The following is a 53,419-nucleotide window of genomic DNA, read 5'->3' on the forward strand; positions in this document are numbered from 1 at the left end:
CCTCGGCACTGCAGCACGTTCTGGCAGACCTGGCCGCTGCAGGCATCGAACTGCACGACGCCGGGATCCGCCGCCCCACCCTCGACGACGTGTTCCTCAAGCTCACCGGACACATGGCCGAAGCGGGCCAGGAAAAAGCAGACGCAGGGAGCGCACAGTGACCGCCGCAGCCGGGGCCCTGGATCTGGCCCCCACCGAGGGATCCGCCATTGGACGCTGGGCTTCGGACGGCTGGACAGTCACCAAGCGGAACCTGATAAAGATCCGCCGCTCACCGGACATGCTCGCCTTCGCAGTGCTACAGCCCATCATGTTCGTCCTGCTGTTCAGCCAGGTCTACGGCGGATCCATCCAGGTTCAGGGAACGGATTACACCCAGTACCTGATGGCCGGGATTTTCGCCCAGACCGTGGTCTTCGGGTCCACCTTTTCCGGGTCCGCGATGGCCCAGGACCTCAAGGAAGGCATCATCGACAGGTTCCGCACCCTTCCCATGAGCCCGTCCGCCGTCCTGGTCGGACGCACCAATTCCGACCTGGTGCTCAACACGATTTCGGTGACGATCATGATGGCCACGGGCCTGCTGGTGGGCTGGCGGGTCAACACGTCGTTTGCGAGCTTCCTCGCCGGCGTCGGACTGCTGCTGCTTTTCTCCTATGCCTTCAGCTGGGTCATGGCGCTGCTGGGCATGTCCGTCCGTTCACCGGAAGCGATCAACAACGCCTCGTTCATCATCCTGTTCCCCATCACGTTCATTTCCAACGCGTTCGTGCAGAGTTCCACCCTGCCCGAGCCGCTGCGGATCTTTGCTGAATGGAACCCTGTTTCGGCCCTGGTGCAGGCTGTGCGGCAGCTGTTCGGCAACCTGGGTTCGGCTCCGGTCCCAGACACGTGGCCCATGCAGCACGCAATTGCGACCGTGCTGATCGGATCTGCGGCCCTGCTTCTTGTTTTTGTTCCCCTTGCCGTGCGGAAATTTGAGGCAGTGAGCTCACGGTAGGACCCCGCCCGCGAACGTAAGGAAACCCAATGATCGAGGCGCGCGAACTCGCCAAGCGGTACGGCGGCAAGACTGCCGTGGACGGGGTGAGCTTTTCGGTCCAGCCGGGAAGGGTGACCGGGTTCCTCGGGCCCAACGGTGCCGGAAAATCGACCACCATGCGGCTTATTGTCGGTCTGGACCATCCGACTTCAGGAACAGTGACGGTCAACGGGAAACCGTACGCCAGGCACCGGATGCCGCTGCACGAGGTCGGTGCGCTGCTGGAGGCAAAGGCCGTGCACCCGAGACGGTCGGCATACAACCATCTGCGCGCCCTGGCCGCGACCGAAGGCATTTCCACCAAACGCGTCAACGAGGTCATCGAGCTGACCGGCCTGGGTCCGGTGGCCAGGAAGCGGGTGGGCGGTTTCTCACTCGGTATGGGACAGCGCCTCGGCATTGCCGCGGCCCTGCTGGGGGACCCGCAGACCCTGATCCTGGATGAGCCGGTCAACGGCCTGGACCCGGAAGGCGTGAAGTGGGTGCGCTACCTGGTCAAGGGCCTCGCCGCCGAAGGCCGTACGGTGTTCATCTCCTCCCACCTGATGAGCGAGATGGCCGTCACGGCTGATCACCTGATCGTGATCGGCCGCGGCCGTATCCTGGCCGACGCGCCCATCGAGACAGTCCTCACCGGCGGCCAGGCCGAACGCGTCCTGGTGCGAACGGACGACGCCGACGGCCTGGCAGCCGCTGTAGCCGCTGCGGGGGTGGAGATACGCCGGGAGGCGGCGGACGAGCTGACGGTCCTCGGGCTGTCCGCCCGGAGCATCGCTGAGGCGGCCTTCGCCCGGGGGATCCTTATCACCGGCCTGATCCCGCAGCAGGAAACCCTTGAAGATGCCTACATGGAACTAACCGGCGGCGAGGTCGAATACCAGTCGCAGCAGATCGGCGCGCAGGCGTTCCCGGCCAACGAAGGACAAAGCGAATGAGCACAGCTGCAGCCCCTGGGTCCCGGTCACAGCGATCCTGGGCCGGCCGTCCGGTCACCTTTGGCCGTGTGCTGCGCTCTGAGTGGATCAAGACGGCGACCGTGCCTTCGACCGTCATCCTCCTGGCGGTGAGTTTCGCAGTGATGGTCGGCCTGGGTGCACTGGTCGCCTGGGGGATAGTCCAGCTGGCCAGCGATCCGGAGTCAGGCCCGCCCGAGGGAATCGGCCAGTCTCTGCAGACCGCTGCGTATGACGTTCCATCCGCGGGCCTTCCATTCGGTCAGCTGCTGATCGCTGCACTGGCGGTGGTGCTGATTGGGTCCGAATACACCACCGGAATGATCCGGTCCACCATGGTGGCGGTGCCCACCCGTATTCCCGCACTGCTGGCCAAGACGCTGGTGATAGCCGTCATCTCCTTCCTGGTCGGTGTGCTGGCGGCCTTCACCACCTATCTGCTGGCGCAGCCAATCCTTGGGGGCTCCGATTTGGACTTCGGTCTGGAAGCAGACGGGGTGCTGCCCTCCATCATCAACACAGGGACGGTCCTGGCCCTGATTGCCATCATGGGAGTGGGTATTGGCGCACTCCTGCGCAACACGGCCGGGGGAGTGGTGACCCTGGTGGGCGCGCTGTTTGTCCTGCCCATCATCGCCGGCCTGCTCACCGGCCTGGCGGACTGGGTGGAAGACGCCGCCCGTTTCCTGCCAAGCAGCGCCGCGGGCCAGCTGGTAGCCACGCAGGTCCAGCCCGGTCAGTTCAATCAGGTGGAGGGCGGACTGATCCTCGCGGGATGGGCAGTGGTGCTCCTGGCCGCGGCCATCCTCGTCCTCAGGAAGCGCGATGTTTAGGGCCTCATCCCCTTTGGCGTCAGGGAAATCCCTGAGTCATCCCTAAGGGGGACTCCTGAATTAGCCTGAATCATCCCTAGGAACGGTCCGCTGCAGCACATGGTGCGCATAGTGTGGAGTCACCCCCACGAATTTGTACGCTCCTAGATGAGGATCACCATGATCGAGGCACACGGCCTCTCCAAGCGCTACGGCAGCAAGACCGCGGTCGACAACGTTTCCTTTACTGTCGAACCCGGGAAAGTGACCGGGTTCCTGGGTCCGAACGGCGCCGGCAAGTCCACCACCATGCGGATGATTGTGGGACTTGACCGTCCCACTGCCGGAACCGTCACCATCAACGGCAAGCCCTATGCCAAGCACAAGGCTCCGCTCCACGAGGCAGGTGCGCTGCTGGACGCAAAGGCAGTGCACACCCGCCGGTCGGCCTACAACCACCTGCGGGCCATGGCCGCTACGCACGGCATCTCCAACAAGCGCGTCAACGAAGTCATTGAGCTAACCGGTCTGGAACCGGTTGCCAGGAAGCGCGTCGGCGGGTTCTCGCTGGGTATGGGCCAGCGCCTGGGCATCGCCGTTGCGCTGCTGGGAGATCCCAATACGCTGATCCTGGACGAGCCGGTCAACGGCCTGGATCCCGAGGGCGTGCTCTGGGTCAGGAATCTTGCCCGGGGGCTCGCTTCCGAGGGCCGGACGGTTTTCCTTTCCTCACACCTGATGAGTGAAATGGCTGTTACAGCGGATCACCTGATCGTGATTGGCCGCGGCCGCATCATCGCCAACGCGCCGATTCAGGACATCATCGACGGCGGCGGACGGCAGCGCACCCGGGTGCGCACCGACCACGCTGCGGACCTCCTGCCCGTCCTGGAAGGGCGGGGGGCTGAAATCACCCGCGTTGAAGACGGACTGTTTGAAGTCAGCGGCGCCGATTCACGGTCCATTGCCGAAATCGCGCTGGACCGCAGGATCCTGCTCACCGAACTGACGCCCATCCAGGTTTCCCTTGAGGACGCCTACATGGAACTCACCAGGGACGACGTCGAATACAAGTCACACGGATTTAGCCAGGAACCGGCTTCCGCCGAGCCTGTTGTGGAAGGAACCCGAGCATGAGCACCACATCCGCACCCGCGACCTCCCGCCGGGCGGTCCGCACTGACGGCAGCGGCGTCAACTTTGCCAGGGTCATGCGCTCGGAATGGATCAAGGTAACCACCCTGCCCTCCACCGTCATCCTGCTCTCCGTCACCCTCGTGGTCATGGTCGGCCTGGCCGCGCTGGTGGCTTGGAGCTGGGCCACAACCGCCCAGATGCTCGCGGATGATCCCAGCATGGGACCGGCCATGGGTGTTGGGAACGGCATGGACCTGCAGGCCATGGTCTATGACACCCCTGCATCGGGTGCGCTCTTCGGCCAGCTGCTGATCGCTGCCCTCGCCGTGGTCCTCGTGGCCTCCGAGTACAGTACCGGAATGATCCGCTCCACCATGGTGGCTGTTCCCACCCGCACGCCGGCGCTGCTCGCCAAGGCGATCATCACCGCACTCGTTGCCTTCGTCATCGGAGTCGCCGGAGCCTTTGCCAGTTTCCTGATCAGCCAGCCGCTGCTGGCACCGGAAAACCTGGACTTCGGCCTGGACGCTCCGTGGGTGCTGCCCAGCATCATCAACACCGGAACACTCCTGGCCGGCATCGCGATCATGGGTGTAGCCACCGGGTCGCTGCTTCGCAGCACAGCCGGCGGGGTCGTCACCATTATTGGCGTGCTGTTCGTGCTGCCGGTGATCATCCAGCTGATCTCCGGCCTGGCGGACTGGATTCCGGACGCCGCGCGGTTCCTGCCGAGCAGCGCCGGTTCCCAGCTGGTGGCAACGAATATTGCTGACGGCGCGCTGAACCAGCTCGAAGGCGGACTGGTCCTGGGCGGCTGGGCCGTCCTGCTCCTGATCGTGGCGCTGATCGTCACCAAGCGCCGCGACGTGTAGCACCCCCACACTTCGGTGAAGGCAGAAGCGGAAGAACGGCCGCGGACGCCTTCACCGAACACCTCCCGCAGGATCCCCCGGGCAGCACTGCCCGGGGGATCCTTTTTTGTGCGAAGCAGCGGTTACGCGCCCGCCGCCGGCTCTGGTTGAATCAGAGCATGTCTGACGCACTGGCTCACGTAAAAGACCTCGGCGATTATGTTGCCGCTTCACCCTCCAGCTTCCACGCGGCGCGCACCGCTGCAGACCGGCTTGCAGCTGCCGGATTCACGGAGCTGTCCGAGGACCAGGACTGGCCCACAGCCCCCGGCCGGTACGTCGTGGTCCGTGACGGCGCGTTCATCGCCTGGATCGTTCCCGAAGGAGCCGCTGCCGGCACGGGGTTCAACATCTTCGGCACCCACACTGACTCGCCAACCTTCAAGCTCAAGCCTTCGCCGACTACCGGAAAGTTCGGCTGGCTGCAGGCCGGCGTGGAGGTTTACGGCGGACCGCTGCTGAACTCCTGGCTGGACCGTGAACTGGAGCTCGCCGGACGGCTGGTGACGCTCGACGGCGTCGAGCACCTGGTTGCCACCGGTCCGCTGCTGCGTTTCCCGCAGCTGGCCATTCACCTGGACCGCGCCGTGAACGAAGGCCTGAAGCTGGACAAGCAGCAGCACATGAACCCGGTGTGGGGTCTCGGTGACCCGTCTGCCGCTGACCTGCTGGGCCTGCTCGCCGCCAGCGCAGGCGTGGACCGCGGTGAAATCGGGGGGTACGACGTCGTTGCCGCCGACACCCAGCCCGCACGGGTGTTCGGCGCCGACAGTGAGTTCCTGGCCTCGGGGCGGCTGGACAACCTGTCATCCGTCCACGCCGGACTGCGCGCCCTGGAAGCTGCTGCGGAAACCAAGACCGCCGGATCCATTGCCGTCCTGGCCGCTTTCGACCATGAGGAAGTCGGCAGCGGATCGCGCTCCGGCGCGGCCGGCCCGTTCCTTGAAGACGTGCTGGCCCGGGTCAGCACGGGACTCGGAGCGGACGCAATGCAGGCACAGCGGGCCTTTGCTGCTTCCTTCTGCATTTCTGCCGATGCCGGGCACGCGGTGCATCCCAACTATGCCGAACGGCACGACCCCGCCAACCGGCCTGTCCTGAACGGTGGGCCGCTGCTCAAGATCAACGCCAACCAGCGCTACACCACCGACGCTCCCGGGGCGGCGTACTGGGCAGGACTTTGCCGGGAGGCCGAGGTTCCCTACCAGGAATTCGTGTCCAACAACGCAATTCCCTGCGGTTCAACCATTGGCCCGCTCACGGCAACCCGGTTGGGAATCCGCACCATCGACGTCGGCATTCCGCTGCTTTCGATGCACTCCGCCCGCGAGATGGCCGGCGTCAACGACCCGTTCCACCTTTCCCGCGCCGCAGAGGCCTTCTTTGTCCGCTGACACAAGGGGCGCTGTCCACAGTGGCCGGGCGGTACGGAAAAATCGGATAGGATAGTGGAGTCTGTGCTGTCAGCTCCGGCTGGCAGGCTTTCGGCGTGAGGGGACTCCCCTCGCTGCGCCGGAGCAAAGACAACGCTAAAGAACCTCCTGTTACGGAAAGACCGTGACCGTATAGCCCAAAGGAGGTGGGTTCACAAATGCGTGCTTATGAACTGATGGTAATCATCGACCCCGAGGTCGAAGAGCGTACCGTGGAGCCTTCGCTCGACAAGTTCCTCAACGTTGTCCGCAACGAGGGTGGAACCATCGACAAGGTGGACATCTGGGGTCGTCGCCGCCTGGCCTACGACATCAAGAAGAAGTCCGAAGGCATCTACGCGGTGGTTAACTTCACCGCCAGCCCTGCAGCTGCTGCTGAGCTTGACCGCCAGCTTGGTCTCAACGAGACCATCCTGCGCACCAAGATCATCCGCCCCGAAGACCAGAAGGTTGTTGCCGAGTAATTTCGGTCCACCTTTTATTCGTCAACGAAAGGCCCGGGGAAACGGGCCGAGACACCAGGAGGCATAAATGGCAGGCGAGACAACGATCACCGTGGTCGGCAACCTGACGAATGATCCGGAACTCCGGTTCACCCCGTCCGGTTCAGCAGTGGCGAACTTCACCATTGCCTCGACGCCGCGCACCTTCGACCGGCAGTCCAACGAATGGAAGGACGGCGAAACGCTGTTCCTCCGTGCGTCGGTTTGGCGTGAAGCTGCGGAAAACGTCGCCGAGTCCCTGACCAAGGGAACCCGAGTCGTCTGCCAGGGCCGCCTGAAGTCACGTTCGTACGAGACCAAAGAGGGCGAAAAGCGTACCGTCATGGAGCTTGAGGTCGACGAAATCGGCCCCTCGCTTCGTTACGCGTCCGCGAAGGTCACCCGCACCCAGCGCTCCGGCGGTGGCGGCGGTGGCTTCGGCGGGAACGCCGGCGGCGGCTTCGGCGGCAACTCCAACTCCGGTTGGGGCGGCCAGCAGCAGCAGCAGTCCGCACCTGCGGACGATCCCTGGGGTGCCCCTGCAGGCGGCAACTCAGGCGGCTGGGGAGCCGGCCCGGATTCCAACGATCCGCCCTTCTAAGCAATACCCCTGTGCCGCAAGGCACAACCTCTGACGGCAACCGCCGTCGAGCCCATCCCGTGGAATTGATCCACGGGCTCCACTAGACATAAGGAGCTCCACGATGGCTAAGGCTGAACTTCGCAAGCCCAAACCAAAGTCCAATCCCTTGAAGGCCGCTGACATCACTGTCATCGACTACAAGGACGTAGCATTGCTGCGCAAGTTCATTTCCGACCGCGGAAAGATCCGCGCTCGTCGCGTAACTGGCGTAACCGTGCAGGAACAGCGCAAGATCGCACAGGCAATCAAGAACGCCCGTGAAGTTGCACTCCTGCCTTACTCCGGCGCTGGCCGCGGCTAAAGGAAAGGAACCTAACTCATGGCAAAGCTCATTCTGACCCACGAAGTCACCGGTCTCGGTGCTGCAGGCGACGTTGTTGAGGTGAAGGACGGTTACGCACGTAACTACCTGGTACCCCGCGGCTTCGCTCTCACCTGGACCAAGGGTGGCGAGAAGCAGGTTGAGTCCATCAAGGCTGCCCGCGCTGCGCGCGAGCACGCTTCGCTGGAAGATGCCCAGAAGCAGGCTGCTGCACTCTCCGCCAAGCCGGTCAAGCTGACCGTCAAGGCCGGCGAGTCCGGACGCCTCTTCGGCACGGTCAAGCCCGCTGACGTTGCCGCTGCTGTTGAAGCTGCCGGCCTCGGCAGCATCGACAAGCGCAAGGTTGAACTGCCGACTCACATCAAGTCGGTTGGTTCTTTCCAGGCCAACGTCCGCCTGCACGACGACGTCGCTGCCGTCATCGACCTCGAGGTCGTTGCCAGCTAGTACGCCGCGCACTGCGTGATACACAGCGCCCCCCGCCGTTTCCGGCGGGGGGCGCTGTTGCGTTCGGCACACGTTTAGACCTGGTGAAGGACATTTTTCGGGTCTCATAATCCCAAGCGGGCTTACCAACACAAGTAGTCCCCAGTAGTTCACAGGTATGTGGATATCTGCTGTGGATAATGGTCTCCGTATGCCCATTCCCGTGATCTGTCAACCTGAAGGCTGTGGCTGAATGTTGGGGAAAATAGTTCACTGTGCACAGGTGTGGACGGGTGTTTTGCCTAGTCAGAGTCATATTATGGCAGAAACTAATTTGTTATCCACAGCCTTATGCCCAGCCTGTGCACAAGACACGCCCACTTATGAACAGGCTATCCACAAGGCCTGTGGATAACTCGTTTGTTGAGGGGGCCTCACGGGGCTACGGTTGCGGTGGACTCCCTCATCGGCGCACCGGGAATGGTATCGGCGGGGGCACGGCGGGCAGAAGCCCCATTGTCAGTGCCGTCGGCTAGAACGTAGCCAGCCATACACACCTCCGGATCTGCCTGACGGGACCGGAGATAGAACGTTTTTTGGAAAGGGTGGCCCCGTGTCGCTTGCACATGCGGATTCCGCTGAATCAACCCGCACCTCTGATTTCGGCCGGACTCCGCCGCAGGATCTGGTCGCCGAGCAGTCGGTGCTGGGCGGCATGATGCTCTCCAAGGACGCGATCGCCGACTGCGTGGAAGTCCTCCGCGGCGTCGACTTCTACCGCCCGGCGCACGAAGCCATCTACGAAGCCATCATCGACCTCTACGGCCGCGGCGAGCCTGCCGACGCCGTGACGGTCTCCGATGAGCTCACCAAGCGCGGAGAAATCAGCCGCATCGGCGGCCCCGCGTACCTGCACACGCTCATCCAGTCGGTGCCCACCGCAGCCAACGCCGGCTTCTACGCCGAGATCGTCCGGGAGCGCGCAGTCCTCCGCCGCCTGGTTGATGCTGGCACCAAGATCGTGCAGCTTGGCTACTCCAATGACGGAGAAGTGGACGACCTGGTCAATGCGGCCCAGGCTGAGGTCTACGCCGTGGCTGAGCGCCGAACTGCGGAAGACTACGTACCGCTGAAGGACATTATTGAGGGAACGGTGGACGAAATTGAGTCCGCCGGCCACCGCGGTGAAGGCATGACCGGTGTGCCCACCGGTTTCTATGAACTGGACGAACTCACCCAGGGCCTGCACGGCGGCCAGATGATTGTCATTGCCGCCCGTCCCGCCGTCGGCAAGTCCACGTTCGCCTTGGACTTTGCGCGCTCCGCGGCCATCAAGCACAACATGACCACGGTCTTCTTCTCCCTGGAAATGGGCCGCAACGAAATCGCCATGCGCCTGCTCTCAGCCGAGGCCACAATTGGTCTGCAGGACCTGCGCAAGGGCACCATCAAGGATGAGCAGTGGGGCAAGATCGCCACCACAATGGGCCGCATGAACGATGCGCCGCTCTTCATCGACGACAGCCCGAACATGTCCCTGATGGAAATCCGCGCCAAGTGCCGTCGACTGAAGCAGCGGCATGACCTCAAGCTCGTGGTCCTGGACTACCTGCAGCTGATGTCCTCCGGCAAGCGCGTGGAGTCCCGCCAGCAGGAAGTCTCCGAGTTTTCCCGTGCGCTGAAACTGCTGGCCAAGGAGCTTGAAGTTCCGGTAATCGCCCTCTCGCAGCTGAACCGTGGTTCTGAGCAGCGCACCGACAAGAAGCCCATGGTCTCCGACCTCCGTGAATCCGGCTCCATCGAGCAGGACGCCGACATGGTGATCCTGCTGCACCGTGAGGATATTTACGACAAGGAGTCCCCGCGCGCCGGTGAGGCCGACGTGATCGTGGCCAAGCACCGTAACGGCCCCACGAAGACCATCGTGGTCGGCTTCCAGGGCCACTACTCGCGCTTCTCCAACATGGCGGTCGAGGGCGGCTCCGGCTTCTAGCCTGCACCGCCCGCGTACGCCTTCCCGTTTCCACCACCCCAGGAGCTCCCGTGCCCAAGTCCAAGCCCCGCAAGAAGGCCGTTTCCAAGAAGAAGCAGGCCCGCCGCGCCGAGCATGAGGTCAACGCCATGCTGCGCGGGGAGACCGCATACTTCAGCGACGAGGCAGAGGCACTGCTGGCCGGCCGCGGCTGGATCAGCGAAAGGGACCAGCCCGGGGGAGCCGACCAGGGCGATGCCTGGTACTGGATGCCGTCCCAGCTGCCGGCCTACCTGGAAGAGGGCGAACCGGTACCGACTTCCATCTACCCTTCGTCCGAGACCACGTTCGTCAGCCAGCTGGCAACACCGGACGGCTCCGTGCCGCCCGAGGCCCAGACTGAATATGCGTCCCTGGCGGAACTGGAGGCAGACCTTGACCGGCTGCAGGCGTACCGGGTTCCGGCTGACTCCTGGACGGCCCTGCCCGCCGGAGAGGACGAAACGCCGGCTGATCTCATCGACTCCATCAGCGAGGAGTGGGAACTGATCGCCGAGCTGATTCATTTCCCGTACAGCACTGATCAGGGTCCGCGGTCCTTCGCCGCGGTTGAGCAGGCGGTGCAGGACGGCCGTCTGACCGAATACGCCTACCGCTCCGTCCTGGCCGGCCGCGGAACCCCCGGAGCGTAGCGGGTCAGGAAGGCTCCGGCCGCGGGCGCGGATCTGACGGCCTGGCCCTAACATGGGCTTTTTCGCCCTGCGGCCCGAAAAGCGCCAGGAACTCGACGGCGTCCTGGCCTGCGTTCCCCATCCAGTGCGGAACCCTGGTGTCGAACTCAGCGGCTTCGCCCGCACCCAGGCTCAGTTCCGTGGCGCCCAGCACCAGGCGCAGCCGGCCGCTGAGAACATAAAGCCACTCGTAACCGTCATGCGCCTGCGGAGTAGGTGTGGCAGGCCTTTTCGCCGCCGGAAGGATGTATTTGAAGGCACCGATCCCGCTGGCCTTCTCCGTTAGCGAGATCACTGTTGCGCCACGGTGACGCGTCGTACGCATATTGACCCGCGGGTCCCCGGTCCGCGGACCGCCCACCAGCTCATCCAGGGAAACGCCGTAGGCTCCGGCGAGGGGGAGCAGCAGCTCCAGCGTGGCCCGGCGCTGGCCGCTTTCCAGCCGGGAGAGTGTACTCAGCGAAATGCCGGTTGCCGAGGACACCGCAGTGAGGGTGTGCCCGCGTGAGGTACGCAGCGAACGCAGCCGTGGCCCGATCCCGTCCACGACTGTCCTTACGTCCTGGTTCATAAACCCGATCATGCCATAACAGCAAAACCGGTTGTGTCCCCGGCGGCGGCGCAGAAAACTTGCAGGCAGGAGATCCGGCACCGGGCCGGAGGCAGGTTTTCGGAGGCAGATTGTGAAGGACGGGACTATGACCGGCAACGGGGGCGGCAAGGTGGATTACGACGTCGTTGTGGTGGGCGGTTCCGCCGCCGGGCTGAGCGGCGCACTGGCCCTGTCCCGGGCCAGGAGGAGGGTAGCGGTCGTGGATGCAGGCGAGCCGCGGAACGCCCCGGCGTCGGGTGTGCACAACTACCTGGGCAGGGAAGGTGCCTCTCCCGCGGAGCTGTATGCGGTGGGCCGCGGGGAGGTTGAGGGTTACGGAGGGACCATCGTGGACGGGACCGTGGAATCCGTCCTGCGTGCAGGGGACGGTTCCTTCAGGATTGGGCTGCAGGACGGCACTGTGCTGATCAGCCGGCGTGTCCTCGCCGCTAGTGGAGCGTCCGACGAACTGCCGGACATTCCGGGCCTGGCGGCGCACTGGGGCACGGATGTGCTGCACTGCCCGTATTGCCACGGATGGGAAGCCGGGGGGAAGCGGCTTGGCGTACTGGCCACGCACCTGGACACCGCGGTGCACCAGGCGCTGATGTGGCGGCAGTGGTGCGAAGACATTGTGCTTTTCCTCAACGATGCGGGTGAACCGGATACAGAGCAGTCCCGGCAGCTGGCTGCCCGCGGCATCCGGGTTGTGGACGGTGCCGTTGCCGCAGTTGAGGGCGATGCCGGCCTGACCGGCGTGCGCCTGGCCTCCGGCAAGTTTGTGTCCCGGCAGGCACTGGTGGTGCTGACGCGGCTGCGCGCCCGGGCGGACTACCTCTCCGGAGTGGGTCTGGAAGCGGAGGAACAGTATTTTGGCGACCTCGCCGTCGGGACTGCCGTGGCAGCGGATTCCAGCGGCGTGACATCCGTCCCGGGGATCTTTGCCGCAGGAAACCTGACAGCCCCCATGACTCAGGTCATCGGTGCAGCGTCCGCAGGACTGGCTGCTGCCACCGCCATCAACGCGGAACTGATCGAAGAGGACACCTCCGCCGCTGTAGCTGCGGCCGCACAGCGCGGCGGAATCCTGCAGGGCTGAGGCTCGCGGGTGCTGCACGGCACGCGCGCTACGAGGCGCCGGGCCCCTGCGTGCCGTGCCCGGGCTGCGTACCCTGGGTATCCCGCGCAGCCTGGCGGGACGCGGCTGCTGCATCCTTGCTCGACGCCAGCTGCCACGGCACACTCGCCACCATGATTCCGGGCTCGAAGTGCAGGCGGGCCTTGATGCGCAGGGCCGTCTGGTTGTGTACCAGCTGTTCCCACCAGCGGCCGACGACGTACTCGGGGATGTAGACCACGAAGAGTTCGCGGGGGGAGGAGCGGCGTGCCTCACGCAGGTACGCCAGGACGGGAGACACAGTTTCGCGGTAAGGGGAGGAGAGCACCGTCAGGGGGACCGGGATGCGCAGCCGTTCCCAGTCCTCCACCGTCTTCTGGGTCTCTTCGGGATCCAGGTCGACAATGATGGCGTTGAGGCTGGAAGGACGCGAGGCCCGCGCGTACGCCAGGGCCCGGAGCACCGGCTTGTGGACTTTCGAGACCAGGATGACGGCGTTGACTCGGCTGGGCAGGGCGAGGGCCTCAGGGCTGTCTTCCACCTGCAGCTCCTCGGCCACAGCGGCATAGTGCCTGCGAATGCTGTCCATCACCACGTACAGGAATGCCATGGCTAGCAGGGCGATCCACGCACCATGCTCAAACTTGGTGACCACTACGATCACCAGCACCAGTGCCGTCATGCCAAAACCGCAGGAATTGATGATCCGGGACCGCTGCATCCGCCGGCGGACCTCCGGCTTGCGCTCAGTGCGCAGCTTCGCGGTCCAGTGTCGGATCATGCCCAGCTGGCTGGCCGTGAAGGAAACAAAGACCCCCACGATGTAGAGCTGGATCAGCCGCGTCACATCGGCGTTGAAGACCAGGATCAGCGCCAGGGCCGCCAGGCCGAGCACGATGATTCCGTTGCTGAAAGCCAGCCGGTCACCGCGGGTGCGCATTTGGCGGGGAAGATAGCCGTCCTTTGCCAGGACCGACGCCAGGATGGGGAAACCGTTGAAGGCAGTGTTTGAAGCAAATACCAGAATCAGCCCGGTGGCGGCAATCACCACGTAGAAGAAGAGAGACCCGTCACCAAAGACGGTCTCGGCCAGCTGGCTGATGACCGGATGCTGGATGTAGTCCTGCACAGGAACGCCGTTTTGAAGCAGCTGCGTTGCAGGATCCTGCACAAAATGGACCTTTGTGAGACTGGCCAGGGCCAGGATGCCGGCGAGCATGGCTGCCGCCAGGCCACCAAGGAGCAGCAGTGTGGTGGCGGCATTGCGGCTCTTGGGCTGGCGGAAGGTCGGAACCCCGTTACTGATCGCTTCCACGCCGGTAAGGGCGGCGGCTCCGGAGGAGAAAGCCCGCAGCAGCAGGAAGGCGCCGGCAAGGCCGGTGAGGCCGGCGTCGAGCCCCGCTTCCGGCCGCAGCTCAAACCCCGCCGAGGGCGCCTGTGCCAAGCTGCCGGTTGCGGCCTGGAACAATCCAACGGCACACATTCCCAGTACCGAGACCAGGAAGAGATATGTGGGAACAGCGAAAAGGGAACCGGCTTCCTTCACGCCCCGGAGGTTGACCAGCATCAGGATGATCACCCCGGCTGCCGCCAGCAGGCCCTGCTGTCCGTGGAGAACCGGCACTGCGGTGACCAGGTACTGCGCTGCGGAGGACATCGAGACTGCGACGGTGAGCACGTAGTCCACCAGCAGGGCCGAGCCAACCGTCAGTCCGGCGCGGCGGCCCAGGTTCTCGCTGGCGATCTCGTAATCGCCGCCGCCGGACGGGTAGGCGTGGACGTTCTGGCGGTAGGAGGCAACGACGGTGAGCAGAACCACAATGACTGCAAGGCCCACCCAGGGGGAGAGCGTCACGGCGGCGACCCCGGCCAAAGCCAGCGTCAGGAGGATTTCGTCCGGAGCGTACGCTGCCGAGGACAGTGCGTCCGAGGCATAGACCGGCAGGGCAACACGTTTGCGGAGCAGGGTGCGGGAGAGCTGCTCGTTGCCGTATGGACGCCCCACCAGAATGCGCTTGAGCGCATTGAAGAATGTGAGCACGAGGACAAACCATAGACCGCTTGCAGAACCAAGTCCAGACGCTCAGAAACCGCGTGGAGAACCCCCTGTGGCCAACTGCACATCAGGCCGCTGGATCAGCATTATCATGCCGATCGCGCGGACGATGCCGGGCCGATCACGAAGGTCTCGATTTGATATCGATTTGGGTCTCTCCTAACGTAGTTGCGAGCCCGAATGAAGGGCGGTCGCCGGTTCCCATCAAGCTGAATGATCCGGCCGGCAGGCACCCAATCCGAGAGGTGCTGCCGAAAAGAAATTGCACTGTGCCCCACGCCACCGCACGTCGCCGCTGTGGGAGCACTGATCCTGACCTCTAACAGTCGGGGGCAGGCGACGGCGTTAGGAAGCCCGGGGACGGGCAGAGCGCAGGTGGGTCCCAGGAGCACAAACAGCTAATGAAGAACTCGAAGATCACCCGTAACGTTCGCCGCGGACTTGCCGCCGTAGCCATCACCGGTGCCGGCGCTGCCGGCCTCGCCGGCCTGGCAGCTCCTGCCAACGCAGCCTCCATGGACTGGGACGCGCTGGCACAGTGTGAAAGCGGCGGAAACTGGGGAATCAACACCGGTAACGGATTCTCCGGCGGCCTGCAGTTCACGCCCAGCACCTGGGCAGCCTTCGGCGGCACCGGCGACCCCGCCAACGCCAGCCGTGAACAGCAGATTGCCGTAGCCGAGCGCGTGCTGGCCGAACAGGGCCCCGGCGCCTGGCCTGCCTGCACCGCCAAGCTGGGCATGACCGGTGCCACCGCCAACCCCCAGGCTGCCGCCCCGGTTGAGCAGGCACCCGTAACCGAAACCCCGGTACAGACCTACTCGGCTCCGGTCGAGGCTCCGGCTCCGGCTCCGGCCCCGGTTGAGGCTCCGGCTCCGACCTACACCGCTCCGGTTGAAGCCGCAGCACCGGTAGAGGTGCCGGCTACCTCGCAGGGCCCGGCCGCCGCGGTTCCGGCCCCTGCAGTGAGCGGTGAGACCTACACCGTCCAGGCAGGCGACACCCTGTCCGCCATCGCCGAGAAGCTCGGCATCGAAGGCGGCTGGCAGGCTCTGTACGCAGCCAACACCGGCTCCGTCATCCACCCGGATCTGATCCTGACCGGACAGACCCTGCAGCTGCCTGCCTAATCGGTAAAAAGCAGCGAAAAACGGCCGGACACCCACGGGTGTCCGGCCGTTTTGTGCTATTCCCGCTCTAGCCCCCTGCAATGGACTGCAGGATCATCACCTCGGAGCCGGGGCCCACTGCACTGTGCTGACGGTCCAGCCCGCGGATGTCTTCACCGTCCACGTAAATATTCACGAACCGGCGTACGGTTCCGGTCTCGTCCCGGATGCGCCGTTCCAGGACGGGGAACTTCTCTCCCAGTCCGTCCAAAAGGGAACCAACAGTCAAACCTGCTGTACCCGGAACGCTTAACTCCCGGGTCCCGCCTGCTGCGGGGGCAAGAACGTCCGGCAGCAGGATGCGGACTCCGGCGCCGGTCACGGTTCCGGACTCCCAAGCTGCGCAGCGCGCACACACAGCACGTCCGGCAGATTCGATGCCACAAGGGTGAAAGTCCCGCCCTCATCAGCACTGGCATAGACGTCACCTGCACGGGTTCCGAAGTACACCCCTACAGGTTCAGACGTATCGAGTGCAGCGGCATCGCGCAGCACTGCGTTGTATTCAGACTGTGGCAAGCCGGAATCCAGCCGGGCCCACGTACCGCCCGCGTCCGTACTCCGGTATACAGCCAGTTCCCCGTCCGGCGGGATCCGCTCCCCGTCGGCAACGAGCGGGATGGTCCACACCGTGCCCGAAGTGCGGGGGTGGGCCAGCATCACGAATCCAAAGTCGGCGGGAAGCCCTTCGGCTATTGAGACCCAGGTATCCCCGGAGTCGTCGCTGCGGTACACGCCATGGTGGTTCTGGGCATACAGGCGTGACGGGTCCCCGGCATCGCGGGCCACCTTGTGGACGCACTGGCCGAATTCCGGGTCCGGGTCCGGCAGGAAGTACGCGGAAATCCCCCGGTTGCGGGCAGCCCAGCTGTCTCCGCCGTCATCCGAGCGGTAGACGCCCCCGGAACTGATTGCCACATGCACGGTCTCATCCGCAGGGCTGGGGAGGACAGTATGGGCAGCGGCTCCGCCGTAGCCCTCACCCCAGTCCGGCCGGTGCGGATGGTTCCACAGCGCCTGGTTAAGTTCGAAACTGGTACCGCCGTCCGTGGACTTCCACACCGAGATCGGTTCGCAGCCGGCCCAAACAACATCCGGACGGGCCGCGGAATCCGGCTGCAGCTGCCAGATCCGGCCCAGGGACTCCCCGGATCCGGAAGGAAAAGTAATGGCACCCGCCTCGGGTTCAGTCCACGTTTCACCCAGATCATCCGACATCACCACCGTTGGTCCCCAGTGGGGGGACAACAGCCCTGCCAGGATCCGCGGCGGAGAGTGCCGGCTGTCCAGTGCCACGCTGGCTACCTCGTTCATGAGGAAATAGGGACCGCTGAGCAGCCAGTCAGTCCGGTCATTACTCCTCGCCAGCCACAGGCCCTTGCGCGTGCCGACGGCAAGGATGTTGTCCGTGGTCTGTGTCATGGCAGACATTGGACCACCCGGTGCGCAGCGGGACAAGGGGACTTTGAAAGAAGGGGACTTCCACAGCCGCACGGTGTCCGCCCGCAGCCGGATGGAAATTGTGCGGCAGGTGGGCTAAGGATGGAGGAATGGTCCCAGCACTACCTGTGAGCAACACGTGATTTATATAGACCCGCCGCTCTGGCCTGCCCACGGCACGCACTTCTCCCACCTGGTCTCGGACACCTCGCTGGCGGAACTGCACGAGTTCGCGGCCGCCTCCGGCATTCCGCTCCGGGCCTTCGATCATGACCACTACGACGTACCTCTTCGACGGTATGAAGACCTGGTTGCCTCAGGAGCGAAGCCCGTCGACGGAGGCACCCTGGTTCGTGCCTTGATCACCGGCGGTCTGCGGATCCCTGCGCGTGAACGCGCCGCATCCCTGGTCCACCCGCTGCGCGGGCGCTGGGACACACTGGTACCCGGAGCGGAGGACCTTGGTGCAGAGCTGTTGAACCGGTGGGGTGAACCCCACCGCCGCTATCACGACCGGCGCCACCTGCTGCAGGTGCTTGAGGCGCTGCACAGTCTGGGCTGCGCAGAGCGTCCGGTGCTGCTCGCGGCCTGGTTCCATGACGCGGTATACGACGGCGTTCCCGGCTCTGATGAGGAAGCCTCGGCGGTGCTGGCCGAAGAGCTGCTGCCCCCGGCAGGGGTGCCGGACGCCGAGACCGCGGAAGTCTCCCGGCTGGTCCGCCTGACCGCGGCTCACAATCCGGCTGATGGGGATGAATACGGAAAACTGCTCTGCGACGCCGACTTGGCAGTGCTCGGCAGGGACCGCGCCGCCTATGACCGGTATGCCGCAGATGTGCGGCAGGAATACCGCCACGTGGACGACAACACGTTCCGGGCAGGACGCAGTGCTGTGTTGGAATCCCTGCTGGACCGGGGGAAGGGACTGTTCCGCACAGCCCGGGGCGAAGAGCTTTGGGGCACCGCCGCACGGGCCAACCTGGCCCGCGAACTGGCCTCGCTCGCGGACCGCCGCGCTGACGCCGATCCAGAAAACGGCGTCAGGCCCGCCCGTGGCTGAAGCCGTCGAATTCTCCGGGCACCGGAGGGGGAGCCCGGGGTACCGCGGTGTCCTGGTAGGGCTCGCCGCGGCCGGGATGGCGACTTTCGCACAGCTTTATTCAGTTCAGGGCCTGCTGCCGCAGCTTGCCGGAGACTTCGGCGTCAGCGCCGCCACGGCTGCCCTCAGCGTCTCTGCGGCAACGCTGGGCCTTGCCGTCGCCGTCATACCCTGGTCTGCGGCCGCCGACCGGTTCGGGCGGCTGCCGGTAATGCGCACGGCCATTATTGCTGCCGTCATTCTGGGTCTCCTGGTGCCGCTGGCCACGGACTTCTCCGTACTGCTGGCCCTGAGGTTTGCTGAGGGAGCCGCGCTTGGCGGAATCCCGGCTGTTGCCCTGGCCTACTTGAGCGAGGAAGTCAGCCCGGCACACGCAGCCGTCGCCGCAGGCACCTATGTCTCAGGAACCACCGTTGGCGGGCTGGCTGGACGCATCCTGGCAGCACCGCTGGGTGAATATTCCAATTGGCGCATAGGTGTTGCGGCTGTGAGCCTGCTCGCCGCCGTAGCCGCCGTCGTTTTTATGCTTTCGGCTCCGAAACAGCGCGGCTACGTTCCGCAGCGCAGGGCCGACGGCGGTGCCTCACTGGCTGCCCGCCTCGCCGGAAACCTGCGTTCAGGCCGCCAGTTGGTGCTCTATGCCCAGGCGTTCCTGCTGATGGGCGGATTCGTCGCGGTCTATAACTACCTGGGCTTCCGGCTGGAACTCGCGCCTTTCAACCTGCCTCAGTCCCTCGCCAGCTCCCTGTTCCTGGCGTATCTGGCCGGAACCTGGTCTTCCCGCATCGCAGGGCGGGCCGCCGGCCGGGTACCGGGCGGACGGCGGACGGTGCTGCTGGCCGGCACGGGCGTGATGGCTGCGGGACTTGCCCTGACACTGCTGCAGTCGCTGCCCGCGGTCATCATCGGACTGGTGGTGTTCACCGGCGGTTTCTTTGGTGCGCATGCCGTGGCCTCAGGGTGGGTGCCGGTTATGGCCGCAGGCGGGCGGGCACAGGCCTCCTCGCTGTACAACCTGGCGTATTACGCCGGATCCAGTCTGCTGGGTTGGCTGGCCGGATTCTTCTTCCAGGGAGCAGGCTGGCCCGGCCTGGCCGGTTTCGTTCTTGTCCTGCTGGCTGCCGCAGCTGGTTTGGCCGCGACGCTGCCCGGGCTGAGGCAGCAGGGGAACACGGGCACCGGCCGTAGGCTGGAACCGTGAACACCGGGACACCCGCAGCGAAAAACCGCAGCCTGGGGCAGCAAATCCTGGCACTGGCCCTGCCGGCCCTGGGTGCCCTGATTGCCGAGCCGCTGTTCCTGCTCGCCGATGCTGCCATTGTTGGCCATCTTGGCGTCAACCAGCTCGCCGGCGTCGGACTCGCTTCCACCGTGCTTCAGACAGCGGTTGGACTGATGGTCTTCCTCGCCTACTCGACCACGGGAACGGTAGCCCGGTTCCTGGGCGGCAACCGGCTCCGCGAAGCCGTCGCCGCCGGCAGGGACGGCATTGCGCTGGCAATCCTCCTCGGGGCGGGACTCTCCGCCGCCGGAATCCTGCTGGCGCCCTGGATCGCCTCGGTTCTCGGAGCCGAAGGGGAAGTGCACCAGTACGCAGTGGATTATCTGCGCTGGTCCATGCCGGGCCTCACCGCCATGCTGGTGGTGCTGGCCGCTACCGGTGTGCTGCGCGGGCTGCAGGATACCAGGACCCCGCTCGTAATCGCCGTGGCAGGTTTCAGCATCAACATCGCCCTGAATTTCCTGCTGGTCTACGGGTTCAGCCTTTCGGTGACCGGTGCGGCACTCGGCACCAGCATCAGCCAGTGGGGCATGGCCGCCGCCTATCTGGTCATGGTTGCGCGGATGGCCCGCCGGGAGGGGGTCTCCCTGCGGCCAACCGGTGCCGGGATTAGGGCAGGCGTCCACGTTGGATCATGGCTGATGCTGCGCACAGCGAGCCTGCGGGCAGCCGTACTGGCCGCCGTCGTAGTGGCCACTGCCCAAGGTCCCGTGTCCCTGGCAGCACACCAGCTCGTGATGACCTTCTTTACCTTCCTGGCTTTTGCCCTGGACGCCCTGGCCATCGCGGCGCAGGCCATGATCGGCAAGGAGCTGGGTGCCGGAAACCGGACAATGGCCCGGGACCTGACGCGGAAGATGTCCGCGTGGGGTGTTGGGTTCGGCGTCATAACCGGCGTTCTGCTGGCCCTGGCGGCTCCGTTCGTCGGCTGGATCTTCACGCCGGACCCCGGTGTGCAGCAGGCTCTGACAGCCGGGCTCTGGGTCCTGGCCGCCGCGCAGCCGGTCTGCGGACTGGTCTTCGTTTTGGACGGCGTGCTCATCGGTGCCGGGGATGCGAAATACCTGGCACTGACCGGCGTGCTGAACCTGCTTGCCTACCTGCCCCTGCTCTGGTGGGTGCATGTGTCCGGGCTGGAGGGAGGCAGCGGGATCGCCTGGCTGTGGGCGGCGTTCGGGCTGGGATATATGGCAGCGCGAGCGGTGACTTTGTCCCTCCGCGCCCGCGGCGATGCCTGGATGATCACGGGTTCTGCACCTGTATTGCGGAAGGACTAAGCTAAGGAGCGGCCGAACCGGCCCCCAAGCAACCTGAAAGCGGAGGCTCACCGTGGGCGCACCCCACCCCAAGGCACCCTGGGTTCCGATTCTTCTCCGTTCCGCGATTGCCGCGGTGTACGGAGGAGTGACCATTTTTTGGCAGGAACCCACACTTTCCGTGCTCGCCCTGGCGGGCGGACTGTACCTTCTCCTGACGGGCGTCAGCCTGTGGCGCATGTCGGCGCTGGCCAGGTCCTGCAACGTTCCGCAGGTCCCTGCGGCGCTGCTTGTCTCAGCGGCAGTGTATGCCGTAGCCGGAGTGGTGACAGCGGTTGTCCAGTCGGCCACTGTGTTCGCGTTCGTGGCCGGAGCTGCCCTGCTGGTGGGCGGACTCATCGAATTCGCCTTCTGGTTCCGTGTCCGCAAGGCCTTCACTCCTGCGCGTGACTGGCTCATCACCGGTGCTGCAGCAATTGGCGCAGCCGTGCTGATGCCGGTCTTCCTTTCGCTTGCGGAAAGCAGCCACATCCGTGCCCTGCTGGGCGTCAGCGGCGGCTCCGCCGTCATCATCGCCGTCGTCCTGGCCATCTCCGGACTGGGGCTGCGCCATGACGCCAGCCTGGCGCCGGAGAGCAAGGACGCACGGCAGGCCGTAAACTAGTAGCATCCGCGGCTTCTACCTCAGGTAGAAGACCGCCCAGCCGACAACGCAGGAGGACAGATAGTGGCGAAGAGCCAGCCCGGTGGGACGCAGAAACGGAATTCCGTGAAGGCCCCGCTGGTTTTCTCCGCAGTCCTGGCAGTCATTGCCGGCATCACCACCATGATCTTCGCCACCGGCGGAGCTACCAAGGAGCTGAGGCTGGACCTCGGACTCACGGCGGCCGGGATTGCGTTCATCGCATCGCTGCTGATTTCCTCGCTCCTGCTGATGACCGAGAAGCCAAACCCGGACCACCTCAGCGAAGGTTCGGGTGTGAACCGTGCTTCGGCGAAGATCCCCGGCGGAGCCGGCAGTGTTGGAGCCCCTGCCCGCAGGCAGGAAACCTCCGAAGACGGCGAATCCACGCCGGGCGATTCCCGGGACGGCAACGCCTAACCTGCCCGCACTGCTGCTGAGGCGCGTTAGCGGGTCCGGCGTTTTTTGCGCTGCGGTTTTTTCTGCTGTCCCGTTTTTCCTGCCGGTGCGGCCATCGGCTGTGGTTCCAGGGAACCAGCCGGTTCACTGAGCAGCTGCTGCAGGTCCGTTTCTTCTGCCGCTTCCAGCGCGGAAACCGGCGCTGGACCCGGCTGGTCGTCCCCGTCCCGGACCGGAAGGGACTCCCTGCGGTGAAGCAGCAGCGCTGCACCGGCAGCCGCGGCTGCCATGGCGCTGGCCAGCGTAGCCAGAGCGTTCAGGTACAGCCAGAGGAACATAAGCACAGGCGGGACCGACGGCGGCATCTGCAGCAGTCCGAACGCTGACAAGAGCCAGAAAAGCGCACAGATTCCCAATACGGACCAGGCAGTGCGCGGGGGCAGGGCAGAACGCAGTTTTTGCTCCATATGAGGGCTCCTGGAGGCTTGGGGTGCCGTACTGCTCGACCCATCAATTCTAGGTTTTCCCTACCGCCCGCATACCCTCCGGCGGCCCAATGCCCTCCCTGCCGTGCACATTTGATGCCGGCTAGCTGTTTCCGGCTTTGGACTCCGCGGAGGCCAGTCGGCGCCGATAGGCACGGACATGCTCGCGGTTGCCGCAGTTGCCGGTGTCGCAGTAACGCCTGGACCGGTTGCGGGAAAGATCGACGACGGCGCTGCGGCAATCCGGTGCCGCGCAGGTCCGGAGCCTGCCAAGTTCACCGGCACGGACAACATCAGCCAAGGCCATGGCAGCTTCGGTGGCCATCCGGTCGGCGAGTTCAGCTTCCGGCGGCGTGCAGTGCAGGTGCCAGTCCCATCCGTCGTGCCGGACCAGCTGCGGCAGGGCCCTGGATGCCGACAGCAGGCGGTTGATCCCGTGCACCAGATCGTCCTCACCAGCAGTCCACAGGGCGGCAAGGTCTGCCCTGAGCTCCAGGACTGCCCGCAGCTCGGCCGGGGTATGCGTCCGGGATCCGGAGAAGCGTTCCCGCAGCAGGAAATCCGTCAGGCCCGCGTCGTCAACCAGCGGGTCGGGCTCCTCATAACCGGTGTTGACCAGCGCAGCGGCACTGGCCAAAGCCATCTCGGTGTCATAAGTGAAAACCATCTTGACTCCTGACATTGCCGACCATAATGTCACTAGCATAGGCCTAGATAGCTCGTGACACGTCCACGGGGAGCCGGGCCCGTTTCCTTGAAAGGTCAGTCCATGGCAAAGCCCGTCTCCGCAGCCGCCGGAAAAGCCCGCATCCGGTCTGCCGGCGCCTCCGGCATCCTGATTGCTCTCCTGTCCTCCTCGGTCTTCGGCCTCTCCGGCTCCTTCGCGAAATCACTGATGGAGGCCGGATGGACTCCGGCTACCGCCGTGGCCTTCCGCATGGGCGGGGCCGCTGCCGTACTCCTGATCCCCGCATTGATCGCCCTGCATGGGCGCTGGTACCAGGTCCGGCAGAACTGGAAGACCATTGGACTCTTCGGGCTGGTGGGCGTGGCCGGCTGCCAGTTCTTCTACTTCAACGCCGTTGAGCGGCTTTCGGTGGGGGTGGCGCTGCTGCTCGAGTTCCTGGCACCGGTGCTGATGGTGCTGTGGATGTGGCTGCGGACCCGCCGCCGGCCCGGAGCGGCCACGATCGCCGGTGCTGCCGCCGCCGTCGCAGGGCTGGTGCTGGTGCTTGACCTCGGCGGAGACATTCGGGTGGATCCTCTGGGTATCGCGTGGGGCCTGGCAGCCGCTGTCTGCCTGGCGATGTACTTCTTCATCACCGCCAAGCAGAATGACACCCTCCCGCCGCTGGTGCTCACCACCGGCGGGCTGCTGGTAGGTGCGGCCACGATGGTCCTGTTGGGACTGACCGGGCTTCTGCCGGTTGGATTCAGCACGGACGACGTCGAACTGGCCGGCTGGGTGACGCGCTGGTGGGTTCCCCTCGTCGGACTTGTACTGCTTTCCACGGTCCTCGCGTACGTCACCGGCATCATCGCGGCGCGTGCCCTGGGCCCCCGCGTGGCGTCCTTCGTATCCCTCACGGAAGTCCTCTTCGCCGTCCTCTGGGCCTGGCTGCTGCTCTCGGAGCTGCCGCGGACAGTGCAGCTGGTCGGCGGAGCACTGATTGTTGCAGGACTGGTACTGGTCCGTTCGGACCGGAAAACCGATCTGCCGGACGTTTCCGGCGAAGCGGTGCCCGAACCTGCTGTCAGCCGAATCGCGGGCGAGCGGGCCCAGTAGCTGGCGTTTCGGGTAGGCTCACCGGCAAAAGACTGACACAACAACAAGCGGGGACCCGTGACGATTTACCCTTCCACACACGGCACAAAGACGTGCCGTACCTGCAGCGCAACCCGTCCCGGGACGGCAGGAGCATGAGCCCGACGGCAACAAGGCCAGCCGCCCGCTCACGCTGGACCAAGCTGATCTGGATGATTCCGGCGTCACTGGCCGTTCTGGCACTGATCGTACTGGCGGCCCGGTGGCTTCGCGAAACCCCCGGCGGGCAGGAATTCCTGGGCATGTACCCGGGCCACACCGATCTGCCCGAAGGTGCTCCGGTCGGCCTGCCGGCCTGGGTGGGCTGGCAGCACTTCCTGAACTCGCTGCTGCTGCTGCTCATCATCCGGTCCGGGTGGCTGATCCGTACCCGGCAGCGGCCTGTGGGGTCCTGGACGCGCAACAACAAAGGCCTGATCCGCACCCGGAACCAGCCGAAGAAGATCAGCCTGGATCTCTGGTTCCATCTGAGCCTCGACGTTCTATGGGTGCTCAACGGCCTGGTGTTCTACGTCCTGCTCTTCGCGACCGGACAGTGGATGCGGCTGGTCCCCACCAGCTGGGGTGTTTTTCCCAACGCGGCATCCACGGCACTGCAGTACGCCTCCCTGGACTGGCCCACTGAGAACGGGTGGGTGAACTACAACAGCCTGCAGGTTCTGTCCTACTTCTCCATCGTCTTCATTGCGGCTCCGCTGGCCATCCTCACCGGCCTGCGGATGTCGCCGTCGTGGCCCTCGAAGGCCAAACGGCTGAACCGTTTCTTCCCCATCGAAACTGCACGGGCCCTGCACTTCCCGGTGATGCTCTACTTCGTGCTGTTCATCATTGTCCACGTGACGCTGGTGCTCACTACGGGCGCGCTGCGGAACCTGAACCATATGTACGCCGCATCGGACGGTACCGGCTGGACCGGATTCTGGTTCTTCGCCGCGTCAGTGGTGATCATGGTGGCCGCCTGGGTGGCCGCCCGGCCGCTGTTCCTGCGTCCTGTCGCCTCGCTGACCGGCAAGGTCTCCCGCTAAACCGGAGTCCCTGCCGGCCGGCTGCGGGATTAGGCGTCCGCGGCGGCCGCCTGGGCAGCGGCCTGTTCGTCACGGATCTGCCGTTTGAGGATCTTGCCGGTTGGACCCTTGGGGAGTTCATCGGCAAAGACCACCCGCCGCGGATACTTGTAGGCTGCCAGCCGGTCCTTGGCGAACTGCTGGATCTCCGCCGCCAGGGCCTGCCGCTCCTCGTCACCCGCAGGCAGGTTCTCCGCCTTGAGCCCGATGACGGCGGCGATCTCCTCGCCGTTGAGCTCGTCAGGGACGCCGACGACGGCCGCCTCAGCTACCGCCGGGTGCTCGTACAGGATCTCCTCCACTTCGCGCGGGTACACGTTGTAGCCGCCGCGCAGGATCATGTCCTTCTTCCGGTCGACTATGTAAATGTTGCCCTCGTCGTCGAATCTCCCGAGGTCCCCGGTGCGGAACCAGCCATCCGGAATCGCTGCCGCCGTGGCTTCGGGGTTGTTCCAGTACCCCTTCATAACGCCCAGGCCGCGGACGGAAATCTCACCGATTTCGCCAATCGGAACATCGTGCCCGGCACCGTCCAGCATCCGCACTTCCATGCCGTAGACCGGTTTGCCGATTGAACCCGGCGGACGTGTGTCCCCGGGCAGGTTGAAGGAGACAATGGGGGAGGTCTCGGAAAGTCCGTAGCCTTCGAGCAGGTCGTTGCCGAAGACCTCCTCGAATTCGCGCAGGACTTCCAGCGGCATGGCCGATCCGCCCGTGATGGCACCCCGCAGGGACGAAGTGTCCGTTGAGGCCACATCCGGGTGCCGGAGCATGGCGATGTACATGGTTGGCACGCCCTGGAAAATGGTGACCTGGTCTCTTTCAATGATTTCCAGTGCGGCGGCAGCGTCGAAGCGCGGCAGCATGCTGATGCTTGCGCCGGTCAGGACGGCTGCATTCAGGGCGGAAGTCTGGCCGAACACATGGAAGAAGGGCAGGCCCCCGAAGATCACGTCTGATTCGGTGGTGTCCAGCAGGTTCCGTGCCACCTCTGCATTGCTGCGCAGGTTGTTGTGGCTGAGGGCTGCACCCTTGGGGCGTCCGGTTGTTCCCGAGGTGTACAGGATGACGGCGATGTCTTCATCGTCCACCTCTGCGACGCCGTCGTCGGCTTCGCTGTCTGCCAGCAGCTGCCGGAAGCTGCCTGTGTTGACCGGAATTACATCGACTCCTCCGGCCTCCTCAGCGCCGGCAACAGCCTCCGGCAGCATCAATTCGAAGGCGAAAAGCAGGCCTGCCCCGGAGTCGGAGAGGGTGTGCGCAACTTCGCGGCCCTTCAGCAGCGGATTCATCGGAACGACTACCGCTCCATACCGAAGCACCCCGTAGTACACCGAAGCCATCGGTGGAATGTTCGGCATCATCAGCGCGACCCTGTCTCCCCGCTGCACCCCGCGGGCGCGAAGGAGGCCGGCCACCTGGGCGCTCATGGCATTCAATGCGGAGTAACTGATGACCGTGTCATTGATCCGCAGGGCAGTCTGGTCCGGAAGGCGGGCGGCTGTCTCGGCCAGGATTCCAGCGAGGTTCGGCATGGACGATCTCCTTTGATCGGAAGCGGAAGGAACCGCTGTGCTGCCGAGGCTACCAACCGTGGAGCGCCGCGGGAATGCCCGTACTGCAATCGGGCACCCTGCATGTCCCGGCGCCCGGAGAGCGGGGAAATAAGCGGTTCGTAACTTAAACGATAATGATTCTCATTTAAGTTATGGTTTCTGCATGAACTTCCTCAAAACGCCCTCCGCTTCTGCGGCGGCCCTGACCCTGTCCGCACTTTTGCTCTCAGCCTGCAGCTCGCCTTCGGGCTCAACCCCCGCGGGTAGTCCATCCTCGGAGCCCGCAGCTTCTCCTTCCATCCAGGAACAGTCCGCAGCGGCGCCCCGGCTTGTACTCACCCATGACGGCGGCCTCACCGTTTTCGATGCCGAATCCCTGGAGCCCATCTCCGAGATTCCGCTTGAGGGTTTCCTCCGGCTCTCCAGCGCCGGAGACGGAAGGCACCTTGCCGTGTCAGCGAATGAGGGATTCCACCTGCTGGACACCGGGAGCTGGTCTGAGGCACACGGTGACCATGCCCATCACTACACTTCAGAGCCGTCCCTGACCGAAGCCGTCGTGAAGGCGGCTAAGCCCGGTCATGTTGTGTCCGCTGCCGGACAAACGGCGTTCTTTGACGATTCGACCGGCACGGTGAGCTTCGTGGGCACAGACAGTCTCGGGGACGGGCACCTCGAGACCGATGAAGTGCAGCTGCCGGAGGCCCACCACGGAATAGCGGTACCGCTCGACGGCGGTGGGCTGCTCGCCAGCGTGGGTTCCGTGGAGGGGAGGACAGGCGCTGCAGTTCTGGACGCCGGCGGCACCGAACTGCTACGCAGTGACGAATGCCCGGGCCTCCACGGAGAGGCTGCAGCTGCGGGATCACTGGCCTTTGGCTGCGAGGACGGAATGCTGGTCTACCGGGACGGCAGCTTCCACAAGGTGCCGAGTCCGGACAGCTATGGCCGCATGGGAAACCAGGCAGGTTCGCCCGAATCCACGGTGGTGCTGGCGGATTACAAGACTCACCGCGATGCTGATCTTGAACGGCCCGAACGCGTAGCGCTGGTGGATACCGCCTCGGACAGGGTTCAGCTGGTGGAGCTGGGTACCAGCTATACCTTCCGGTCACTGGGCCGCGGTCCGGCCGGAGAAGCCCTGGTACTGGGAACCGACGGGGCGCTGCATGTCATAGATGCCGGAACTGGAGTCGTGGCCTCCAGCATCTCCGTAATTGATCCCTGGGAAGAGCCCGCAGACTGGCAGCAGCCGCGGCCTGCGCTCCAGGTCCTGGGGAGCACGGCCTACGTCACGGATCCGGCCGGGTCCAGGCTGCTCGCGGTCGACCTCGCCACCGGGTCGGTGGCCAGGTCTGTGCAGCTGCAGCACACACCGAATGAGATCCGCGCCGCGCTGTAATGCGCCGGCGCGCTTTCCCTTCCGGGAGCCAGCTGTTTGGGTGGACCCCAGTGCCGGGAACCGTTGTAACCCTTTTCCGTATCGATCGGTTTGCATCTACCTTGGGAGGTGGGGGCAGCTAACTGAAGGACTTACCATCAGAGATTTGCAGGACAGGGCGAAAGCTACACGGGAGGCCATTCTGGCCGGAGCGGCCTCGATATTCGAGGAACTCGGGTACGGCCGTGCCTCACTGAGCCAGGTGGCAGTTCGGGCCGGTGTTACAAAAGGCGCGCTCTATTTCCACTTTCCTTCGAAGGAGGAACTGGCGCGGGCCGTGATTGCGGAGCAGCATGCGTTTATCACCGCTGATAACACCGCAGTCCTTGAGCGCGGTCTCCCGCCCCTGGAGTCCATGATCCTGATCTGCCGGCGCTTCGCCGGCAACCTCCTTGCCGAACCGATTGTCCGGGCGGGAATCCGGTTGACCCTGGAAGCTTCTTCCTTCGACCAGGATGTCCGGCAGCCGTATTCGGACTGGGTGGCCCTTATGTCCGGCCTGGCCTCGCAGGCTCAGCGCCGCGGACAGCTTCGCGACGGTCTGGACCCTGCCGGGTTCGGTCAGTTCATAGTGTCCTCACTGACGGGGGTCCAGATTGTCTCAGCGGTCCTCACTGAACGAGCTGACCTGCTGGAACGGGTCGAAGACATGTGGATGATCCTGCTGCCAGGCGTTGTCACTGACGGTTTGAAGAGCCAGGTCCCTGCACTTGCCCGGTACTCCGGGGCGCCGCTGGGCCAGCACTCTTAGACTGTTTGTGACCGGCAATTACAAAACCGGTCAACCGTCTTGTTTTTATCGAATCTGGGCCTTAGGCTCTGGGCTGTGGGGGACTGGGGAGAAATCCGGTGGCCCCAGTTTCCTGCCTATGCGGCTGGCCGTGGCGAACACTGGAGTGGAGTTCGGGGCCTGCCTGAGGCGGGTTTGCGGGCCACCGGTTCGCAGTAGGGGAGGGCGGGTGGCGGCTGTGGCCGCCATCCGCCCTATACTGTTCCCGCTGCTCACTCACATTCCCGCGTAGCCGGATCGGCCCCGGGTTGTGAATGATCCCAACTACTCCTTCCGGAGTTTGTCCTGGACTACACCCGAGACCTTCTCCACGGTGTTCGGCAGTTCGGTTGTGCCATAGAACCGCGAATCGGGATGGGTGGGCGGGGGCATGGGAACCGACGTCGTGGGGCCGTCGTGGTAGGTAAACTCGCCCTTGCCGTCCGGGGTTGGGCCGGAAGCCCAGGAGCCCTCTGCCGCCGCCGCGCCGTCGGAGAAGTTCAGGTACTGGTAGGACACTGAGCGCTCTTCCTTGTTGATCGGGAAGTTGCTCGGCACGGGCAGCATCTCGGCACCTTCTTCCTGCAGCTCACGGGCCGCCGCCAGCCACTGGTTCTGATGCATCGTGTCCCGGGCAAGCAGGAAGGAGAGCATGTCCCGGACCCCGGGGTCATCTGTCATGTGGTACAGCCTTGCGACCTGGACACGCCCCTGCATTTCGGCGTTGGCGTTCGCGGTGAAGTCGGCCAGCAGGTTGCCGCTGGCAGTGATGTAGCTGCCCTGCCAGGGATTGCCGTTGCTGTCCACGGGGCGGGCTCCGGCTCCGGCGACAATGGCCTGCTGCATGTCGGTGCCGCCGATGACGGCTGCGATGGCCGGATCGGACTGCACGGCATCTTCGGTGATCCCCAGCGGTGCCTTTTCCAGCAGCTGCGCGATCATGGTGGCCAGCATCTCAACGTGGCCGAACTCTTCGGCTCCGATACCGAAGAGCAGATCCCGGTATTTACCGGGGATGTGCGAGTTCCAGGCCTGGAAGCTGTACTGCATGGCCACCGTGATCTCACCGTACTGGCCGCCCAGGACCTCCTGCAGCTTTCGGGCATACACGGCGTCGGGCTTGTCCGGGGTTGCTTTGAACTGCAATTCCTGTTTGTGAAAAAACATGTGCACTCTCCAAACCGTCGGGCGGAGCGATCCGCCGCCTTGGCATGCCGGCCGCTCGGTTCGGACCGGAAGCGGTGGACCCTTGCGCTCAAAAACCTAACCAGTTTCACGGCCCAAGGGAAGTGCTAAGCACACTTATTACAATTCGTTTAGAATGCCGTGCATGAAGGGACAGCTGGATCGGCAGGGGGGACCCGGCCCCGCCGTCACGTACATTCTGCCGCTGCGCCGCGGGCGGGGCGGTGAGCTCGCGGATCTTCCCGGCTACCTGGGCATGGTCTCCTCCTGGGAAGGCGTGGCCGTGCTCGTGGTTGACGGTTCGCCTCCTGAAGTCTTCGCCGAACATGCACGCCTGCTTCCTCCGGGCATTGGGCATCTGCGTCCCGGCTATGCCTGCCTGAACGGTAAGGTGTCCGGGGTCCTGACCGGTCTGGACCTTGCCCGAACCGAGCTGTGCGTTATTGCTGACGACGACGTGCGCTACACGGAAGACTCCTTCACCGAGCTGCTCCGACACCTCCGGACTGCCGATCTGGTGCGCCCGCAGAACTATTTCACGCAGCTGCCGTGGCATGCCCGCTGGGACACTGCCCGAACACTCCTGAACCGTGCGCTCGGCGCGGATTACCCGGGCACCCTGGGCGTGCGCAGATCCATCCTGCGTGCCTCCGGCGGCTACGACGGAGACGTGCTGTTCGAAAACCTGGAACTCATCCGAACCGTCCGGGCCGCCGGCGGGACGGAACTGCGCGTACAGGACCTGTTCGTAGCAAGGAAACCATGCTCGGCCCGGCATTTCTGGACGCAGCGGGTGCGCCAGGCATATGACGACTTTGCGCAGCCCGTCCGGCTGGCCACCGAGCTCCTGCTGCTGCCGGTGCTGGCGGCGGGCAGCCTGCGGCGGCGGGGTTTTCCGCTGGCAATGGCAGGCCTGGCCGTGGGACTGGCCGAGATTGGCCGGCGGCGCAGCCGGGGCCGCGAAGTATTTGCGCCCTCGTCGGCCCTGTGGGCGCCCGCCTGGGTGCTGGAACGTTCCGTGGCGGTGTGGGCCGCGCTGGCGCTGCGTTTCGCCGGTGGTGTTCCCTATGCCGGCCGGCGGCTGAGAACTGCGGCCCATTCCGAGCGGTTCCTGCGGCGGCGGCTCAATGACCGGCGGAACGAGTTGTCCCTGGCAGGAGCTTTCAGGCCAGCTCCGCAGACTGTTTCAACTCACACGGAACCGCTCCGGTCCCTCCCTCAATGAGGCCCATCCGGCGGAAGCCCTCGAGCCAGCCGCCCATCGGCCAGCTGCCCCAGCGCTGGTAAAAAAGGTTTGCGTTCCTCACGATGTCCGCCACATGCTGCACCGGCGGATCCTGCGTGGGATGCCACTGGTGATACGCCCGCGCCGCCCCTATCCAGGCCAGCCCTACGCCCCGCTGCTGAGCCCGCCGGGCGTAGTCCGTGTCCTCGCCCCCGTACCCGGAATAGTCCTCGCAAAAGCCGCCAACATACTGCCAGAGGGCGTTAGTGGCGGCGAAGGAGAGGGACCAGAACAGGTCCGGGCTGTCATCGGGGATGATCGTCCCGGGCACCGGGGCGGGCCTGGCCGGGTGCGGAGCGTCCAGCTCCTCGATCCGCTCAAGATCGTAGCCTGACGGCCCGGGCGGATCCAGGTAGGTAACCGGTCCGCACAGCAGCCGTCCCTTTGTCTCCGCTGCGCCGGCAGCGGAAACATAACCAGCAAGCAGGCCGGGTCCGGGCAGGCAATCCACGTCCAGGAACACGAGCAGTTCAGCGCCGCGGTCGATGGCAGTCCGTGCTCCCGTATTGCGGGCCCGGGCCAGGGGAAGCTGCTCTCCGGTTCCCGGAACCTCGACGACGGTGCCCGCAAGCCCGGGAGCCGGGGCGTCAGCGATTCCGGGATCATCCATTGCCACGATCACGTAGTCGTCCGGAAGCACGGACGAGCGGAGGAGAGCCTGCTGCTGGGCTGCGAGGTGGGCGTGGCGGCCATGAACGAGCGTGATGACGGCCGTCCTCACGCCCGGCCGCCTGCCGGAAGGGCGTCCTGCGACATGACCTGCCGAATGGCAGCGGCAGCGCGGGAAGCGGCCAGTCCGTCGTTCCAGAGCCTCCATTTGCGGCCGTCCAGGGCTGCAGCAGCCGCCAGGACATCCGCCCAGTCCCGGCGGGCGAACCCGGGCGAGACGATGACCGGGAGGTCCATTGCGGCAAGTGCCCGGCCGGTGGCGGCCTGTTCTTCATGCGGCCGGTCCTGCGGAACCACCACTGCGGGAATGCCGGCGGCGGCGACGTCCGCCAGCGCTCCCTGTCCAGCGTGGGTGACAACCAGGTCGGCGGCGATCAAGTGCGGAAGGGGCTTGGTGCTGCGGTTTGCCGGAGTGGTCCCAAGTTCCAGCCACTCCACTCCCGGAGTCTGGAGCCGGGCGTCGGCCAGGGCGGCGTCGTCCATTCCTCCGCCGCCGGCGCCTCCCAGCACCAGCACCCGGGACACGGCTCCCGGGCTGCGGCCGGGCTGCAGCGGCAGGCCGGAAATGGCGCCAACCGGCTGGAGCCGCTGGAGTACCTCGGGGGAGGTGGCCAGCATTCGGGGCGCTTCGGGCGGCCATGCGGCAAGCAGCGCGTCGGAGACTCCGAAACCCAGCTTATGCGCCTGATCATCCCTCACTCCGGGCAGGGCCACAGTGACCACGGGGATGCCGTGAAGCCGGGCGAGTACCGCGGCTTCCACGGACACGTCGGCCACGAGGGCTGCTGGTCCGGTCTCCAGGATCCAGGCTGAGAGCCGCCCCATCCGCCCGCGCAGGCCGGGGTCGTGAAGGGGCACCCAGTGAAGGTGGCCGTTGGCGTCAACGCCGCGGGGTTCGGTTCCGGCATCATCGCGTTCCAGCTCAACCCAGTCCCCGGGCCAGTCACCCGGACGGGGAAGGGAGGATAAACCGGTGACGCTTCCGGGTGGAAGTTCCGCAGCTATGGCCTGCGCCCGGCGCAGATGCCCCATGCCGTGGTGGTGGATGTAGTACCCGATCATGCGGCCGCCTTCCGGGCCGTCGTGTCCAGCAGAAGGGCCTCGTACTCGTCCACCATCCGTTCATGGGAGCAAAAGGTTTCTGCCCGGTGCCGGGCGGCGCCGCGGTCCAGGCCGCAGGCGTCCTGCAGCGCACCGGCGAGGGCATCGGCGTCGTCCGCTTCCGCTAGCCTGCCGCAGTCTTCAGTGAGGATCTCGGGGAGTGCACCGCGGCGGAAGGCGGCTACCGGCGTTCCGGAGGCCAGGGCTTCTGCCGCCACCAGGCCATAGGGTTCATCCCACCGCGGCGTGACCAGGGCCGCCCGTGCATGTCCCACGGCCCGGCGGAGCTGTGCATGGTCCAGGTGCCCCAGATAGCGGATATCCGCGCCCAGATGCGGACGTACTTCGGCGTCGAAATAGGCGCGGTCGTATACCGGGCCGGCCAGGTCCAGCGGGACGCCGGCGGCCCGGGCGGCACGGATGGCCAGGTGCGTTCCTTTTTCCGGCACGATCCGCCCGAACCAAATGGCAGGCCCCCCGCCGGGTCCGCGAAGCCAGGTGTCTGTATCAACGCCGTTGCGGATGGCTGTGCTCTCCACCAGCGGAGCCCAGGCGTCCCGCGTATGTGCGCTGACAGCGATGAAACGCGTGAGCGGTCCACGGACATGGATGGCGGACTCAAGCCAGCCGACGGGAGGAGTGTGCAGGGTGGTTATCAGGGGGAGCCGCAGCATCCGGGACATGGCTACCGGCAGGTGGTGGATGCTGGTGTTCAGCACGGCGTCGTACTTCTGTTCGCCGTGTTCGGCCAGGTCAAGCATCAGGGACAGGTAGGCGTGGTGCTCGCCCATCCACTGTTCCGGCAGGGCGCCGACGTCGTTCCTGGCGGCGTCGCTCATTTCAAAAGCGGGCACGTCCAGAAAATGCACACCGAGATTTGGGTCCGAACCGGCAGCAGCGAACAGGGTTACCTCGTGGCCGCGTGCAGTCAGGGCTGAGACAAGGGCATGGGTGTGGGCTTCAAGTCCGCCGGCGAACGGTTCACTGATGGGGAAGCGGGAAGGACCGATGATGCAGAGCCTCATTGCAGCACCCCGGTTCTCTCCAGCAGGCGTGCATAGATTCCGGCGTGCTGCTCAGCGACCGCGCCGCGCTGGGTGGCACGCGAGTACACGCTCAGCGGGACGGGCGGGCCGGCTTCCCGCGCTGCCCGGACCGCTCGCTGCAGCGAGCGGGCATCCAGCCCGGCCTCGTTGTGGTGGTATCCGAAGACGGGTCCCTGGTCCGAGTAGAAGCCGCAGTCAGGTGCGGCGACGGCGGTACCAAGATCGCGGCACGCTTCCAGCCAGCCCGAATGGGTCCCGAAGCGGTAGGGCAGGACGGACAGATCCAGTCGCGCCAGGTACTCCCAGAGCTTCTCGTCCGGCAGGAAGTCATGGACGTGCAGCTCCAATTCGTCGGTGGCAGATTCACGTTCCAGGAACTCGGCCAGTTCAGCGCTGTAGCGGGCACCGCCGCGCTGCAGCACGTCACAGTGCCCGTTGACCTGGACCACCATGCCGCCGTCTTCCCGGGCCGTTTCGAGCAGGGTGCGGATAACCGGAAGCGGTTCCATGCTGGCCCGGAGGCTTTTGACGTGCACGCCCACGCGGTAGCGGTCGTCACCGTTGTCACGGGGCCGGTGGGCGTACTCGGCCATTGTGTCCAGCTCCACGACGTGCGGGTGCGGAATGACCTCGGCCGTGCGTCCCCAGCGGCGCTCGATTTCCACTGCCGCGCCCCGGGTGAGCGTGATCAGGGCATCGGCGGCAGGAATGAGGACGTCCAGGTGCGCGTCGTGGGCAGCGGGGGACTCGTGGTGCGGATTTCGAAGGTCGTGGACCGTGTAGATCAGCGGCTTGCCGTGCCGCCGGAGCGCATCAACCGCGTCCTGAAGGTCCTTCGGATCCAGCGCATCGAAGCCGAAATGGATGTGGAAGACGTCGAAGGTCCCGGCGTTGGCCTCTATCCAGTCTGCGTGCAGCATTACGGGCGGCCACCACTTGCCGGTTGCCGGGTTGCCGGGAGAGTCCGGATCGGGATCAGCCAATCGAACGACGTCGGGCAGGTGCAGCCGGTTGCCGGGCAGCGGGTCGAGATGGCGGATATAAACGTGTCCGGCCGGGACGCTGGCGACCCGTATGCGTTTTTTTGGCAGCAATCTGGGACCCCTTTTCGGTTGCGGCGGCGGGCCTGGTCAAGAGCTGCTGCCGTGCGAGTGGTGTAAATAGTAAGTACCGTTAGTAATGAATAGCATACGAATGAGGAAAGGTGGCAAACCCCGTATGGACGCAGTGAGCAACGCCCTGGATGAACTCCCGCACCGCATCGCGGAGGAGGTGGAGCGCGCGGACCTGACGGTGGCGCTCGCGGAGTCCCTGACCTGCGGCAACCTCACCGGGAACCTGGGCAAGGGCGAAAACACCGGTGAATGGCTCAGCGGAGGAATCGTTGCGTACCTGACCGAAATCAAGCAATCGGTGCTTGGAGTCAGCGAAGGACCGGTAGTGAGTGCCCGCTGTGCGGAGGAGATGGCGGCTGGAGCCGCCAAGCTCTTCGGCGCGGACCTCACTGTTTCCACGACGGGTGCCGGCGGACCGGGATCCCTGGAAGGCCAGCCCGCCGGAACCGTGTTCATTGGATGGAGCCTGCGGGGTGAAACCGGGCACGCCAAGCATTCGTTCGACGGCGGGCCGGCGGAAATACTCGAGCAAACCGAAGCTGCTGCGCTTCAGCAGCTGCTGGAGCTGGCGCAGAAGGCCCAGTAGCTCCGGTCCCCGGCCGCACCCGTCACCCGCATAACCGGCGAAAGGAAGTCCTGTGGATCAGCGCAAAGCACCAATCCTTGAGGCTCTGGCGGCGTACCACCAGCACGACCGGTACGGTTACACGCCACCGGGGCACCGGCAGGGACGGGGAGTGGACAAGCGGACCCTGGACGTCATTGGTGCCGACGCCTTCGCCAATGACATCCTCGCTTCCGCGGGGCTCGATGACCGTTCATCCTCCAACGGCTACCTTGCCGAAGCACAGGAGCTCATGGCCGATGCCGTGGGTGCGGAGCATGCCTTCTTTTCAACCTGCGGGAGCTCACTCTCGGTTAAGGCCGCCATCCTTGCGGTTACGCGCGGGACCGGGGACATCCTCATTGGCCGCGATGCCCACAATCCGTCACTGCGGGACTAATCCTCTCGGGCCTGCAGCCGCGCTGGATCCGCCCGCGCTGGGACAACGAGCTGCACCTGGCCCACCCGCCGTCACCCGAAACGGTTGAGGGGATGTGGCAGCGCCATCCCGACGCGGCAGCGTGCCTGATCGTCAGCCCTACACCGTACGGAACCTGCGCAGACATCCAGGCGATTGCCGAGATCTGCCACCGGCGCGGTAAGCCCTTGATTGTTGACGAAGCCTGGGGTGCGCACCTGCCGTTCCACGACTCCCTCCCCACCTGGGCCATGGATGCCGGTGCCGATATCTGCGTAGTGAGCGTGCACAAAATGGGCCTTGGCTTCGAACAGGGTTCGGTCTATCACCTGCAGGGGCAGCTGGTGGACCCGATACGGCTGAAGCAGTGTGCCGACCTGCTGGCCACGACCAGCACCAACGTGCTGATCTACGCCGGCATGGACGGCTGGCGCAGGCAGATGGTCCGGCACGGTGAAAAGCAGCTGGACGCGGCGCTCCAGCTGGTCGAAACCACCCGCGGACGAATCAACGGGCTCCCCGGCCTCCACGTACTGCATGATGAGCTCATCCGTGAGGAGGCTTCGCACGATTTCGACCCGCTGCATGTGCTGATCGATGTCCAGCAGCTCGGCGTCAGCGGCTACCAGGCAGCGGACTGGCTGCGCGAAAACGCCAGGATCGACGTCGGGCTGAATGATCACAGGCGGATCGAAGCCACTTTCTCGCAGGCTGACAACCGACAAAGTGCTGACCGGCTCCTCGAGGCCCTGGGTTCCCTCGTGGAAGCTGCACCCGGGCTGCCGGTCCCTGCTCCGGTCGAGCTGCCCGATTCCGCGGACTTGGAGATGGAAACCGTGCAGCTTCCGCGTGACGCCTTTTTTGGCCCGGTGGAGGTGGTGCCAGCCAGCGAGGCAGCAGGCCGGATCGCAGCCGAGCAGATCACCCCCTACCCGCCCGGGGTGCCGGCCATCCTGCCCGGGGAGCGCATTAACGCGCGGGTCATCGACTACCTGGTGTCCGGTGCCAAGGCAGGAATGGTGCTGCCGGACCCGGCGGACCCGAGCATGGAGACGGTCCGCGTGGTGCAGGAGTAGCTCCGGGTGTCCGGAACGGGCGTCAGGCCGATTCCAGCAGGTCCTTCTGCTGCACCAGCTCCAGGGACAGCGTCTTGTAGCCCTCGGATTCGAAGAGCACCGTGACGGTCTCATCCTCATAGCTCATCACCATGCCCGGTCCCCATTCCCTGTGCACTACCCGGGACTGCAGGGGGAACGGCTGCGGGGCGGCGGATTCGGCCGGCCCCAGCTCCTCTCCCTCCTGTTCGGCACGTTCGCAGTTGTCGCAGAAACCGCACATGTCCGGAGCGTCTTCGCCAAAGTAGTTCAGCAGGAACCGCCGGCGGCATTCGCTGCTCTCCGCGTACTGCCGCATCATCTCCAGCCGGGACTCTTCAATGTTCCTGCGCTGCTCTGCGAAGTCGACCGCGTTCTTCACGGCGGTCTTCACCCCGACGCCGGACCGGGCGGAGTAGCCCTCATCCGAGGCTGAAACGGAGCCGGACTGCTCCAGCTGGCCCAGCAGGGAAGAAACCCGGCGGGCGTTTAGGTCAAGCTCATCCCGCAGGTCGGCAGCGGACACCGGTTCGCTGCGCTTTTTCACCGCTTTATAGAGGGCGGAAAGAGCGTCCTCGTCTGCTGCCTTCGCAGCGAAGAACCGCCGGATTCCCAGGTCCTCGGGGCGGTAGTGCAGGAAGATTTCAGTGGGTTCGCCGTCGCGACCTCCACGGCCGATCTCCTGGTAGTAGCTGTCAACCGAGTCGGGGACGTCCGCGTGCACCACAAACCGCACGTTGGGTTTGTCGATCCCCATGCCGAATGCCGTGGTGGCAACGACGATGTCCAGCTCATCCGCGAGGAACTGCTCATGGATGAGATGCCTGTCTTCATGGCTGCGGCCTGCGTGATAGGCATCCGCGCGCAGTCCGGACTGCTGCAGGGCTTCGGCATACTCCTCGGTTTCCCTGCGGGTGGCGACGTAGAGCAGTCCGGGGGAATCCAGCCGTGCAACCTGGTCCAGGATGGCGCGGCGCTTGTCGTCGGCATCCTCATATCGTCCCGCGGCAAGATGCAGGTTTGGGCGGTCGAAGCCCAGGGAAATCTCCACCGGGTCACGCATCCCAAGCTGTTCCAAGATTTCTGCGCGCACCGGCGGTGCCGCGGTGGCGGTCAGGGCAACCACGGGCTTGTCCAGCGCCCGTACCAGGACGTCCAGCTGCAGGTAGTCCGGCCGGAAATCGTGCCCCCAGGCCGACACGCAGTGCGCCTCATCGACTACAACCAGGGAAACCTCCAGGTCCTCCAGCTGCGCGAGCACCTCCTCGCGGGCCACCTGCTCCGGGCCCAGGAACAGGAACTTGGCCGTTCCGTTGCCGTCGTTCCTTTTTGCTGCCGCCCATGCCTCGTCCCAGTAGGTCTGCGACTGGCCGGAGTTGAGGACGTAGGCAACGGTGCTGCCAACTGCCTCGTTGATCGCCTCCGCCTGGTCCCGCTGGAGCGCAATCAGCGGTGAAACCACGACGGCGGTGCCCGGCAGTGCCATAGCCGGCACCTGGTAGACGGCTGATTTCCCTGCGCCGGTGGGCATCACGCAGACTACGTCCCTGCCGTTCACAGCCGCTTCCATCGCTTCGAGCTGGCCGGGCCGGAAATCATCCCACCCAAAAACCTCGGAAGCGGTGCGCTGCAGGTCGGCGCGGGACGGTGACATGGGCATTCCTCCTGGGGCGTTTTCCGGGATTATCAGCTTACTGACTAGTCCCTGCTCATGTCGCATCGTCCATCGAGATGGCAGATAAGGCTCTTATGGGGGCTCAAACGAGCCGTTTCTGCTTTCTCGATGAAGGGTCAGGGTTCGGGAGCTGGGGGTCAGGCATCCCGACCCGTCCACTAGAGCATTTAATCGAACTGGCAGGTGATGGTTCCCAGCGGACCGTAGTCTGCGAACACCGTGTCGCCCGCGCTGACCCACATGGGTCGTGTGAAGGACCCGGCCAGGATGATCTCTCCCGCTTTCAGGCCGTCGCCATGGGCGGCGATCTTGTTGGCGAGCCAGTAGACGCCGGCCGCGGGGTGGTTTAGGACAGCGGCACCCACGCCGGTTTCCTCCACCACCTGATTTTTGTACAGGATGGCAGAGATCCAGCGCAGGTCTACATCCATGGGGCGGACCGGGGTGCCGCCAAGAACCATCGCGCCCAGCGCCGCGTTGTCAGAAATGGTGTCGACGATGGTGCGCCCGTCCATTTCGATCCTGGAGTCCAGGATCTCCAGTGCCGGAATGACGTATTCCGTGGCCTTCAGGACATCAAAGATGGTGGCCCCCGGGCCGGAAATGTCTTCGCCGAGTTTAAAAGCCAGCTCGACTTCGACACGGGGGTGGGTGAACTGGTCCCACTGGAGGGTGCAGCCGTTCTCCAGGACCATGTCTTCGAAAATGATCCCGTAATCCGGCTCGGTGATGCCGGTGGCGGCCTGCATGGCGCGTGATGTCAGCCCTATCTTGCGTCCTGCCAGCCGCCGGCCGGATTCCTCGCAGCGTTCGCGCCAGGCGTTCTGTACGCGGTAGGCATCGTCCACGCTCATGCCGGGGTAACGGGCAGTTAGTCGTTTGACTGGCTGCCGGTTGGTTCCGGCGGCAACCAGCTCCTCGACAATCCTGCTGATTTCTGAAGTATCCAATGTTTACCTTTCCTGCCCGGAGGGGTGTCTGCGAAGTGCCACCAATGTGACGTGTGACTCCAGGCGTGGTTGACGTGGCGTGATGTGGATCACTAGCATAAACGACTGTACGAAATACGGAATCTCTGTACGCAATGCGTACGTCATAGTTTGGAAAGGGGGTGCGCCGTGAGTGTGCTGACCATGTCGAAATCCTCCCCGCGTATCCGGCCCGGCTCAGTGGCGGCCAAAGCCGGCAAGGCAATCTGCCTGCTGGTTTTCACGTGGTTGTTTGTCTGGCCGCTCGGAATGTTGATCTAGGGAGCCTTCAACACTTCCCCCCTCTCCGGGAAAACGGCGTGGACGCTGTCGGGATTCGAACGCCTCCTCAGCGACCCCAGGACGTTCGAGGCGCTGGGGTCCACGGTGCTCTATTCCGTGGTCATTACCGTCCTCTCCATGGCTGTAGCAATCTTCTTTGCAACAGTGAATACCCGGATGGACGTCCCGTTCAGGCGCTTCATCACCCCCGTGATGGTCATTCTCGTTGCGATGCCAACGGTGCTGTATTCCCTCAGCTGGGCGATGCTCGGTGCCGGACAGTCCGGACTGATCAACAGGTTCTTTGCCTTTATCGGAATGGACGGACTGGCCGAGGCCTTCAACACCCGCAGCTGGTTCGGACTGGTTCTGGTGACCGTCCTCAAAGCCGGCGCGCTGGCCTACATGATTGTCCTGGGCGCCTTCCGCAACCAGAACTCCGCCCTGGAGGAGGCAGCCAGAATCGGCGGAGCCTCACGGGCCCAGTCCTTCTTCGGCATCGAACTGCCGGCGCTGCTCCCTGCATTGGCAGCCGCCAGCCTGTTTGTCTTCGTCAAGGGACTCGAAGCCTTTGAAACGCCGGCTGTCCTGGGCCTTCCCGCAGGCATCAACGTCTACGCCACGCACATCTACGACTACCTCCGGGGCGGCTACGAGGCAGACTACCCGGCTGCATCCGCGTCCTCACTGGTCATCGTCGTGATCCTGGCGGCTCTGGTACTCCTCCAGCTCAAGCTGACCGGCGGCGGGAAGACCTACACCTCCGTCGGAGGCCGTTCCAAGGGAACAAACCTGCGCAGCACGGGCAAATGGATGCCGGTGGTTGTCGGCATTATGCTGCTGCACTTCTTCATTGCCCTGGTGCTGCCGATTGCCCAGGTCATTCTCAGTGCGTTCCAGCCGTATCTGGGTGCTCCGACCCTCACGCTGCAGAACATTGAGCGCCTGCTCAACACCCCCAACGTGATGCAGGCACTGCAGACGACCATCATCGTCTCCACCGTCGGCGGCGTCCTCACGGTGGTGCTGGCCCTGGTGGTCAGCTTTGCCTTCGTGCGGATGAAGGGCAAGCTTGGCCGCTTCATCCAGCTGGCCTCCTGGGTCCCGGCAGCCATGCCGGGACTGGTGCTGGGCCTGGCGTTCCTGTGGTCGGTGCTGCTCACCCCCGGAACCCGTTCGCTGTATGGCACGGTGTGGATCCTGGTGATCGGCCTCGCCGTGGCAACGGTGCCGCTGGCAACCCGTACGCTGGAAGGCGCCCTGGCCCAGATCGGCGTCGACATGGAAGAAGCCGCCCGTATCGCCGGGGACAACTTCCTCCGGGCCGTCGGAACCGTCACCGTGCGCCTGATGGGGCCGAGCCTCATCTCCGCCTGGTTCCTCGTCGCCATCACCATGTCCGGCATCCTCGACGTCCCGATCCTGCTGGGCAGTGCCCGCACGGAAATGATTGCCACCGTGAGCTTCGGCTTCTACAACAGCGGAGAGACCGTCCTCGCCTCCGCTCTCTATGTCATCTTCACCTGTGCCATGGCCGCGCTCGCCGGGGCTGCATTCCTGGCCTGGCTGCTCGTCCGCGCCCTCGTCCGCCGTTCCTCTACCCGCACCGCCGCGGAAGTCCAAGGAGTTCCCCAATGACCGGCATCTCAATCCGGGACCTGCACAAGTCCTTCGGTACCAAAACTGTGCTGGACCACGTCAGTCTCGACGTCGAGGACGGAGAGTTCATCTGCCTGCTGGGCCCCTCCGGTTGCCGCAAGAGCACCCTCCTGCGCTCGATTGCAGGCCTGGAAAGCCCGGAAGGCGGCACCATCTACCTCGGTGACGACGCCGTCTTCGATGGTGCCGGCCGCATCAACAAGGCTCCCGAACAGCGCAAGCTGGGAATGGTCTTCCAGAGCTTTGCCCTCTGGCCGCACAAGACCGTTTTCGAGAACGTCGCCTACCCCCTGAAGCGGGCGAAGACTCCGAAGCGGGAGATTAACGATCGCGTCCGTGAGGCGCTGGTGATGGTGGATCTGTGGGACTTCCGCGACTCCTATCCCGGCACGCTCTCCGGCGGCCAGCAGCAGCGCGTCGCCCTGGCCCGCGCAGTGGTGCCGCGTCCCCGGCTCCTCCTGCTCGATGAGCCCCTCTCCAGCCTGGACACCAATCTCCGGGCACAGATGCGCCGTGAAGTACGCCGGATCCAGCAGCATCTGGGCGCCACGGCCGTCTACGTAACCCATGACAAGGAGGATGCCGGCGGCCTCGCCGACCGCGTCCTGGTGCTGCAGGACGGCAAGATCGTCCAGGAAGGAGCCCCCAGGGACGTCTTCGTGGCTCCAAAAACGGCCTTCGTCGCCGAGTTCGTGGGGTTCGACAACTTCTTCGACGCCACCGTCCTTGAATCATCCGATGACCGGGCCAGCGTGGAAGTCGGCAACGGCAACCGTTTCACCGCGGTCACCTCCTCCCGGCTGGAACCGGGCAGCACGGTCACCGTGGCCACCAGGTCACGCCTGGTCCGGGTTGAACCCAGCGACGGCAGCTTCTCCGAGAACGGTTTCACCGGCACCGTGCTGTCCAAGGCCCACCTGGGTGACGACGTGGAAATCGTGCTGAGCGACGGCGCAGCGGAGATCGTTGCCCGTGTCCGCCCCGGCTACGCGAAGGACATCCATCCCGGACAGACCGCCGTCGGCCTCCCGCCGGAGGGAACCGTCGTCGTAGTCGAAGGCACCCGAAAAGGCGGCCAGCGCACCACCTCCTCCCCGCGGATCTCCGCGCTCGCCTAACAGCTCGCATAACAAAGGACCTCTCATGAAAAAGACCAGCACTTTCGCTGCGCTCGCCGCGGCATCCGCCCTACTCATTTCCGGTTGCGGGGGCGCCGAACCGGAGGCTGCAGCGGCCCCCACGGCAACCAGTGTCGAAGAGCTGTATGAAGCAGCCCAGGATGAAGGGCAGGTCGTTGTCTACGGTCCCACCGAAGACCTGTATGCCGCCGTCTACGAGGACTTCAAGGCGGCCTATCCCGGGATCGAGATCGTTACCTCGGACATCTTCGGACAGGAACTGGACTCGCGGCTCGAAGGAGAGCAGATTGCGGGCGGTTTCGCGGCGGACCTGGTGCACATCGGCGTCTCCGACGTTGAACGCTACAAGGAGAAGGACTACCTCGTTCCGTACAGGCCCTTCGGGACGGAAGATCTGGACCCTGCCTTCATCGGGCCGGACGAGGCATGGAGCGTCCCGTCCCAGCACCTGTATGCGACGGCCTACAACACCAAGGCCCTGAGCGCAGATGAAGTGCCGACCACCTGGGATGACCTGCTCGCAGCTGACCTGTCCGGCAAGATCGCAACGGCAACGCCCAAGCAGTCCGGAGTGACCCCCCAGGTCCTTTCCGCGGCACTGGAGGAGGGCGTAATCGACGAAGCGTGGATCGACTCCTTCAAGGCAGAGGCCAACCCCAAAATCTTCCCTTCAGTGGCAAACGCACTCCAGGCGACGGTCACCGGCGAAACCAACCTCGCGTTCGTCGCCGGCTACGGCAGCTACATGCGGCAGGTCGAACAGGGTGCCCCGCTCGGATTCTCCGCCATGACTGACGGTGCGTACTTCTCCGACGTGGCCTACGGTGTGCTCGACGGCGGACCCAACCCTAACGCCGCCCGCCTGCTGGTCGCATGGATGTTCAGCGCCGAGGGACAGGCATCAGTCGCCAAGCATGTCTTCGAATTCGGAACCATGCCTGAAGCGCCGCTGCCGGCAGGCGCCGACGTTATCGGCGACCCCGTTCGCCTTCCGTACCCCGGGGCCGATGGCTACCGCTCCACCCTCCAGCTGCTCAGCACCAAGTTCTAGGTGGTAAGCCGGGCACAGCGTGCAGGCTTACCCAATCCAGGAGTACTACGAATGAATACCGAAGTCCTTATTGTCGGTGCGGGGCCATGCGGAGCGACGATCGCCAACCTGCTCGGCGTGTACGGGGTCCGCACCATCCTGCTTGACCGCGCTCCCGCCGTCATCGACTATCCCCGCGGTGTTGGCGTCGACGACGAATCCCTGCGTGTTTTCCAGGCCTGCGGCCTGGGCCGGGAAGTCCATGCAGACATGATCCAGAACCAGGCACTCATCTGGTTCGATTCGAACCAGACGAAGCTCGCCGAAATCGCTCCGTCGGGACAGCCCTTCGGCTGGCCGCGGCGCAACTCCTTCCTGCAGCCAATGCTTGAAACCAAGCTGCGGACCGGGCTGCAGCGTTTCGAGCATGTGCAGCTGCTGCTGGAACGCGAGCTTGTGGGCATGCGGGAAACCGGGGACGGGCTGGAGGCCCACGTCATCGGGGCTGACGGAACGGAAGAGACGATCACCGCCCAGTATGTGGTGGGAGCTGACGGCGGGCGCAGCACCGTGCGCAAGCTGACCGGTGCCGTCCTTGAAGGCAGCACCCTTGGCGCTCGCTGGCTGGTCGTGGACATCAAGGACTCCACCTACCACGCACCATTCTCCGGCAACTACATCAGCAGCAAACGCCCGTTCGTCTCCATCGATCTCCCCTTCGGATACCGGCGTTTCGAGTTCCGGCTCAACGATGATGAGACGGATGAGCAGATGGTCCGCCCGGAGGCTGTGGAAAAGCTGATCCGCACACACTTCAACTGGACCGGGCCCATGCCCGGACTGGAACGCTCCAGGGTGTACTCACACCATTCCCGGGTTGCGGACCGGTTCAAGGTTGGACGCGCTTTCCTTGCCGGGGACGCCGCCCACCTGCAGCCGCCGTGGTTTGGGCAGGGCATGAACTCCGGAATCCGGGACGCTGCCAACCTTGCCTGGAAACTTGCCGCCGTCGTCCGCCACGGAGCGGAACCCGGCGTCCTGGAAACCTACGGCCAGGAACGGCGCGGGCATGCCCGGGCCCTGGTGGAACTTGCCACCACCCTGGGTCGTGTCTACGGACCCAAGACGATGGCGGGTGAAAAGCTGCGCAGCTACGGGCTGCGCGCAATGCAGCGGATTCCCGCGACCCGGGACTACCTGCTGCAGATGAAGTTCAAGCCCATGCCGTTTTACGCCGAGGGCGTTGTCCTGGACCCGTCGCCGAAGGATCCTGTGGGGCGGATGTTCATCCAGCCTGATGTGGAGCTCCCTTCCGGGGAACGCGTGAAGTTCGATGAAGCTGCGGGGGACTGGTTTGCCCTCGTCGGAATCAACACCGATCCCGCAGAGCACCTGGACGAAGAATCGCTTCAGTATTGGCGCTCGCTTGGTGCCCGCTTCCTGCGGGTAAACCGGTCTCGGGCCGGCAGCCACATGCTGAGCGCGGGCTCGGAGACTGTGGTGCTCGACGACGTTCAGGGCGGCTTCCGTGACTGGGCGCGTACCAGGGGTGACCGCGAAATCATCGTGATTCGACCAGACCGCTATTTGGCAGCCACGTGCTCCAGCCGGCAGGCAAACTCGATGACCCGCAGGTTCAGCGCCGTGCTGCCGGTAAAAACCAAAACCCTGACGAGCAAGTAAGAGGAGAAGCAGATGGCAGAGATTGTTGGCTATGTCGCCATGTCCCATTCCCCGTTCTGGGATGAATCCTTCGACGTCGAGGGTCCAGGTGCGGACTTCGCAGCCGGTGCGCTGAAGATCAAGGAAAAGGTGCAGGAACTCGCACCGGACCTGGTGGTCATCTTCGGCCCCGATCACATGCGCAACTTTTTCTTCGACCTGATGCCCGCGTTCTGCGTTGGTGCAGGCGAGATTGTCAGTTTCGGAGATTACGGCAGCCATAAGGGATCTGTCCCTTATATGGAGGGAATCGGCCGTAAGGTCGTTGAAAACGTCCGGGAGCAGGGTTTTGACCCGGCGTTCTCGCTCCGGATGGGAATCGACCACGGAATCGTCCAGCCCTACGAAGTGCTGCTCCCGGAAAAGATTGTTCCCGTACTGCCCATCATGGTGGACTGCGGTGCGGCCCCCCGGCCCTCCTTCGCCCGGTCCTATGAGTTTGGGCAGGCAGTCGGTAAGGCCATCCGGGAGCTGGAGGAAGACCTTCGGGTGCTGGTCATCTCATCCGGCGGGTTGTCCCACTGGGTCAAGGCATCCTCTCCCTACGACCCTTCGATTGATGTCGAGACCCGGGAATTCCTCATCGACGGGCGGGACACGGTTGTGGAATACAACGCCGCACGCGAGGCAGGTCTGGCCGAGAGAATTGCCCAGGGCGTTGAAGGGGACATCAACGACACCTGGGACCGGGAATTCCTGAAGTACCTCACCGGCGGCGACGTCGAGGCGCTGCTGGCAATCAACCCGGACGAAATGGAAGCGGCAGCAGGCAACGGCGCCCATGAGGTGCGCTGCTGGATAGCGGGCCTGGGCGCCTGGGACGGGCCCGTGGAGACCGTGGCATACGAGCCGGTGCACCGCTGGGTGACCGGTATGGGACTGGTCGCGGGTTTCGCGCCGAAGGGAATATGAGATGGAAACTCTGACGATTCCGGACTTCACCACAGATCCGTTTTTCGGTCTGGAGGACGCCTGGGTGGAAACCGCGCCCGGTGAACTGACCCATTATCACGAACTGGGGGAGGGAACCCCTGTCGTTTTCCTGCATGGGTCAGGCAGCGGCGTGTCGGCTGCGGCCAACTGGTGGCTGAACCTCCCCGAGCTCTCCAAGCACTGCCGGACCATCGCCGTCGACCTGCTCGGCTTTGGGCAGACAATTGAAGCGCCGGACAGCGAGTTCGGCATCAAGGCGTGGGTGGAGCACGTTGTGCGCATCCTGGATGCGCTCGGGATCGAAAAGACCTGGCTGGTCGGCAACTCCCTGGGCGGATGGGTTGCCTTCCAGTTCGCGATCGACCACCCGGAACGCCTGGCGGGGATCATCTCGATGGGTACCGGAGGTGCCCCGCGCACCAAGGCCCTGGCCAGCCACGCGAAGCCGACGATGACGCCGGACGGGATTCGGCAGGCCCTGCTGGACTTTGTGGTTGACCCGTCCCTGGTATCTGAGGAACTGGTGAATTCGCGCTACGCCGCAGCATCCCGGGAAGGGGCAACGGAGCGTTTCCGAGCGGTGGTAGCCGCCAGGGATATTGACCGCGAGACTCTGCCCCTGGATATGGATGTGCTCTCCAAACTCGACATCCCGGTGCTGCTTATCCACGGGCGCGAGGACAAGGTCATTCCCATGAGCCGAAGCCTGCAGCTGCTGGACGTCATCCCCCACGCTGACCTGCACCTTTTTTCGCAGTGCGGGCACTGGAGCCAAGTGGAACGCGCCGAAGATTTCAACAAGGTGGTAGCTTCCTACCTCTCGACACGCGGTTAGAGTGAAGTTGCCCGGCGGCAGGTCCGGCACATGAATCAGCAGAGCATCAGCGCCGGCCTGCCTAGGGGCAGGTCAGAAGGGAGGGGCATGGACCCGAGCAGGTTCGTGCACCCGATCGCCCCCGGAGATTATGTCCAGTCACTGGACAAAGGACTCTCGGTGATCAAGGCATTCAACAGCGACCGGCGCACCATGACGCTGACGGAAGTCGCGGAGGCTACCGGGCTCTCCAAGCCCAGTGCCAGGCGCTTCCTGCTGACGCTGCAGGCACTGGGCTATGTGAGCCAGGAAGACGGACGGTTCCGTCTGCGTCCCAGGGTTTTGGACCTGGGCGGTTCCTATCTGACGTCAGGGGAGCTCCCAGCGCTGGTGAATCCCTACCTTTCCGAACTGAACGCGAAGCTGCGTGAGGCATGCTCGGTGGGGGTGCTCGACGGCGACAACGCCGTGTACATCGCCAGGGCCTCTGCGCAGCAGCGCATCATGACGTTCAACGTCCAGGTGGGAACGCGGATCGACCCGGTGATCACCGCTCTGGGGCGGGTCCTGCTGGCGAACCTTCCACCAGCCGTGCTGCAGGCCTACCTGCAACGCCGTCAGCAGCTTGCTTCCGCGCCGCAGATCCCGCCGGATGGTGGATTCACCGAAGACCTTGATCGGATCCGCGAGCAGGGCTGGTGCCTTATGGACCAGGAGATCGAAGTCGGAGTGCGCACGATTGCCGCCCCCCTGCGCAACTCGGCAGGGACGGTCATCGCAGGAATCAATGTTGCTGCCCACACCGCCCGCGTCTCCCTGGACCGGCTGCAGGACGAGTTCCTGCCGGAGCTGCTGGACACGCAGGCCCGGATCGAGAAGGATCTCGCCGAGTATGGCCCGGACATGCTGGGGTAGCTTCGCGGGAACTGGCCGGCTAGGCCATTAGCCCCAGTTCCTCCAGAGCGCCGGCCACCCGCCTGCGCTGCGCCGCGCCAAGGCCCTGTACCGGAAGCGGAAGGCAGTTACGTGGAGCCAGTCCCAGATCCTCAGCGGCCGCGGCAATGACACGCACACTGCCGTGTTCGGCGAAGAGCTCCCAGAGCGGGGCAAGCCGCGCAGACTCTGCCGCGGCGTCGTCGTACCGCCCTTCGGTGACAGCCCGCACGATCCGAACCGCAGGCTCCGGCAGGGTGCCCGCCACCGCGGAGTACCAGGCATCGCAGCCGGCGTTCAGGCCGTCGCATGCGGCAGCATCACCGGAGATTCCAATGGTCACATGTTCCGGAATGACCGCCCGGACTTCTTGGACTCGGGCAGCAGCCGCGGCGGCGGAAACCGGAGGAATCTTGACGGAGGCTATGCCGGGAAGCTCGGCGATCCTTCGGTAGAGCGCGGTGCTGAAGGTGAAATGGGTCGTGCCGGGGTTGTCGTAAACAATGACAGGTAAATCCGTGGCGTCGGTGACATCGCGGAAGAGGCCGTACACGTCCTCGTCCGTCAGCACCTGGTAGCTCACCGGCGCCAGCAGGATTCCGGCGGCGCCGGCCTCCTCCGCAGACCGGACATTCGCCAGGACCTCGGAAGTGCGCAGTGCGCCGACGCCGGCGATCAACGGCTTCGATCCCTTGTGAGCGGCAGCCAGCTGCACCACGCGCCCGCGTTCTTCCGGGCTCAGGTAGGCGTAGGAACCAGTGGAGCCTAGCACTGCGATCGAATCGACCTCCGACTCTGCCAGCCGGCTCACCAGGGCGGAGAAGGAACCCTCATCCACGGCGTCGTTCTGCAGCGGGGTCAGTGGGAAAGCGCTCAGGCCGGTAAACAAAATGCGAATTCCTTCCGGTACCGGCAGCGAAGAGGCATCCTCCGCTGCACATTAGTATTCGGTTATGTTCCCAGACATCGACGCCGAAGCCGTGGACCGCATCCTTCATGACGCCGCCTCCCGTCATGAGTTCTCCGGAGCTGTCCAGCTGTCCCGCGGCGGCAGGGTCCTGCACGAAGGCGCCTACGGTGTGGCCTCCCGGCGCTGGGGCGTGCCGGTCTCCCTGGGCACACGGTTCGACGTCGCTTCCGTCACCAAATTGTTCACGTCGGTTGCGGTGCTGCAGCAGGTGGATGCCGGGGCACTGGCGCTGGACTCGCCGATTGGGCGGTTCGTTGAACTGGGCGGCACCCGGATAGATCCCGACATCACCATCGGCCAGCTTCTGACCCACACCTCCGGCATCGGGGACGACGCCGATGAAGAAGCCGGCGAATCCTACGAAGACCTGTGGGTGGACAAGCCCACCTACTCGGTTACCAGGACTGCAGATTTCCTGCCGCAGTTCGTGCACAAGGAGCCGAACTTCGCCCCCGGCGCCGGCTGCCGCTACTGCAACTGCGGCTACATCCTCGCCGGGCTGGCGCTGGAGACTGTGACCGGGACGGGCTACCGGGACTACGTCCGGGAACACGTCTTCGCTGCCGCTGGCATGAAGGATTCGGGGTTCTTTTCCATGCGGGACGCGGTCCCGAACGTCGCCGAGGGATGGGACCCGGTCCGGGATGGCGCCGGCAAGGTGATCTCCTGGCGGCAGAACATCTTCAGTTATCCACCGATCGGCTCGCCGGACGGCGGCGCCCATTCAACCGCCGCTGACCTGGTTCGTTTCCTCGACGCTGTTCGGGGCGGAAGGCTGATGTCCGCGGAATCCACTGCTGCGTTCCTGAGTCCGCAGGTCAAGCACTCGGATTTGGATGCCGGGGAGCTGCACTACGGCTACGGACTGGAGTTCCGGCTGGACGCGGACGGCCAGGTCGGCCTGATTTACAAGGACGGTATCAACGCCGGGGTCAGCGCCTTCCTGGGGTACTACCCGCAAGAGGGGGTAACTGCGGCGCTGGTGTCCAACTCGGAGGACGGGGCATGGGGGCCGCTGAAGGAGATCACCGGCCTGCTGCAGTCCGCGCAGGCCCCGACGCCCTAGGGCAGGCGACCCTGCCGGCGCTGCCAGCTGGACGCAGGAACGAGTTTTACGGTCCTCCGGACCGCGCGGCCGAGAAGACCAGCATGTCCCGCTGTCCACCGCCCGCCAGCTGATAACCACTGCGAAATCCGCTCCTGATGTATCCGGACCGTTCGGCTGTCCGAATGGATCCGGCGTTCCACGGCTCAATGAACAGGTCTATTCGATTGAGGCCGGCCAGCGACCAGGCGAAGCCGGTCAATGCAGTAAGGGCTTCGGCCGCAAATCCATTCCGGCGGAAGGCTGGGGCAATGGCATATCCGGCGCTCGCATAGCCGTCGGCCAGATGCGACAGCCACAGACCGCAGTGCCCCACCGGGACGCGGGCACCGACGTCCTCGATTGTGAAGGAGAAGCCCCTGCCTTCGCTGTGCCGGTGCTGCTGGCGCTTCACCCAAGCCCGCGCTTCGTCCCTGTCCGCGCGGTGCGGGAGGGTGCCCGTCGCTGACACGTAGGGATCCTCGGCCAGCGCCATTGCCATGCCGGCATCGGACTCGCATACGGACCGCAGCCGCACACGGCCGCAGCTGGGTGCGGTGGATGGCCAGGGTGGCAGGGGTTCAGGCATGGAACCATTATTGGCCGGAAGCCGGGCGGCGGTAATCTTGAACCGGATTCGACGCATGGCCCCGGCAATCCGCTCCGGCCGCCGAACCTTCCCTGCACCTGAATGGAACTGCCTTGTCCCTTCCTGCCCCAAGCCCTGCACCGGAATCTGTTCCGGACATCCGTCAATCCGTGCTTGCCACCCTGCGCTCTCCCCGCCTGCTCAAGACGGAGGTGCTGGCCGGCCTGGTGGTGGCGCTCGCCCTGATTCCCGAGGCGATCGCGTTCTCGGTGATTGCCGGTGTCGACCCGCGGATGGGCCTGTTCGCTTCCTTCACCATGGCCGTCACGATTGCGTTCGTCGGCGGCCGCCCGGCCATGATTTCCGCGGCGACCGGTGCAGTGGCCCTGGTTATTGCACCCGTTGTGGCCAACTACGGCGTGCAGTACCTGGTGCCGACCGTGATCCTCGCAGGGGTCCTGCAGATCCTGCTGGCCCTCGTTGGCGTCGCGAAGCTCATGCGCTTCATTCCCCGGTCCGTCATGGTGGGCTTCGTTAACGCGCTGGCCATCCTGGTCTTTTCCTCACAGCTGCCCGAACTCATTGGCGTGCCGTGGCTGGTTTACCCGGTCACCGCCGTCGGGCTCCTGATTGTTTTCCTGCTGCCGCGCCTGACGACGTCGGTGCCGGCGCCGCTTGTCGCCATTGTGCTGCTGACCATCGCAGCCGTAGCAGCTGGATGGAACATCCCGACGGTGGGGGACAAGGGAGAGCTTCCCGAATCCCTTCCTGCCCTGCTGTTCCCGGACGTTCCGCTGAACCTGGAAACCCTGAAGATCATTGCCCCGTACGCAGTAGCGATGGCATTCGTCGGGCTGCTGGAATCACTGCTGACAGCAAAACTGGTGGATGACATCACGGACACCCGGTCCTCCAAACCGCGTGAAGCCGCCGGCCAGGGAATTGCCAACATTGTCACCGGATTCTTCGGCGGCATGGGTGGCTGCGCCGTGGTTGGCCAGACCATGATGAACGTGAAGGCCTCCGGGGCGAGGACCCGCATTTCGACTTTCCTGGCCGGAGTATTCCTGCTCATCCTGGTGGTGGTGCTGGGGGACATCGTGGCCTTGATTCCCATGGCGGCGCTGGTGGCAGTCATGATTTTCGTGGCCTACGCAGCGTTCGACTGGCACAGCATCCGCCCGTCCACGCTGCGCCGGATGCCCAAGTCGGAGACAGCAGTCATGCTGATCACCGTGCTGGCGACGGTGCTCACGCACAACCTTGCGATCGGCGTTGGGGCGGGCGTCCTGGCTGCCATGGTGCTCTTCGCCCGCCGCGTGGCCCACTTTGTCACCGTTCAGCGGACAGTGGCGGACGACGGCGCATCGGTTACCTATGCGGTGCAGGGCGAGTTGTTCTTCGCGTCCTCGAACGACCTCTACACCCAATTCGAATATGCGCTGGATCCCAGTGACGTGGTGATCGACCTCAGCGGTGCCCACGTCTGGGATGCATCAACGGTGGCGGCGCTGGATTCGATCATCGAAAAATACCGCAGCAGGGGAAAGTCCGTGGAGGTTACCGGGCTGAACCAGGCCTCACTGTCCATCCGGGACAGGCTCACCGGGGAGCTGCCCTAGCTCCGTTTACGGCCCTCCTCCTTCGGGCCAGCCGCTCCGGTCGAGGCCCGCTCCGGAGCCCGCATTTAATAGATGCTGACTTCAACCGTTGACTTTCTCAACCATTCCCGTGAGGATGGAACAAAAGAGCAGGTCAACGGTGCCCGGTGCTGCCGGGAGAAGGAGCCACATCATGTCCCTTTCGGGCAAAGTCGCGATTGTTACCGGTAGTGGGCGGGGTCTTGGGTTGGCGTATGCCCGGGAGCTGGCCCGGCAGGGTGCTGCTGTGGTGGTGAACGATGTTGAGGCGTCGGTTGCGGACGAGGCGGTTGCCGCGATCACGGCTGAGGGCGGGCGTGCGGTGGCTGTGGTGGCTCCGGTGGGTTCCACGGAGACGGCGCAGGCTT

Annotated in this window: 54 protein-coding genes and 1 pseudogene (1 of these 55 only partly in view); 39 read left to right on the plus strand and 16 right to left on the minus strand. The window is 64.8% G+C overall.

Features of this window, described 5'->3' with window-relative positions:
* The 13 genes from AO716_RS16225 to AO716_RS16285 form a co-directional block, all read left to right on the plus strand.
* Positions 1 to 161 carry the 3' end of an ATP-binding cassette domain-containing protein gene (locus tag AO716_RS16225; RefSeq protein WP_082413661.1) on the plus strand. Its footprint begins 883 nt before the window's first position, so the window shows 161 of its 1,044 coding nt (coding positions 884–1,044); its start codon lies beyond the left edge, outside the window; it ends in the stop codon at positions 159 to 161.
* The gene (locus tag AO716_RS16230) at positions 158 to 1,000 is read left to right on the plus strand and encodes an ABC transporter permease (protein WP_082413662.1); all 843 of its coding nucleotides are present in this window, start codon (positions 158 to 160) and stop codon (positions 998 to 1,000) included. Before AO716_RS16225 ends, AO716_RS16230 begins: the two co-directional genes overlap by 4 nt.
* A gap of 29 nt (positions 1,001 to 1,029) precedes the next feature.
* Positions 1,030 to 1,977, plus strand: coding sequence for an ABC transporter ATP-binding protein (locus tag AO716_RS16235; protein WP_055242861.1), 948 nt, complete (start codon positions 1,030 to 1,032; stop codon positions 1,975 to 1,977).
* Positions 1,974 to 2,828: an ABC transporter permease subunit gene (locus AO716_RS16240; RefSeq protein ID WP_055242863.1), complete on the plus strand. Its 855-nt coding sequence runs from the start codon at positions 1,974 to 1,976 to the stop codon at positions 2,826 to 2,828. The genes AO716_RS16235 and AO716_RS16240 overlap by 4 nt, the downstream gene beginning before the upstream one ends.
* A gap of 159 nt (positions 2,829 to 2,987) precedes the next feature.
* Entirely contained in the window at positions 2,988 to 3,944 is a 957-nt protein-coding gene (locus AO716_RS16245; RefSeq protein ID WP_055243028.1) for an ABC transporter ATP-binding protein, read from the plus strand.
* Positions 3,941 to 4,816, plus strand: a complete 876-nt coding sequence (locus AO716_RS16250; protein WP_055242865.1) for an ABC transporter permease — start codon at positions 3,941 to 3,943, stop codon at positions 4,814 to 4,816. Before AO716_RS16245 ends, AO716_RS16250 begins: the two co-directional genes overlap by 4 nt.
* Positions 4,817 to 4,974: 158 nt before the next feature.
* Positions 4,975 to 6,249 (plus strand): M18 family aminopeptidase, encoded by a 1,275-nt coding sequence (locus AO716_RS16255; protein ID WP_055242866.1) that lies wholly within the window; start codon positions 4,975 to 4,977, stop codon positions 6,247 to 6,249.
* 197 nt (positions 6,250 to 6,446) lie between these two features.
* Positions 6,447 to 6,752, plus strand: coding sequence for a 30S ribosomal protein S6 (gene rpsF, locus AO716_RS16260; protein WP_055242868.1), 306 nt, complete (start codon positions 6,447 to 6,449; stop codon positions 6,750 to 6,752).
* A gap of 67 nt (positions 6,753 to 6,819) precedes the next feature.
* On the plus strand, positions 6,820 to 7,371 hold the full coding sequence (locus tag AO716_RS16265) for a single-stranded DNA-binding protein (protein ID WP_055242870.1): 552 nt from the start codon (positions 6,820 to 6,822) through the stop codon (positions 7,369 to 7,371).
* A 103-nt stretch (positions 7,372 to 7,474) separates the two neighbouring features.
* On the plus strand, positions 7,475 to 7,714 hold the full coding sequence (gene rpsR, locus AO716_RS16270; protein WP_003800144.1) for a 30S ribosomal protein S18: 240 nt from the start codon (positions 7,475 to 7,477) through the stop codon (positions 7,712 to 7,714).
* 18 nt (positions 7,715 to 7,732) lie between these two features.
* Complete coding sequence (gene rplI / locus AO716_RS16275; RefSeq protein WP_055242872.1) at positions 7,733 to 8,182, plus strand: 50S ribosomal protein L9; 450 nt, start codon at positions 7,733 to 7,735, stop codon at positions 8,180 to 8,182.
* Positions 8,183 to 8,774: 592 nt separating this feature from the next.
* Positions 8,775 to 10,154 (plus strand): replicative DNA helicase, encoded by a 1,380-nt coding sequence (dnaB, locus tag AO716_RS16280; protein ID WP_055242874.1) that lies wholly within the window; start codon positions 8,775 to 8,777, stop codon positions 10,152 to 10,154.
* Between the two features lie 50 nt (positions 10,155 to 10,204).
* On the plus strand, positions 10,205 to 10,825 hold the full coding sequence (locus AO716_RS16285; protein ID WP_055242876.1) for a hypothetical protein: 621 nt from the start codon (positions 10,205 to 10,207) through the stop codon (positions 10,823 to 10,825).
* A 4-nt stretch (positions 10,826 to 10,829) separates the two neighbouring features.
* Here AO716_RS16285 and AO716_RS16290 read toward each other — a convergent pair whose 3' ends face one another.
* Positions 10,830 to 11,435 (minus strand): helix-turn-helix domain-containing protein, encoded by a 606-nt coding sequence (locus AO716_RS16290; RefSeq protein ID WP_055242878.1) that lies wholly within the window; start codon positions 11,433 to 11,435, stop codon positions 10,830 to 10,832.
* Positions 11,436 to 11,562: 127 nt separating this feature from the next.
* Here AO716_RS16290 and AO716_RS16295 point away from each other — a divergent pair, with 127 nt between their 5' ends.
* Positions 11,563 to 12,555: an NAD(P)/FAD-dependent oxidoreductase gene (locus tag AO716_RS16295; protein WP_055242880.1), complete on the plus strand. Its 993-nt coding sequence runs from the start codon at positions 11,563 to 11,565 to the stop codon at positions 12,553 to 12,555.
* A gap of 28 nt (positions 12,556 to 12,583) precedes the next feature.
* On the opposite strand, the gene AO716_RS16300 is transcribed toward AO716_RS16295, so the two are convergent.
* Positions 12,584 to 14,614 carry an APC family permease gene (locus tag AO716_RS16300; protein ID WP_055242882.1) on the minus strand — a complete coding sequence of 677 codons (2,031 nt, stop codon included), beginning with the start codon at positions 14,612 to 14,614 and terminating at the stop codon, positions 12,584 to 12,586.
* Positions 14,615 to 15,030: 416 nt separating this feature from the next.
* Between AO716_RS16300 and AO716_RS16305 the strand changes: the two genes are divergently transcribed.
* The gene (locus tag AO716_RS16305; RefSeq protein WP_055242884.1) at positions 15,031 to 15,759 is read left to right on the plus strand and encodes a transglycosylase family protein; all 729 of its coding nucleotides are present in this window, start codon (positions 15,031 to 15,033) and stop codon (positions 15,757 to 15,759) included.
* A 67-nt stretch (positions 15,760 to 15,826) separates the two neighbouring features.
* Here AO716_RS16305 and AO716_RS16310 read toward each other — a convergent pair whose 3' ends face one another.
* Both AO716_RS16310 and AO716_RS16315 read right to left on the minus strand, forming a co-directional pair.
* A complete protein-coding gene (locus AO716_RS16310) occupies positions 15,827 to 16,120 on the minus strand; it encodes a MoaD/ThiS family protein (protein ID WP_235472140.1) in 294 nt (97 codons plus the stop codon).
* A complete protein-coding gene (locus AO716_RS16315; RefSeq protein WP_200907658.1) occupies positions 16,117 to 17,229 on the minus strand; it encodes an exo-alpha-sialidase in 1,113 nt (370 codons plus the stop codon). Before AO716_RS16315 ends, AO716_RS16310 begins: the two co-directional genes overlap by 4 nt.
* Before the next feature lie 148 nt (positions 17,230 to 17,377).
* Here AO716_RS16315 and AO716_RS16320 point away from each other — a divergent pair, with 148 nt between their 5' ends.
* The 5 genes from AO716_RS16320 to AO716_RS16340 all read left to right on the plus strand — a co-directional run bounded on the left by AO716_RS16320 (position 17,378) and on the right by AO716_RS16340 (position 21,977).
* Positions 17,378 to 18,298, plus strand: coding sequence for a DUF4031 domain-containing protein (locus AO716_RS16320; protein ID WP_055242886.1), 921 nt, complete (start codon positions 17,378 to 17,380; stop codon positions 18,296 to 18,298).
* Complete coding sequence (locus tag AO716_RS16325; protein WP_235472141.1) at positions 18,291 to 19,538, plus strand: MFS transporter; 1,248 nt, start codon at positions 18,291 to 18,293, stop codon at positions 19,536 to 19,538. The genes AO716_RS16320 and AO716_RS16325 overlap by 8 nt, the downstream gene beginning before the upstream one ends.
* Positions 19,535 to 20,896, plus strand: coding sequence for an MATE family efflux transporter (locus AO716_RS16330; RefSeq protein WP_055242887.1), 1,362 nt, complete (start codon positions 19,535 to 19,537; stop codon positions 20,894 to 20,896). Before AO716_RS16325 ends, AO716_RS16330 begins: the two co-directional genes overlap by 4 nt.
* Before the next feature lie 52 nt (positions 20,897 to 20,948).
* The gene (locus AO716_RS16335; RefSeq protein ID WP_055242889.1) at positions 20,949 to 21,539 is read left to right on the plus strand and encodes a hypothetical protein; all 591 of its coding nucleotides are present in this window, start codon (positions 20,949 to 20,951) and stop codon (positions 21,537 to 21,539) included.
* 63 nt (positions 21,540 to 21,602) lie between these two features.
* Positions 21,603 to 21,977, plus strand: a complete 375-nt coding sequence (locus AO716_RS16340; RefSeq protein WP_195840649.1) for a hypothetical protein — start codon at positions 21,603 to 21,605, stop codon at positions 21,975 to 21,977.
* Positions 21,978 to 22,003: 26 nt separating this feature from the next.
* On the opposite strand, the gene AO716_RS16345 is transcribed toward AO716_RS16340, so the two are convergent.
* Together AO716_RS16345 and AO716_RS16350 are read right to left on the minus strand one after the other, a co-directional pair.
* On the minus strand, positions 22,004 to 22,423 hold the full coding sequence (locus tag AO716_RS16345) for a hypothetical protein (protein ID WP_055242893.1): 420 nt from the start codon (positions 22,421 to 22,423) through the stop codon (positions 22,004 to 22,006).
* Between the two features lie 121 nt (positions 22,424 to 22,544).
* Positions 22,545 to 23,108: a CGNR zinc finger domain-containing protein gene (locus AO716_RS16350; RefSeq protein ID WP_055242895.1), complete on the minus strand. Its 564-nt coding sequence runs from the start codon at positions 23,106 to 23,108 to the stop codon at positions 22,545 to 22,547.
* Between the two features lie 102 nt (positions 23,109 to 23,210).
* Here AO716_RS16350 and AO716_RS16355 point away from each other — a divergent pair, with 102 nt between their 5' ends.
* Positions 23,211 to 24,227: an EamA family transporter gene (locus AO716_RS16355; protein WP_055242898.1), complete on the plus strand. Its 1,017-nt coding sequence runs from the start codon at positions 23,211 to 23,213 to the stop codon at positions 24,225 to 24,227.
* Positions 24,228 to 24,361: 134 nt separating this feature from the next.
* Complete coding sequence (locus AO716_RS16360; RefSeq protein WP_055243037.1) at positions 24,362 to 25,291, plus strand: cytochrome b/b6 domain-containing protein; 930 nt, start codon at positions 24,362 to 24,364, stop codon at positions 25,289 to 25,291.
* Positions 25,292 to 25,320: 29 nt separating this feature from the next.
* Here the strand turns inward: AO716_RS16360 and AO716_RS16365 are convergent, their stop codons facing one another.
* Positions 25,321 to 26,865 (minus strand): long-chain-fatty-acid--CoA ligase, encoded by a 1,545-nt coding sequence (locus AO716_RS16365; RefSeq protein ID WP_055242900.1) that lies wholly within the window; start codon positions 26,863 to 26,865, stop codon positions 25,321 to 25,323.
* A 184-nt stretch (positions 26,866 to 27,049) separates the two neighbouring features.
* Here AO716_RS16365 and aztD point away from each other — a divergent pair, with 184 nt between their 5' ends.
* Both aztD and AO716_RS16375 read left to right on the plus strand, forming a co-directional pair.
* Positions 27,050 to 28,288 (plus strand): zinc metallochaperone AztD, encoded by a 1,239-nt coding sequence (aztD, locus tag AO716_RS16370; RefSeq protein WP_055242902.1) that lies wholly within the window; start codon positions 27,050 to 27,052, stop codon positions 28,286 to 28,288.
* A 145-nt stretch (positions 28,289 to 28,433) separates the two neighbouring features.
* Positions 28,434 to 29,078 carry a ScbR family autoregulator-binding transcription factor gene (locus AO716_RS16375; protein WP_055242903.1) on the plus strand — a complete coding sequence of 215 codons (645 nt, stop codon included), beginning with the start codon at positions 28,434 to 28,436 and terminating at the stop codon, positions 29,076 to 29,078.
* Between the two features lie 303 nt (positions 29,079 to 29,381).
* On the opposite strand, the gene AO716_RS16380 is transcribed toward AO716_RS16375, so the two are convergent.
* Positions 29,382 to 30,263 (minus strand): manganese catalase family protein, encoded by an 882-nt coding sequence (locus AO716_RS16380; protein ID WP_055242905.1) that lies wholly within the window; start codon positions 30,261 to 30,263, stop codon positions 29,382 to 29,384.
* A gap of 163 nt (positions 30,264 to 30,426) precedes the next feature.
* Here AO716_RS16380 and AO716_RS16385 point away from each other — a divergent pair, with 163 nt between their 5' ends.
* Positions 30,427 to 31,506, plus strand: coding sequence for a glycosyltransferase (locus AO716_RS16385; RefSeq protein ID WP_152970023.1), 1,080 nt, complete (start codon positions 30,427 to 30,429; stop codon positions 31,504 to 31,506).
* Here AO716_RS16385 and AO716_RS16390 read toward each other — a convergent pair.
* The 4 genes from AO716_RS16390 to AO716_RS16405 are packed head-to-tail and all read right to left on the minus strand — an operon-like array spanning position 31,445 to position 35,476.
* On the minus strand, positions 31,445 to 32,287 hold the full coding sequence (locus tag AO716_RS16390) for a glycosyltransferase family 2 protein (protein ID WP_055242906.1): 843 nt from the start codon (positions 32,285 to 32,287) through the stop codon (positions 31,445 to 31,447). The genes AO716_RS16385 and AO716_RS16390 overlap by 62 nt on opposite strands.
* The gene (locus AO716_RS16395; RefSeq protein WP_055242908.1) at positions 32,284 to 33,297 is read right to left on the minus strand and encodes a glycosyltransferase; all 1,014 of its coding nucleotides are present in this window, start codon (positions 33,295 to 33,297) and stop codon (positions 32,284 to 32,286) included. Before AO716_RS16395 ends, AO716_RS16390 begins: the two co-directional genes overlap by 4 nt.
* A complete protein-coding gene (locus AO716_RS16400) occupies positions 33,294 to 34,361 on the minus strand; it encodes a glycosyltransferase (protein ID WP_055242910.1) in 1,068 nt (355 codons plus the stop codon). The genes AO716_RS16395 and AO716_RS16400 overlap by 4 nt, the downstream gene beginning before the upstream one ends.
* Positions 34,358 to 35,476 carry a hypothetical protein gene (locus AO716_RS16405; RefSeq protein ID WP_055242912.1) on the minus strand — a complete coding sequence of 373 codons (1,119 nt, stop codon included), beginning with the start codon at positions 35,474 to 35,476 and terminating at the stop codon, positions 34,358 to 34,360. Before AO716_RS16405 ends, AO716_RS16400 begins: the two co-directional genes overlap by 4 nt.
* A gap of 124 nt (positions 35,477 to 35,600) precedes the next feature.
* On the opposite strand from AO716_RS16405, the gene AO716_RS16410 reads away from it, so the two are divergent.
* The 3 genes and pseudogenes from AO716_RS16410 to AO716_RS17860 all read left to right on the plus strand — a co-directional run bounded on the left by AO716_RS16410 (position 35,601) and on the right by AO716_RS17860 (position 37,595).
* Complete coding sequence (locus tag AO716_RS16410) at positions 35,601 to 36,083, plus strand: CinA family protein (protein WP_055242914.1); 483 nt, start codon at positions 35,601 to 35,603, stop codon at positions 36,081 to 36,083.
* A gap of 52 nt (positions 36,084 to 36,135) precedes the next feature.
* Positions 36,136 to 37,178, plus strand: a pseudogene (locus tag AO716_RS17785) (aminotransferase class I/II-fold pyridoxal phosphate-dependent enzyme); the annotation flags it as partial.
* 168 nt (positions 37,179 to 37,346) lie between these two features.
* Positions 37,347 to 37,595 (plus strand): hypothetical protein, encoded by a 249-nt coding sequence (locus AO716_RS17860; RefSeq protein WP_321164382.1) that lies wholly within the window; start codon positions 37,347 to 37,349, stop codon positions 37,593 to 37,595.
* A gap of 22 nt (positions 37,596 to 37,617) precedes the next feature.
* Here the strand turns inward: AO716_RS17860 and AO716_RS16420 are convergent, their stop codons facing one another.
* Together AO716_RS16420 and hpaH are read right to left on the minus strand one after the other, a co-directional pair.
* Complete coding sequence (locus tag AO716_RS16420) at positions 37,618 to 39,267, minus strand: RecQ family ATP-dependent DNA helicase (RefSeq protein ID WP_055242916.1); 1,650 nt, start codon at positions 39,265 to 39,267, stop codon at positions 37,618 to 37,620.
* 188 nt (positions 39,268 to 39,455) lie between these two features.
* Positions 39,456 to 40,238 carry a 2-oxo-hept-4-ene-1,7-dioate hydratase gene (gene hpaH / locus AO716_RS16425; protein ID WP_055242917.1) on the minus strand — a complete coding sequence of 261 codons (783 nt, stop codon included), beginning with the start codon at positions 40,236 to 40,238 and terminating at the stop codon, positions 39,456 to 39,458.
* A 168-nt stretch (positions 40,239 to 40,406) separates the two neighbouring features.
* Here hpaH and AO716_RS17845 point away from each other — a divergent pair, with 168 nt between their 5' ends.
* The 8 genes from AO716_RS17845 to AO716_RS16460 all read left to right on the plus strand — a co-directional run bounded on the left by AO716_RS17845 (position 40,407) and on the right by AO716_RS16460 (position 48,750).
* Complete coding sequence (locus AO716_RS17845; protein ID WP_268753595.1) at positions 40,407 to 40,538, plus strand: hypothetical protein; 132 nt, start codon at positions 40,407 to 40,409, stop codon at positions 40,536 to 40,538.
* A 138-nt stretch (positions 40,539 to 40,676) separates the two neighbouring features.
* Complete coding sequence (locus AO716_RS16430; protein WP_152970024.1) at positions 40,677 to 42,176, plus strand: ABC transporter permease; 1,500 nt, start codon at positions 40,677 to 40,679, stop codon at positions 42,174 to 42,176.
* On the plus strand, positions 42,173 to 43,315 hold the full coding sequence (locus AO716_RS16435) for an ABC transporter ATP-binding protein (protein ID WP_055242921.1): 1,143 nt from the start codon (positions 42,173 to 42,175) through the stop codon (positions 43,313 to 43,315). Before AO716_RS16430 ends, AO716_RS16435 begins: the two co-directional genes overlap by 4 nt.
* A gap of 25 nt (positions 43,316 to 43,340) precedes the next feature.
* Positions 43,341 to 44,387: an ABC transporter substrate-binding protein gene (locus AO716_RS16440; RefSeq protein WP_055242923.1), complete on the plus strand. Its 1,047-nt coding sequence runs from the start codon at positions 43,341 to 43,343 to the stop codon at positions 44,385 to 44,387.
* A 51-nt stretch (positions 44,388 to 44,438) separates the two neighbouring features.
* The gene (locus tag AO716_RS16445) at positions 44,439 to 46,049 is read left to right on the plus strand and encodes a bifunctional 3-(3-hydroxy-phenyl)propionate/3-hydroxycinnamic acid hydroxylase (RefSeq protein ID WP_055242925.1); all 1,611 of its coding nucleotides are present in this window, start codon (positions 44,439 to 44,441) and stop codon (positions 46,047 to 46,049) included.
* A 12-nt stretch (positions 46,050 to 46,061) separates the two neighbouring features.
* Positions 46,062 to 47,000: a hypothetical protein gene (locus AO716_RS16450; RefSeq protein ID WP_055242927.1), complete on the plus strand. Its 939-nt coding sequence runs from the start codon at positions 46,062 to 46,064 to the stop codon at positions 46,998 to 47,000.
* A 1-nt stretch (position 47,001) separates the two neighbouring features.
* On the plus strand, positions 47,002 to 47,856 hold the full coding sequence (locus AO716_RS16455) for an alpha/beta fold hydrolase (protein ID WP_055242930.1): 855 nt from the start codon (positions 47,002 to 47,004) through the stop codon (positions 47,854 to 47,856).
* 87 nt (positions 47,857 to 47,943) lie between these two features.
* On the plus strand, positions 47,944 to 48,750 hold the full coding sequence (locus AO716_RS16460) for an IclR family transcriptional regulator domain-containing protein (RefSeq protein WP_055242933.1): 807 nt from the start codon (positions 47,944 to 47,946) through the stop codon (positions 48,748 to 48,750).
* Positions 48,751 to 48,769: 19 nt separating this feature from the next.
* On the opposite strand, the gene AO716_RS16465 is transcribed toward AO716_RS16460, so the two are convergent.
* Positions 48,770 to 49,657: a dihydrodipicolinate synthase family protein gene (locus AO716_RS16465; protein WP_055242935.1), complete on the minus strand. Its 888-nt coding sequence runs from the start codon at positions 49,655 to 49,657 to the stop codon at positions 48,770 to 48,772.
* A 64-nt stretch (positions 49,658 to 49,721) separates the two neighbouring features.
* Here AO716_RS16465 and AO716_RS16470 point away from each other — a divergent pair, with 64 nt between their 5' ends.
* Positions 49,722 to 50,804 (plus strand): serine hydrolase domain-containing protein, encoded by a 1,083-nt coding sequence (locus tag AO716_RS16470; protein ID WP_055242937.1) that lies wholly within the window; start codon positions 49,722 to 49,724, stop codon positions 50,802 to 50,804.
* Between the two features lie 46 nt (positions 50,805 to 50,850).
* Here the strand turns inward: AO716_RS16470 and AO716_RS16475 are convergent, their stop codons facing one another.
* Positions 50,851 to 51,411 (minus strand): GNAT family N-acetyltransferase, encoded by a 561-nt coding sequence (locus AO716_RS16475; protein ID WP_055243039.1) that lies wholly within the window; start codon positions 51,409 to 51,411, stop codon positions 50,851 to 50,853.
* Between the two features lie 113 nt (positions 51,412 to 51,524).
* Between AO716_RS16475 and AO716_RS16480 the strand changes: the two genes are divergently transcribed.
* Together AO716_RS16480 and AO716_RS17365 are read left to right on the plus strand one after the other, a co-directional pair.
* Complete coding sequence (locus AO716_RS16480; RefSeq protein WP_055242939.1) at positions 51,525 to 53,033, plus strand: SulP family inorganic anion transporter; 1,509 nt, start codon at positions 51,525 to 51,527, stop codon at positions 53,031 to 53,033.
* A 172-nt stretch (positions 53,034 to 53,205) separates the two neighbouring features.
* Positions 53,206 to 53,419, plus strand: a 214-nt coding sequence (locus AO716_RS17365; protein ID WP_152970031.1) for an SDR family NAD(P)-dependent oxidoreductase, incomplete at its 3' end; no start/stop codon positions are given.

This window comes from Arthrobacter sp. Edens01 (genome assembly GCF_001307035.1).
In the GTDB taxonomy this organism is placed as follows: domain Bacteria; phylum Actinomycetota; class Actinomycetes; order Actinomycetales; family Micrococcaceae; genus Arthrobacter_B.

Bases quoted from the DNA above. Each gene is read 5' to 3' on its own strand.
- AO716_RS16400 (WP_055242910.1), bottom strand. From the start codon at position 34,361: ATGAGGCTCTGCATCATCGGTCCTTCCCGCTTCCCCATCAGTGAACCG.
- AO716_RS16420 (WP_055242916.1), bottom strand. From the start codon at position 39,267: ATGTCACCGTCCCGCGCCGACCTGCAGCGCACCGCTTCCGAGGTTTTT.
- rpsR (WP_003800144.1), top strand. From the start codon at position 7,475: ATGGCTAAGGCTGAACTTCGCAAGCCCAAACCAAAGTCCAATCCCTTG.
- AO716_RS16290 (WP_055242878.1), bottom strand. From the start codon at position 11,435: ATGAACCAGGACGTAAGGACAGTCGTGGACGGGATCGGGCCACGGCTG.
- AO716_RS16430 (WP_152970024.1), top strand. From the start codon at position 40,677: ATGGCTGTAGCAATCTTCTTTGCAACAGTGAATACCCGGATGGACGTC.
- AO716_RS16450 (WP_055242927.1), top strand. From the start codon at position 46,062: ATGGCAGAGATTGTTGGCTATGTCGCCATGTCCCATTCCCCGTTCTGG.
- AO716_RS16250 (WP_055242865.1), top strand. From the start codon at position 3,941: ATGAGCACCACATCCGCACCCGCGACCTCCCGCCGGGCGGTCCGCACT.
- aztD (WP_055242902.1), top strand. From the start codon at position 27,050: ATGAACTTCCTCAAAACGCCCTCCGCTTCTGCGGCGGCCCTGACCCTG.
- AO716_RS16395 (WP_055242908.1), bottom strand. From the start codon at position 33,297: ATGATCGGGTACTACATCCACCACCACGGCATGGGGCATCTGCGCCGG.
- AO716_RS16240 (WP_055242863.1), top strand. From the start codon at position 1,974: ATGAGCACAGCTGCAGCCCCTGGGTCCCGGTCACAGCGATCCTGGGCC.
- AO716_RS16440 (WP_055242923.1), top strand. From the start codon at position 43,341: ATGAAAAAGACCAGCACTTTCGCTGCGCTCGCCGCGGCATCCGCCCTA.
- AO716_RS16385 (WP_152970023.1), top strand. From the start codon at position 30,427: ATGAAGGGACAGCTGGATCGGCAGGGGGGACCCGGCCCCGCCGTCACG.
- AO716_RS16295 (WP_055242880.1), top strand. From the start codon at position 11,563: ATGACCGGCAACGGGGGCGGCAAGGTGGATTACGACGTCGTTGTGGTG.
- AO716_RS16255 (WP_055242866.1), top strand. From the start codon at position 4,975: ATGTCTGACGCACTGGCTCACGTAAAAGACCTCGGCGATTATGTTGCC.
- AO716_RS16235 (WP_055242861.1), top strand. From the start codon at position 1,030: ATGATCGAGGCGCGCGAACTCGCCAAGCGGTACGGCGGCAAGACTGCC.
- rpsF (WP_055242868.1), top strand. From the start codon at position 6,447: ATGCGTGCTTATGAACTGATGGTAATCATCGACCCCGAGGTCGAAGAG.
- AO716_RS16380 (WP_055242905.1), bottom strand. From the start codon at position 30,263: ATGTTTTTTCACAAACAGGAATTGCAGTTCAAAGCAACCCCGGACAAG.
- AO716_RS16470 (WP_055242937.1), top strand. From the start codon at position 49,722: ATGTTCCCAGACATCGACGCCGAAGCCGTGGACCGCATCCTTCATGAC.
- AO716_RS16245 (WP_055243028.1), top strand. From the start codon at position 2,988: ATGATCGAGGCACACGGCCTCTCCAAGCGCTACGGCAGCAAGACCGCG.
- AO716_RS16315 (WP_200907658.1), bottom strand. From the start codon at position 17,229: ATGTCTGCCATGACACAGACCACGGACAACATCCTTGCCGTCGGCACG.
- rplI (WP_055242872.1), top strand. From the start codon at position 7,733: ATGGCAAAGCTCATTCTGACCCACGAAGTCACCGGTCTCGGTGCTGCA.
- AO716_RS16305 (WP_055242884.1), top strand. From the start codon at position 15,031: ATGAAGAACTCGAAGATCACCCGTAACGTTCGCCGCGGACTTGCCGCC.
- AO716_RS16455 (WP_055242930.1), top strand. From the start codon at position 47,002: ATGGAAACTCTGACGATTCCGGACTTCACCACAGATCCGTTTTTCGGT.
- AO716_RS16265 (WP_055242870.1), top strand. From the start codon at position 6,820: ATGGCAGGCGAGACAACGATCACCGTGGTCGGCAACCTGACGAATGAT.
- AO716_RS16355 (WP_055242898.1), top strand. From the start codon at position 23,211: ATGGCAAAGCCCGTCTCCGCAGCCGCCGGAAAAGCCCGCATCCGGTCT.
- AO716_RS16350 (WP_055242895.1), bottom strand. From the start codon at position 23,108: ATGGTTTTCACTTATGACACCGAGATGGCTTTGGCCAGTGCCGCTGCG.
- AO716_RS16410 (WP_055242914.1), top strand. From the start codon at position 35,601: ATGGACGCAGTGAGCAACGCCCTGGATGAACTCCCGCACCGCATCGCG.
- AO716_RS16360 (WP_055243037.1), top strand. From the start codon at position 24,362: ATGAGCCCGACGGCAACAAGGCCAGCCGCCCGCTCACGCTGGACCAAG.
- AO716_RS16365 (WP_055242900.1), bottom strand. From the start codon at position 26,865: ATGCCGAACCTCGCTGGAATCCTGGCCGAGACAGCCGCCCGCCTTCCG.
- AO716_RS17860 (WP_321164382.1), top strand. From the start codon at position 37,347: ATGGAAACCGTGCAGCTTCCGCGTGACGCCTTTTTTGGCCCGGTGGAG.
- AO716_RS16460 (WP_055242933.1), top strand. From the start codon at position 47,944: ATGGACCCGAGCAGGTTCGTGCACCCGATCGCCCCCGGAGATTATGTC.
- AO716_RS16435 (WP_055242921.1), top strand. From the start codon at position 42,173: ATGACCGGCATCTCAATCCGGGACCTGCACAAGTCCTTCGGTACCAAA.
- AO716_RS16445 (WP_055242925.1), top strand. From the start codon at position 44,439: ATGAATACCGAAGTCCTTATTGTCGGTGCGGGGCCATGCGGAGCGACG.
- AO716_RS16345 (WP_055242893.1), bottom strand. From the start codon at position 22,423: ATGGAGCAAAAACTGCGTTCTGCCCTGCCCCCGCGCACTGCCTGGTCC.
- AO716_RS16475 (WP_055243039.1), bottom strand. From the start codon at position 51,411: ATGCCTGAACCCCTGCCACCCTGGCCATCCACCGCACCCAGCTGCGGC.